We start from the raw sequence: 55,711 nt of genomic DNA on the forward strand, positions 1-55,711 counted from the left end.
AAGGCGATGGAACAGGCGCAGAAGAATCAAACGCCAGGCACTAAGGCCTGGGCGCGTAGGCAAACACATCGGCACGCATCTGATGTGCATCCATCCCGGCGTTCACCAGTGCATCCAGCGTCGCATAGATCATCGCCGGCGAGCCGCTGGCATAGACACTCACCCCAGACAGGTCGGCAATGTCTTCGCGGACCGCCTCGTGCAGCATCCCGCAACGCCCTTCCCAGCCACACAGATCACTGACCACCTTGTGCAGGAACAGGTTCGGCAGTTGCTTCCACTCCTCCCAATGCTCCAACGTGTAGAAGTCCTCGGGCCGGCGCACGCCCCAGTACAAGTGCACCGGGTACTGGAAGCCACTGGAACGGCAATGCTCGATCAGGCTGTTCATCTGCGCCATGCCGGTACCCGCCGCGATCAGCACCAGCGGCCCCTCGGGCAGTTGGGCCAAGTGGGTATCGCCAAACGGCAGTTCGACCCGCGCCATGCCGTTGCGCCGCAACTGCTCGATCAAACCCTGGGCACTGGCTTCTCGCACCAGCACATGCAGCTCAAGATCGCGCCCGGCATGGGGCGCCGAGGCCAGGGAAAACGCCGATTTCTCACCGTTGTCGCGCTCGATCATCAGGTACTGGCCGGCGTGATAACGCGGCGGCTTGCCCGCCGGCGCGCGCAGGCGCACGCGCCAGACATCACCACCGATCTCGGCGCATTCGATCAACTGACAGGCCAACTTGCGCACCGGCAGTTCTCCTTGCGCGAGCACGCCATCCCAGAGCACCACACAGTCTTCCAGGGGTTCGGCAATACAAGTGTAGAACTCGCCGTGGTCACGCACGTCACCGGCCTGCGCGACCCGCCCTTCCACCAGCAGCGCGGCGCACACATGGCAGTTGCCGTTGCGACAGCTCTGCGGGCAGTCATAGCCCAGGCGCCGGGCACCGTCGAGAATCCGCTCGCCGGGCCGTATCTCAAGCACGGCGCCGGACGGCTGCAAGGTCACACGCATCAATCTATTCCTAACTGATTCCAAATGGCATCGACCCGTCGGGTCACGGCCTCATCCTTGACGATTACCCGGCCCCACTCACGCGTGGTCTCGCCGGGCCATTTGTGCGTGGCATCGAGCCCCATCTTCGAACCCAGGCCGGACACCGGCGAGGCGAAGTCAAGGTAGTCGATCGGCGTGTTATCGATCATCACCGTGTCGCGCTTGGGGTCCATGCGCGTGGTGATGGCCCAGATCACGTCGTTCCAGTCGCGGGCGTTGATATCGTCGTCGGTGACGATAACGAACTTGGTATACATGAACTGTCGCAAAAACGACCAGACACCCAACATGACGCGCTTGGCGTGGCCCGGATACGACTTCTTCATGGTGACGATGGCCATGCGGTACGAGCAACCTTCCGGCGGCAGGTAGAAGTCGGTGATTTCCGGGAACTGCTTCTGCAGGATCGGCACGAACACTTCGTTCAGCGCCACGCCGAGAATCGCCGGCTCATCCGGTGGCCGGCCAGTGTAGGTGCTGTGGTAGATCGGCTTGATCCGGTGGGTGATGCGTTCAACGGTAAACACCGGGAAGCTGTCGACTTCGTTGTAGTAGCCAGTGTGATCGCCGTAAGGGCCTTCCGGGGCCATTTCCCCCGGATGGATCACACCTTCCAGGACGATTTCCGCCGACGCCGGCACTTGCAGGTCATTGCCACGGCACTTGATCAGCTCGGTGCGGTTACCCCGCAGCAGGCCCGCGAAGGCGTATTCGGAGAGGCTGTCCGGCACCGGGGTCACGGCACCGAGAATGGTCGCGGGGTCCGCGCCCAGGGCCACCGACACCGGGAACGGCTGGCCCGGATGCTTCTCGCACCACTCGCGATAATCCAGCGCACCGCCACGGTGGCTGAGCCAACGCATGATCACCTTGTTGCGGGCAATCACCTGCTGGCGATAGATACCGAGGTTCTGGCGGTCCTTGTTCGGCCCCTTGGTGACCGTCAGGCCCCAGGTGATCAGTGGCGCAACGTCGCCCGGCCAGCAATGCTGGACCGGCAACTTGCCGAGGTCGACGTCATCGCCCTCGATGATGATTTCCTGGCAGGGCGCATCCTTGACCACCTTCGGCGCCATGGCGATGATCTTGCGGAAGATCGGCAGCTTGGACCAGGCGTCCTTGAGCCCCTTGGGCGGCTCCGGCTCCTTGAGGAAAGCCAGCAGCTTGCCGATTTCCCGCAGTTCGCTGACCGCTTCGGCGCCCATGCCCAGGGCCACGCGCTCGGGCGTGCCGAACAGATTGCCGAGTACCGGGATATCAAAACCGGTGGGGTTCTCGAACAGCAACGCCGGCCCCTTGGCCCGCAGGGTGCGGTCGCAGACCTCGGTCATTTCCAGGACAGGGGAAACCGGAACCTGGATGCGCTTGAGTTCGCCGCGCTGTTCCAGGCCGCTGATAAAGTCGCGCAAGTCGCGATACTGCATGCGTGAGCCTCGTAGATCCGTGGCGTTCGGGGTGGGCAGTTTACCCGGTTCGCCCCGATACCGCGCAATCGAACAACACCCGGACAGCAAAAAGCCGGGTTTCCCCGGCTTTTGCGGCCCTGCTCGACTTACTTGCGTTTCATCGACAGGAAGAACTCATCGTTGGTCTTGGTCTGTTTCAGCTTGTCGATCAAGAACTCGATGGCAGCGACTTCATCCATCGGATGCAGCAGCTTGCGCAGGATCCACATGCGCTGCAACTCGTCGTCGGCAGTCAGCAACTCTTCGCGGCGGGTGCCGGAACGGTTGATGTTGATCGCCGGGAAGACGCGCTTTTCAGCGATCTTGCGGTCCAGGGGCAGTTCCATGTTACCGGTACCCTTGAACTCTTCGTAGATCACTTCGTCCATCTTCGAGCCGGTTTCAACCAGCGCGGTGGCGATGATGGTCAGCGAACCGCCTTCCTCGATGTTACGCGCGGCACCGAAGAAACGCTTTGGCTTCTCCAGGGCGTGGGCGTCGACACCACCGGTCAGGACCTTGCCGGAGCTCGGGATCACGGTGTTGTAGGCACGGGCCAGACGGGTGATGGAATCGAGCAGGATGACCACGTCTTTCTTGTGCTCGACCAGGCGCTTGGCCTTCTCGATGACCATTTCGGCCACTTGCACGTGACGGGTTGGCGGCTCGTCGAACGTCGAGGCGACCACTTCGCCGCGCACGGTGCGCTGCATTTCGGTCACTTCTTCCGGACGCTCGTCGATCAGCAGGACGATCAGGTGCACTTCCGGGTTGTTGCGGGTGATGTTCGCCGCAATGTTCTGCAGCATGATCGTCTTGCCGGCTTTCGGCGGTGCCACGATCAGGCCGCGCTGGCCTTTGCCGATCGGCGCACAGAGGTCGATCACGCGACCGGTGAGGTCTTCGGTGGAACCGTTACCGGCTTCCATCTTCATGCGCACGGTCGGGAACAGCGGCGTCAGGTTCTCGAAGAGAATCTTGTTCTTCGCGTTTTCCGGACGGTCGAAGTTGATCGTGTCGACCTTGAGCAGAGCGAAATAACGCTCACCTTCCTTCGGCGGACGGATCTTGCCGACGATGGTGTCACCGGTGCGCAAGTTGAAGCGGCGGATCTGGCTCGGCGAGACGTAGATGTCGTCCGGGCCGGCCAGGTAGGAGGCATCCGAAGAGCGGAGGAAGCCGAAGCCGTCCTGGAGGATCTCCAGCACGCCATCACCGGAGATTTCCTCGCCGCTTTTCGCGTGCTTTTTCAGCAGGGAGAAAATCACATCCTGCTTGCGCGAACGGGCCATATTTTCTATGCCCATCTGTTCGGCCAATTCGAGCAGTTCGGTAATCGGCTTTTGCTTGAGTTCAGTCAGATTCATATAGGAATGACGTAATCATTTATGGAGGGGGGAGAAATTAAGCTTTTGGCTTAATGAGGCCGCGCCGCGGAGAAGGCGACAGGATCGCGTACTTGTTCGAAAAGGAGAGCGTCGGCGACGGCTTGCAGGGGGCAGTGGAGAAACCAGTGCGGGGCCGAATGTAACACCTGCAATTGTGAACGTCTAGCCCCTGACAACGAAAAAAGCCCCGCTATTTGCGGGGCCTTTTTTGCCGATGCCGACCTTACAGGTGAGCGTCGAGGAACGCGGTCAGTTGCGACTTGGACAGTGCGCCGACCTTGGTCGCGGCAATCTCGCCGTTCTTGAACAGCATCAGGGTCGGGATACCACGCACGCCGTGCTTGGCCGGGGTTTCCTGGTTTTCATCGATGTTCAGCTTGGCGATAGTCAGCTTGCCTTTGTAGGTCTCGGCAACTTCGTCCAGCACAGGGGCGATCATCTTGCAGGGACCGCACCATTCAGCCCAGTAGTCGACCAGTACAGCGCCCTCGGCCTTGAGTACATCAGCGTCGAAGCTAGCGTCGCTAACGTGTTTGATCAGATCGCTGCTCATGGAAGTCTCCGGATTTGTAAGCCAAAAAAAACGTTGCCCATCATAGCCGTCCTTCCTACGTACAGGAAGCCGCAGTTGATTGAGTCTAACTATGACAAATGATCAGTTTGGGTATAGCCAATACGGCCCCCGCACACAAATACCAACGGTCAGCCGGGCGTGACGAAGGCAATACCGGTGCGCAGGGCGGCATTGCGCACATGTTCCTGCATCGCCTTTTGTGCCGGCCCCGAGGCGCGACGCGCCAGGGCGCGGAGGATCTTGCGGTGCTCCTGCCAGGTTTCCATGGCCCGCTCCGCACGGATGAACGGCAACTTCTGGCTTTCCAGGAACAGCTCGGCGCTGGCGCTGAGGATACTGGCCATGGCCTGGTTACCGCTGGCCAGCAGGATGCGTCGGTGAAAATCGAAATCCAGCCGCGCGGCCGCCTCGAAATCCCCGGCCTTGAGCTCCAGCCGCAAGGCCTCGACGTTGTCCTGCAAGGCATCCAGCTCATCGGCGGTCAAGGTCACCGCCGCCAGGCCGGCGGCAAAACCCTCCAGGGCATAGCGCAACTGGAAGATATCCTCCGCCGAGGCCTGGGCCGCGAACGGCCAGGCCAGGCCACCGGCCGCAGGCGCCAACTCCACCGGCGCCTGCACGAAGACGCCCTTGCCCGGTTGCACGCTGATCACTCCCAGGGCACTCAGGGACGACAATGCCTCGCGCAGCGACGCCCGGCTCACCCCCAGGCGCAGCGCCAGGTCGCGCTGCGAAGGCAGCACGTCCCCCGGGCCGAAACCCTCGTCGGCAATCAGTTTGCGAATAGCTTGCAGCGCCACTTCCGGGACGGCGCGGGAGATCGAATTCATCGTTTTTTCAGCTGTCAGTCCGGGAAAGCGCTAGTTGTAAAGCTATTGGCAAGATCCGGCAAGTCACGCCCAGCGCTGGTTCAACGCCGCGAACCCATGCTCGATAAGGGTGCGAAAGCCCCGCAACTGTTCAGACCAGTAAGACCATGAAAAACCCTGCCACAGCAGCGGGGGCACGGCTTGGGGCAAGTGTGGCATGGGCTGTGCAGTGCCCCGGACAGAGATCGCCTTCTGGATTCGGAGAGTTGCCATGACCAAACGCCGCAGCGCCCTGCTCACTGCCTTGCTGGCCAGCCTGATGCTGAGCCAGGCCCCCGCCCACGCCAATGGCCTGGACGACATTATCGCCCGTGGCACCCTCAAGGTCGCCGTGCCCCAGGACTTCCCGCCGTTCGGCTCGGTGGGCCCGGACATGAAACCCCGTGGCCTGGACATCGACACCGCGAAGCTGCTGGCCGAACAACTCAAGGTCAAGCTGGAACTGACCCCGGTCAACAGCACCAATCGCATTCCGTTCCTCACCACCGGCAAGGTCGACCTGGTGATTTCCAGCCTCGGCAAGAACCCGGAGCGGGAGAAGGTCATCGACTTTTCCCGGGCCTATGCGCCCTTCTATCTCGCGGTGTTCGGTCCGCCGGACGCGCCGATCAACGGCCTGGCCGATCTCAAGGGCAAGACCATCAGTGTCACCCGTGGCGCCATCGAGGACATCGAGCTGACCGCCGTGGCCCCCGAAGGCGTGACCATCAAGCGCTTCGAGGACAACAACACCACTATCGCCGCGTACCTGGCCAAGCAGGTCGACCTGATCGCCAGCGGCAACGTGGTGATGGTCGCCATCGCCGAACGCAACCCGAAACGCATTCCGGCCCTGAAGGTCAAGCTCAAGGACTCGCCGGTCTACGTCGGCGTGAACAAGAACGAACCGGCGCTGCTGGAAAAAGTGAACCAGATCCTCGCCACGGCCAAGGCCGACGGCAGCCTGGAGAAGAACGCCCAGCTGTGGCTCAAGCAACCGCTTCCGGCCGATCTCTGATCGCGCTTGCCTGAGGTCCGCCCCATGGCTTATCAGTTCGACTTCCTGCCGGTGCTGCACAACGCCGACCTGCTGTTGCGCGGCGCCCTGTTCACCCTGGAGCTGACCGCCATCGGCACCTTGCTCGGGGTCAGCCTGGGCATTGTCGGGGCGGTGGTCAGGGCCTGGCAGATCCGCCCCTTCGCGGCGATCTTCGGCGTCTACGTCGAGTTGATCCGCAACACGCCGTTCCTGGTGCAGCTGTTTTTCATTTTCTTCGGCCTGCCATCCCTCGGCCTGCAGATCTCCGAGTGGCAGGCGGCCGTACTGGCGATGGTGATCAACCTCGGCGCCTATTCCACGGAGATTATCCGTGCCGGTATCCAGGCGATCCCCCGCGGACAACTGGAAGCCGCGGCGGCGCTGGCCATGACCCGCTTCGAAGCCTTTCGCCATGTGGTCCTGCTGCCGGCGCTGGGCAAGGTCTGGCCGGCCCTGAGCAGCCAGATCATCATCGTCATGCTCGGCTCGGCGGTCTGCTCGCAGATCGCCACCGAGGAACTGAGCTTCGCCGCCAACTTCATCCAGTCCCGCAACTTCCGCGCCTTCGAAACCTACACCCTGACCACCCTGATCTACCTGGTCATGGCATTGCTGATCCGCCAGTTGCTGAACTGGCTGGGACGCCGCTACATCGCGAGGAACCGCTGATGGATTTCACCTTCTGGGACATCCTCAACAATCTGCTGGCAGGCCTGCAATGGACCGTCGCCCTGTCACTGACGGCCTTTGTCGGCGGCGGACTGATCGGGCTGCTGGTGATGGTCCTGCGCATCAGCGACAACGGCTTTGCCCGGGGTTTCGCCCGGGCCTATATCGAGCTGTTCCAGGGCACCCCGCTGCTGATGCAACTGTTCATGGTGTTTTTCGGCGTGGCCTTGCTCGGGGTGGACATCTCGCCCTGGCTGGCGGCGGCCATCGCCCTGACGCTGTTCACCAGCGCCTACCTGGCGGAGATCTGGCGCGGCTGCGTCGAGTCGATTCCGGGCGGCCAGTGGGAGGCCTCGGCGAGCCTGGCGCTCACCCCGTATGAACAACTGCGCCATGTGATCCTGCCGCAGGCGTTGCGCATTGCCGTGGCGCCGACCGTGGGGTTTTCGGTGCAGGTGATCAAGGGCACCGCCGTGACCTCGATCATCGGCTTCACCGAACTGACCAAGACCGGCGGCATGCTCGCCAACGCCACCTTCGAACCCTTCACGATCTATGGCCTGGTAGCCCTCGGATATTTCGCCCTGTGCTACCCCCTGTCCCTCAGTGCGCGCTACCTGGAAAGGAGACTGCATGCCGCTTCTTAGAGTTTCTGCCCTGCATAAGTATTACGGCGATCACCACGTGCTCAAAGGCATCGACCTCAGCGTCGAGGAAGGCCAGGTGGTGGCGATCATCGGTCGCAGCGGCTCGGGCAAAAGTACCCTGCTGCGCACCCTCAACGGACTGGAGTCGATCAACGACGGGGTGATCGAGGTCGACGGTCACTACCTGGACGCCGCCCGCGCCGATTTGCGCAGCCTGCGGCAAACGGTCGGCATGGTGTTCCAGCAGTTCAACCTGTTCCCGCACCTGAGCGTCGGCGAAAACGTCATGCTCGCCCCCCAGGTGGTGCAGAAAATGCCCAAGGCCAAGGCCGCCGAGCTGGCGCGGCAGATGCTCGAACGGGTCGGCCTGGGGGAAAAGTTCGACGCCTTCCCGGATCGTCTCTCCGGCGGCCAGCAGCAGCGCGTGGCGATTGCCCGGGCCCTGGCGATGTCGCCCAAGGTCTTGCTGTGCGACGAGATCACCTCGGCCCTGGACCCGGAACTGGTCAATGAAGTGCTCAGCGTGGTCCGCCAGTTGGCGAAGGAGGGCATGACCCTGATCATGGTCACCCACGAAATGCGCTTCGCTCGGGAAGTCGGCGACAAGCTGGTGTTCATGCACCAGGGCAAGGTGCATGAAGTGGGCGATCCCAAGATCCTCTTCGCCCATCCGCAGACGCCGGAGCTGGCGAATTTTATCGGCAGCGTGGAACAGCCGGCCTGAATGGTTATTCGCCCGGCAGCAGTTCGAAACGTCCGCGACCTTCGACCGATGTCTCGTCGCGTACCCGGGTCGCGCTGACCGGCAGGTGCGTGCCGATCTCCACCTGCGCCGAGAAAAACCGCCCCTTGGCCGGCAGGTCCCGGGCCAGCACCACCAGGCTCTGGCCCGGCGCCATCAGGTGGCTGGCAGAGGCCTCGGCCGGACGCTGCGCCGAGGCCAGACTCACCGGCTTGCCGTCGAGCCGGGCATTGCTCAGGCCGACCGTGAAACGCCCCTGGCGATCAAAACGAAAGGCCTGTGGCCCCGCCGCCGGCCCATCGAACCGCAACACCATCGAGGTCGGCCAGGGACAGGCAATATTCAGGCTCAGCCGCCGGGTCCCGAGGAACAGGTCAGGCTGGCCGGGCGCCATTGCCAAAGCTCCCGGGCGCAGTGCACCCAGTTCGATCTGCGACTGGCTCAGCGACAGCGTGCAGTCATTGGCCCCGGCGGGGGCTGAAAACAGGACAAGCGCGACGCAACAACGCCGTAAAACCACGCGGACACGAGAGTTCATAGAGGTCTTCCATAGGGTTGACTTGCCCGGCAAACCGCCGTGGCCGTTTCATAAAGCCGATCGCTGTCCGCGGATTCGGGTATTTCGACCGGCAGCGTGCAGGCCGTGTGATCCGCCCGCCTGATCGTGAGCCGCTGGCCGGCCTCGACATCGCTCAGAAAAATCATGCCGCCGCCGACCACCGTGGTCAGGAAGGCCTTGTCTTCACTGAACACCGAGGCGCCCTGGGGCAACGGCTCGGCGTTTTCATCAGTGACCTTGAGCAGCAGCCGTCGAACCTTCACCACCGCGAAATCCACCCGATTGAATGAGCCGCGCCCGGCTTCAAGGCTTTTTGTTCCGTTGCGCAGGTCGATCCGCCGTGGCAACGAGCGGGTGTCGACTTCCAACTGGCTGCTGCGGTAGGCCGGCAGACCGGCGACCACCGCCTGGCCGCTGAAGTCGGTCCAGACCGGCCCCTGGGGCGTGGTGATCCGGGCGCCGGAAAGATCGCCCACCGAGACCACGCCAAAGGTCTCCTGGATCGCGTAGGGCGAGAACGTCAGGCCGCCCTCGTGCAGCGCAAGGCCTCCGGACAAATGTCCGCTGTAGCTGCTGCTGGAGTCGCTGCGTGTCACCCCCAGGCCGACCTGGGTGTAACGCGGCATCAGGTTCAGGTTGCCCCGGGTGATCTGCCGGTCGCCCTTGAGGTCCTGTTCCAGCCCCAGGTCATAGCTGAGGGTATCGTTGACCCGCTCGCGGTAGTCGCCGCCGATATCGAGGCGCTCGCCACGGCGATTGAGGTAGCTGCTGATGCGCCGGTCGCCGCCCAGCGGGACACTGACCCCCAACCGCAGCCCCAGGCCCGAGTCGACGGCATGCCGGCCACTGCCTGAACCGACGTCGGAATCCACGCTGAGGCTCAGGCTGGCGTAGCGGTAGCTCTTGCTCCACGTGCCGTGCAGACGCCGGGACAAGCTCCCGTCGAACATCACACTGCGCGAGTAACCGAGGCTGAAACCACCTAGTTGCGGGGCCGACCAGCCCAGCGCGGCGGTGTACTGGTGCTTGAAGCGTGAGCCGGGATCGTCCGCCAGCCCCACCTCGCCGATTTGCAGCAGATCGCGATAGCCGGCACTGCGCAGGGTGGCACTGAGGTCCAGGTCGACACCCGCCCCCAACGGACTGTTCAACGACAGGCTGTTCTGGCTCCCCGCCAGCGAACGCCGGGTGTCATGGGACAGGCTGTTGCGCAGGCCGACACCGACCTGCTGCCAGAGGCGGCTGTCGAGCGCCCAGCCGCTGGCACGGTAGTCATCGCTGCCCAGCAGCCCGGCGCTGAATGACGTGGCCTCGCCCAGTCCCCAGGTGCCGCTGCCGGTGGCGAGCAAGGGCGGCTCTTCGCCGCGACCGGTGGCGCCGCGCAGTCGCCCCAGGGACAGGTAGTAACCGGGCTGGACCGCCGTGGCGCCCGGAAAGGATGCGGCCGGCACGACAAAGCGGCGCTCGCCGCCGGATTGGCCGATCACCCTGACCTCCAGATCACTGGTGCCATTGAGCAACGGCAAGCCGCCCAGGCTGAACGGGCCTTGCGGCACCAGGCTGGTATGGATCAAAGCCCCGGACTGGCGAACCTCGACCCGCGACGCGTCGAAGGCCACCCCCTCGACCAGGACACCGCGCCCGGCCTGACCTCGTTGCGCGCCATCAGGCATGAATTGCACACCGGAAAGCCGGACCCCGGCAAACACCGGTCCGGCACTGTTGATCTGGCCGGCCTGGAAGGTCGTCTGCCACGGTCGGAAGTCCCGCTGCGCATAGGCATACAGATGCTCGGTCTGCTCTTGCCCGTCATTGGAGACGTGCAACTGACGGCTACGGACAATCCAGTCGCCGGCATTGAACCCGGCTTCGGTGGTCGCCGAGAAGAAACGCCCGCCGCCCTGGCGCGAGCGCGTATCGAAACCCAGCACCTCGTAGTTGAGCAGTCCGGCCGTGCCGCCACGGGCGTAGACCCCGCTGTCGAGCTCCGGTCCGCGCAGGGCCTGGGTCGGCACCAGCAGGACAACCTCCTCGCTGTTGGGTCGCAGGATGACCTGGGTCTGCGGGTACTCACGCACAAAGGCGTGACAGGCGTCCTCATCGGCATCCGCGCCAACGTCGGGCCTCTTCAAGCCGGCCTTGTCCAGCAACCCGGAGGTGAAACACAACTCGCCGTCCCGGTCGAAACGCAGCTCCGCCAGCCCCAGGCGCTTGCCGTTGAGTTCCAGCGTCACCCGCTGCGCTCCTTCACGAAAGCGCGGCGCCGAGCGGAAATAGTCGGCCACCTGTGGATCGAGACCGCGCTCGGAAAGCACCGACAGGTCAAACTCCGCGTCAGCCGCATCGTCCTTTTTCTCGGCGGCGACCGGCTCGCCCAGTCCCAGCAAGACCGCGACGCCCAGCCCGCTCACCAGGCCCCGGCGCGGCGCCAGTACCTTCGCCAGCCTCGAGACAGGGGCAGGCTTGCCTAGGGATCCCACGTCACAGCGCCTCGAGCAGAATGGGCGCTTCGTGACGGGCCACGGCAAAACCATAGACAGTCGCCGGCTGCAGCGTGACCGAGGTGGCCGTGGGCTGAGTCGTGTCTATTTCCACCGCCAGCGTCTCCCCCGGAAGGACATAATCGCGACTCAGCATCACGCTGACCTTGTGCGGATTGAGTTCCAGTTCCGGCGACAGGCGCACCACATAGGGACTGTCATTGCGCACCACCAGCCGGGACTTCTCCAGGTGCCAGGTCAGTTCCTTCCAGGGCGCCGGATGCCGGGCCAGTCCCTTGGGATGCAGGATCAGTGGCAGGTTCTGGCGCAGAGTGACGCCGACGGTAGCGCCGGGCCCGGTTTTGCGCTGGGGAATACCTTCGAAGGTGACTCGTTTCAGGCGCTGGGTCTTGAGTGGCTCGCCGTTGGCGCTGAGAAACCGCACCAATTGGGTCTCGCCGGCGTCGACCCGGGTCACGGGGGGCGTGATCACCACCAGCGACTCAAGATCCTCGGGAATCGATTCGACAGCCGAATGCAGCAAGGCCGGACCGCTGTCGGTGTTCTTGATCTGGATACTGGCTTCCCCCTCCTCTTCATAGAGAATCACCACCGTGGTTTCCGGCTGCATGCCATCGGCACGGGCGGCGCTCCAGAACACGCCCAGGAAAAAGAACAGCACACCGATAGACAATGAACTGAACATCGGCATAAGAGGCACAACTTTCAAGTAATACGCTCCTTGCGAATCTATTTTTATTATTCAACACACATAGAAAGAGAGTGCCAGCACAGAGTCCTGTGCCGGCAGCCTGGTTACTGACATCAACGAAAGTTAGAGATAACGCAGTTCCAGCGTAGCCAAGCCATCCAGATACAGTTCCTGGGTGACATCCAGCTCGGAGGTCTTATTGATCACCGGCTGAACTTCCAGGGTACCGCTGACCCGCTGTACCGACGCCGGATGAGTAGCGAAGAAGCCGCTCCAGGACATGATGTTCTGATACTGGCCCAAGGCACCGTTGCCACGGCTCCAGTTCAAACCGTTATTGGTCGAGACAATGGTGTTGACCAGCGGGAAATCCGCCACGGAATCCTTCACGCTCAGGGCATAGCCGCCGACCCGTTGACCGACCGCCGTGGTCCCCAGGCCGTAGTTGTAGGCATCGTTATAGCCCGGGCCAAGAGCCGCCTGCAGGATGCCCGGGACCTTGCTGCTGGAGCGGTTGTCGAGCGTCTTCACCCCCACCCGGGTGCCGCCGTCGCAATTGACCGTAAAAGGCACGCCCCTGGGCTGCAGGCGCGTATAGGCATTGGCGCTCAGTTCAGCGGCACGGATTTTCCCGAAATCGACCACACCACCATTGTGCAGACTCAGTGTGCAACTGGCCGGGACGATGGTCCCCTTCACCAACAAGTCCGCCGCGTTGGCATTGACCCCCAGTACAGCCAACAGAGCACCGAGCGTCCATCCAGATACCAACTTCATTTTCCTACTCCCTATTATCAAGTGTAAGCAGATGCTTGTTATTCAGAACTGCGGAATTCAATCCAGGTTCACACCCGAAAAAGAGTCAGCGCTTAGGCCTCCCGTCCGCAGTCCGATAAATAATTAACACCCCGGCATAATCGCCGGCCGCTAGTTTCCACGCTGGCACCTGACAAGAAAACCGGAAGAGGCCACGCTCCGGGTGCGACGCAGAGACAAACACTGCAAACTTTAATAAACATCACTGTCGTCACAATTCATGACGCAGGTCATCAATATGAAATATTTATGTAGGAAAATTGAAGCAATGATTGTCCACCCCCCTCGCTGCAAGCCCCAGGCCTGATGCTCACAGGCGTCCTACATTGGCGTCAGGGCCTGATCGTGGCACGATGGCGAGGTTATCGACCGAGATCCTTCAACCATGCCGCATTCCCAAGCCAAGAATCTGTCCCTGATCGCCGCCATCGACCTGGGCTCCAACAGCTTCCATATGGTCGTGGCCAAGGCCCAGAACGGAGAGATCCGGATCCTGGAGCGCCTCGGCGAGAAGGTTCAGCTGGCGGCCGGTATCGACGAGGACCGTCAGCTCACCGAAGAATCCATGCAGCGCGGGCTCGACTGCCTGAAGCGCTTTGCCCAGTTGATCAACGGCATGCCCCTGGGCGCCGTGCGCATCGTCGGTACCAACGCCCTGCGCGAAGCCCGCAACCGCGGCGAATTCATCCGCCGCGCCGAGGAAATCCTCGGTCACCCGGTGGAAGTCATTTCCGGCCGTGAAGAGGCCCGCCTGATTTACCTCGGTGTGTCCCACACCCTCGCCGACACCCCGGGCAAGCGCCTGGTGGCCGATATCGGCGGCGGCAGTACCGAATTCATCATCGGCCAGCGCTTCGAGCCGCTGCTGCGCGAAAGCCTGCAAATGGGTTGCGTCAGCTACACCCAGCGCTATTTCCGCGACGGCAAGATCACCCCGGCCCGCTACGCCCAGGCCTACACGGCGGCGCGCCTGGAAATCATGAGCATCGAGCACGCCCTGCACCGCCTGACCTGGGATGAGGCCATCGGCTCTTCCGGGACCATCCGCGCCATCGGCCTGGCCCTCAAGGCCGGCGGCCAGGGCAGCGGCGAAGTGAATGCCGAAGGGCTGGCCTGGCTCAAGCGCAAGCTGTTCAAGCTCGGCGATGCCGAGAAAATCGATTTCGAAGGGATCAAGCCCGACCGCCGGGCGATCTTCCCGGCCGGCCTGTCGATTCTCGAAGCGATCTTCGACGCCCTCGACCTGCAACGCATGGATCACTGCGACGGCGCCCTGCGCGAAGGCGTGCTCTACGACCTGCTGGGTCGCCATCACCACGAAGACGTGCGCGAACGCACCCTCAGCTCGCTGATGGAGCGTTACCACGTCGACCTGGAACAGGCGGCACGGGTCGAGCGCAAGGCGCTGCATGCCTTCGATCAAGTGAAGGATGCCTGGGAACTGACTGACGGGGTCTGGCGCGAACTGCTGGGCTGGGCCGCCAAGGTCCATGAAGTGGGCCTGGACATCGCCCACTACCAGTACCACAAGCACGGCGCCTACCTGATCGAGCACTCGGACCTGGCCGGCTTCTCCCGGGAAGACCAGCAAATGCTCGCCCTGCTGGTGCGCGGACACCGACGCAATATTCCCAAGGACAAGTTTGCCGAGTTCGGCGATGAAGGCATCAAGCTGATTCGCCTGTGCGTGCTGCTGCGCTTCGCGATCCTGTTCCATCACATCCGTGGCACCCAGGAAATGCCGCAGGTCACCTTGCGTGCCGACGGCGATAGCCTGGATGTGGTGTTTCCCAAGGACTGGCTGGAGCAGAACCAGCTGACTCAGGCCGACTTCGCGCTGGAAGCGGAGTGGCTGACCCGAGTCAACATTACCCTCAACGTACGCTGAGGAGCGGGTTGCTCAGGCGATCGAGCAAGGTCGCCTGGGCGCTACGGGCGTTCTGGTTGCCGGTCGGCGTGTTGCGGATATACCGACCGTCCGGCTGCAGGCTCCAGCTGTGGGTGTTATCGGTGAGATAACTTTCCAGCTCTTTCTTGACCCGCAGGATCAACTTCTTGCCCTCGACCGGGAAGCAGGTCTCGACACGCTTGTCGAGGTTGCGCTCCATCCAGTCGGCGCTGGAGAGGAACATCTGCTCCTCGCCGCCGTTGAGGAAGTAGAAGACCCGGGTGTGTTCGAGGAAGCGACCGATGATCGAGCGCACCTGGATGTTGTGCGAGACCCCGGCGATGCCCGGACGCAGGCAGCACATGCCGCGCACCACCAGATCGATACGCACGCCGCACTGGCTGGCCTTGTACAACGCGCGGATGATCTTCGGATCGGTCAGCGAGTTGAACTTGGCGATGATGTGCGCCGGCTTGCCCTCGACGGCGAACTGGGTCTCCCGGGCAATCATGTCGAGCATGCCCTTCTTCAGGGTGAACGGCGCGTGCAGCAACTTCTTCATGCGCAACGTCTTGCCCATGCCGATCAACTGGCTGAACAGTTTGCCGACGTCTTCGCACAGGGCGTCGTCGGAGGTCAGCAAGCTGTAGTCGGTATACAGGCGGGCGTTGCCAGCGTGGTAGTTACCCGTGCCCAGGTGCGCGTAGCGGACGATCTCGCCGGCCTCGCGACGCAGGATCAACATCATCTTGGCGTGGGTCTTGAAGCCGACCACGCCGTAGATCACCACCGCACCGGCCGCTTGCAGGCGGCTGGCCAGTTGCAGGTTGGACTCTTCGTCGAAGCGCGCCCGCAGCTCGATCACCGCGGTGACTTCCTTGCCGTTGCGCGCCGCGTCCACCAGGGCGTCGACGATTTCCGAGTTGGCGCCGCTGCGGTACAGGGTCTGGCGCACGGCCAGGACGTGCGGGTCCTTGGCCGCCTGGCGCAGCAGGTCGACCACCGGGGTGAAGGATTCGAACGGGTGCAGCAGCAGGATGTCCTGCTTGCTGATCACGCTGAAAATATTCTCGCTGTTCTGCAGCAGTTTCGGGATCTGCGGAGTGAACGGCGTGTATTGCAGCTCCGGATGACTGTCCAGGCCAGTGATGCTGAACAGCCGCGTCAGGTTCACCGGACCGTTGACCTGGTACAGCTCGCTCTCGTTCAGGTTGAACTGCTTGAGCAGGTAGTCCGACAGGTGTTTCGGGCAGGTATCGGCCACTTCCAGGCGCACGGCGTCACCGTAGCGGCGGGAGAACAGCTCGCCGCGCAGGGCGCGGGCCAGGTCTTCGACGTCTTCGGAATCCAGCGCCAGGTCGGCGTTGCGGGTCAGGCGGAACTGGTAGCAGCCCTTGACCTTCATGCCCTGGAACAGGTCGTCGGCGTGTGCGTGGATCATCGACGACAGGAATACATAGTTATCGCCAGGCCCACCCACGTCTTCGGGTACCTTGATGATCCTCGGCAGCAGGCGCGGCGCCGGGATGATCGCCAGGCCCGAATCGCGACCGAAGGCGTCGATACCTTCGAGCTCGACGATAAAGTTCAGGCTCTTGTTCACCAGCAACGGGAACGGGTGCGTCGGATCGAGGCCGATCGGGGTGATGATCGGTGCGATCTCGTCACGGAAATAACGACGGACCCAAGTCTTCAGCTTGGTGGTCCAGTAGCGGCGGCGGATAAAGCGGACCTGATGTTTTTCCAGCTCCGGCAACAGGATGTCGTTGAGGATCGCGTACTGGCGATCGACATGCCCGTGCACCAGCTCGCTGATCCGCGCCAGGGCCTGGTGCGGCTGCAGGCCATCGGCGCCGGCCTGTTCGCGGGCGAAGGTGATCTGCTTCTTCAGCCCGGCGACACGGATTTCGAAGAACTCATCCAGGTTGCTGGAGAAGATCAGCAGGAACTTGAGGCGTTCCAGCAGCGGATAGGACTCGTCCAGCGCCTGCTCCAGCACGCGGATGTTGAACTGCAGCTGCGACAGCTCACGGTGGATATACAGGCTGCTGTCATCCAGGCTCGGAATCACCACCGCCGACGGCACCGCCACATGGGGGGCTTCGACCACCACCGGCGCGGGTTCCAGCTCCGGCGGGGTTTCGACGATCGGCTCGACCACCGCTTGAGCGTCTTTTACTTCAACTTCGCTGAGTCCTTCGGTATTCATCGAGTGTTCCTGTGAGGGCTATTTCTGCTCTCGTAGCAGTTGGGCGGCGCGGGCGGCAAAGTAGGTCAGGATGCCATCGGCACCCGCCCGTTTAAAAGCGGTCAGGGATTCAAGAATAACGCCTTCGCCCAGCCAGCCATTCTGGATGGCCGCCATGTGCATGGCGTACTCACCGCTAACCTGATAGACAAAAGTCGGCACCTTGAATTCATCCTTGACCCGAAAAAGGATATCCAGATACGGCATACCCGGCTTGACCATGACCATGTCGGCGCCTTCGGCGAGGTCGGCGGCCACTTCATGCAGGGCTTCGTGGCTGTTGGCCGGGTCCATCTGGTACGACGCCTTGTTCGCCTTGCCCAGGTTCAGGGCCGAGCCGACGGCATCGCGGAAAGGTCCATAGTAGGCGCTGGCGTACTTGGCCGAATAGGCCATGATCCGCACGTTGACGTGATCGGCCAGTTCCAGGGCTTCGCGGATCGCCTGGATGCGTCCGTCCATCATATCGGAAGGCGCCACCACCTGGGCGCCCGCCTCGGCGTGGGACAAGGCCTGCTTGACCAGTGCATCGACGGTAATGTCGTTCTGGACGTAACCGTGCTCGTCGAGGATACCGTCCTGCCCGTGGGTGGTGAACGGGTCCAGGGCGACGTCGGTGATCACCCCCAGTTCCGGGAAGCGGGCACGCAGGGCACGGGTGGCGCGCTGGGCAATACCTTCCGGGTTCCAGGCCTCGCTGGCGTCCAGGGACTTGAGTTCGGGCGGCGTCACCGGGAACAGCGCCAAGGCCGGAATCCCCAGCTCGACCCAGTTCGCCGCTTCTTCGAGCAGCAGGTCGATGGTCAGGCGCTCGACCCCTGGCATCGACGCCACGGCTTCGCGGCGATTCTCACCGTCCAGCACAAACACCGGCAGGATCAAATCATCGACTGTCAGAACATTCTCACGCACCAGACGGCGAGAAAAATCATCACGGCGATTGCGACGCAGGCGGGTGGCGGGAAACAAGCGATTGGCGGGGGTAAAGCTCACGGCAGACTCCTGAGCCCGCACAAGCGGGCGAGCATGGCAGTTATAAGCGGCCATTATGACGAAGGAATTACAGTTGTGCTTACTCCTGCGACCCGTCGCCACAGCCGCTACCCTTGTAGGAAATGTTAACGTCGAGACACATTTCGACACTTTCCTCTCTGTCCTCGAAGGGTTAGGCTGCGCGTTCATTTCGCCAGCATCCAGACAATGCTCCAACAATTTCTGCAGGATTTCGGCTACTTCGCCTTGTTTCTCGGCACGTTTTTCGAAGGCGAGACCATTCTGGTACTGGCCGGCTTCCTCGCGTTCCGCGGATACATGGACATCAACCTGGTGGTTATCGTGGCGTTCTTCGGCAGCTATGCCGGCGACCAGCTTTGGTATTTCCTGGGGCGCAAGCATGGCCGCAAACTTCTGGCACGCAAGCCGCGCTGGCAATTGATGGGTGATCGAGCGCTGGAGCATATCCGCCGCCATCCGGATATCTGGGTGCTGACCTTCCGCTTTGTCTACGGTTTGCGCACGGTGATGCCGGTGGCGATCGGCCTGTCGGGTTATCCGCCGGGCCGCTACCTGTTGCTCAACGGCATCGGCGCGGCGATCTGGGCCGCGGCCCTGGCGGCGGCGGCCTATCACTTCGGGGCGATTCTCGAAGGGATGCTCGGCAGCGTGAAGAAATACGAGCTGTGGGTGCTCGGCGGCCTGCTGGTGGCCGGCCTGCTGCTCTGGAGCTGGCGACGCATCCGTAGCGCGCGCCTGGCCCGGGCCGAGGCCCGCCTGGCCGAAACTACGAACCGGCCAGACGAATGACCCGCGGCTTGCTGCAGTAGTACAGGCCGATCAGGCTCAACAGGCTGTAGCTGAACACGCCGATCCAGCCCAATGGGCTGGCCGGCCACAGCCCGACCAACGGTGCCCACCAGACCAACGGCAGGTTGGACGCCAGGCGGACCAGTTCCAGCCGCAACGCCCAAGGGCGATTCTCCAGCGCCGCGCCGAGCACGAACAACCCCAGCACCAGGGTGCCACAGCCCAGCAGCAGCGCCGCCAGCGGCAAATGCTCGCCGAAGTTCATCAGGTAGCTGCCCAAACCGACATAGACCGCGAATTGCAGGGCCAGGTAGATCTGCTGACGGATCTCCAGGGACACCTCGAATTTGCGGAACTGGCTCAGGTCCGGCTTGTTCAGCGGGTATCTGGCCGCGACATCGGCCGGGCGCCAGCCAGTGCGCATAAACCAGATCCGCAGCTTGTCCCAATAGCTTTCCGTACGCCGGGCATCGGCCCATAGCTGCGCATAGAACTGCAGGTTGGCCCACAGCGGGTTCCAGCTGGCCAGCGGCGTGGTCACGCCGAAGATCACCGGCTCGCGCTCGTCCTCTTCCTGGAAGGTGCCGAACAGGCGGTCCCAGAGAATAAACACCCCGCCGTAGTTGCGATCCATATACAGCGCGTTTTGCGCATGGTGCGCCCGATGGTTGGACGGCGTGACAAAGAACCACTCGTACCAACCCAGCTTGGGCACGTGCCGGGTATGTACCCAGAACTGATACAACAGGTTCAGCGAGGCCACGCTGATAAACACCACCAGCGGCACGCCGAGCACGGCCAGCGGCAGATAGAAGATCCAGCTCAGGAGGAAGCCGGTGCTGGTCTGGCGCAGGGCGGTGCTGAGGTTGTAGTCCTCGCTCTGGTGATGCACCGAATGGGCGGCCCAGAGGATATTGCGCTCGTGCCCCATACGGTGCAGCCAGTAGTAGCAGAAGTCGTAGGCGACAAAGGCGAACACCCAGACCCAGGGCTTTTGCGCGGACAGCTCGAACAGCGCCAGGTGCTGCAGCGCAAAGGCGTAGGTGAGGATCCCGACCCCCTTGGTCAACAGCCCGGTGGTGGTCGACAGCACGCCGGTGCTCATGCTGTTGATGGCATCCGCCATGCGATAGTTGCTCACGCCACGCCAGCGATCGGCGAGCAGCTCGATGACGATCAATGCAATGAAAAACGGTACCGCGTAAGGCACGAAGTCCATGGGGCCAACCTTCCAGAGTCGATCTGCAAAGATTAGGGGCTATGGCGGGAAAATCCGCTGACAATGAATGCCAAAGCTGTAGACATTTAACGCCAGAAACCAGGGAACGTCGAACGCGCTCCCTGTAGGTTCACGCGGCCCCTGTGGGAGCTGGCTTGCCAGCGATGAGGCCCTTGAGCCTTGCGGTGCCCATCCGAACGCCTTCGCGGGCAAGCCCTGCTCCTACAGTACGCCGTCGTTCATCGATTTTGCGTATCACACAACACTGTAGGAGCAGGGCTTGCCCGCGAAGAGGCCCTCGAATCTTGCGCCGCTCATAAGAACGCCATCGCCGGCAAGCCCACACTGTCAGGTCGCCTGGACCCGACGCTTTTCCGCCAACCGGCTGCGGCTGTACAGCACCCCAATCGCCAGCAACGCCAACGCCTGCGCCCCCAGCGAGTAGGCGTCGGCATGAATCCCCAGCCAGTCGAATTCAAAGAACGCCACCGGCCGCGTACCGAAGATCCCGGCTTCCTGCAACGCCTTGACCCCGTGCCCGGCAAACACCACCGACAAGGCGCACAACAACCCGGCATTGATCCCGAAAAACAACGCCAGCGGCAGCTTCGCCGAACCGCGCAGGATCACCCAGGCCAGGCCGATCAGCAGCACCAGCGCGGTGCCGGCACCGGCCAGCACGGCGTTATGTCCCGCCGGCCCCGCCTGCAACCAGAGGGTTTCATAGAACAGGATGACTTCGAACAATTCCCGGTACACCGAGAAGAACGCCAGCAGCGCAAAGCCGAAGCGCCCGCCACCACTGACCAGGCTGCTCTTGATGTAGTCCTGCCAGGCCGCCGCGTGCCGGCGGTCATGCATCCAGACCCCGAGCCAGAGCACCATGACGCTGGCAAACAAAGCCGTGAAGCCTTCAAGCAATTCACGCTGGGCGCCACTGACATCGATCAGGTAAGCCGCCGCCGCCCAGGTCAGCAACCCGGCGACCAGCGCCAGACCCCAGCCGACATGTACGCTGCGCACCGCCGACTGCTGGCCGGTATTGCGCAGGAAAGCCAGCACCGCCGCCAGGACCAGGATCGCTTCCAGGCCTTCGCGCAGCAGGATCAGCAACCCGGAGATAAAGCTCAGCGACTGACTCAGGCCATCATTGCCCAGCAGATCGGCGGACTCCTTGAGCTTGCCCTTGGCAAAATCCAGGCGCTGCTCGACCTGCTCCAGCGGCAAGCCGTCCTGCAACGATTGCCGATAGGCCATCAGCGACTTCTCGGTGTCCTTGCGCACCATGGCATTGACGTTGTCCAGGGAGCTTTCCACCAGCTCGAAGCCCTCCAGATAGGCAGCAACGGACAGGTCGTAGGCTTGTTCATGCTCGCCGGCGCGGTAGGCCGCGAGGCTCTTGTCCAGGGTCGTCGCGGTGTAGTCGAGCAATTGCCCCGGACCGCGCTTGACCTGGGGCGGCTGGGCGCGCTGGGCACGGAAGGCGACGGCGGCGGCCGGGCCTTCGGCGGACTGTACTTCAGCCGGCGTCGAACGGGCCAGGTCGGCCAGGTTGTAGGTTTTCCCGTCGTTGGCGGCGGCAGGAGCGGCACTGAATCCGGCAATGTAAGTCGCCAGGTCCCAACGTTGACGCTCATCCAACTGGTCGGCGAACGCCGGCATATCGGTGCCTTCAACACCCAGGCCGAGGGTGGTGTAGATCGCGTAGAGGCTCAACCTATCCAGCCGCGCGGCATCGCGCAGGTTGGCGGGTGGCGGTGTCAGGCCGACACCGGCCGGACCGTCGCCCGCCCCCGCCTCGCCGTGACACACCGAACAATGCTGGGCATACAGCGGCGCACCACGAGTCGGGTCCGGGGTGATGATCGGTGCCTGGCTGACTTCATAGGCCACGGCCAGCTTCGCCCCCAGTTGCCGGGCCTGGCGGGCAACGCGTTCACCCTCCTCCCGAGCCGTCACGGCCGCCTGCAAACCCTCGATACCCTGAACCAGCTCAGCCTGTTCCGGCTTGGCCGGCAACGCGGCGACCAGCCCTTGCAGGACCTTGATAAATTCCAGCTGCTCGCGGTATTCGCCATCGTCGACCACCTGGCCCGCGTGCACCGTGGGCGGGTAATCGGCGCCGATATAGTCCAGCAGATGCAGGGCCTGGGGTGCGCCCTCCGCTGTTTCGGCCAACAGGTTGAAGCTGCAGAGAGCGAACAGCGGCAGCATCAGCCACGCGAGGAAACGAGAGGGAAAAGTCATGGAAAGCCTAAATCTAAATGCGAAGTAACACATTGTTCCCTCTCAATACGTTTGGCTCAACCCTGATCGGCCCGATTCCTCAATGTTTTGCTCTGGGTCATGTATCGAGATGGCCATGAGAATGCCATCTCGACCACGGCTTTGTGCATAATCCCCGCCCTCAAGTCCCACTGCCCGTCAGCCAAGGAAAGGAACGACACGCCATGCCCTCGCGCCTCTTACTCACACTGCTGTCCTGTGCGTTGCTCCTGGGCGGCTGCGGACTGCTGCACAACTACGACCGGGAACTCCAGGCCACCAACGAGCAGTTGATCTCGGGCAACGTCGATGGCGCGCTGCAGTTGCTGGAGCAACACAACCCCTGGGACGACAAGGACCTGCTCTATTCCCTGGAAAAAGGCGAACTGCTGCGGCTCAAGGGCGATCTACCCCGCAGCCAGGACGCCTGGCGCAGGGCGGACCAACAGGTGTCCCAGTACGAAGAAGGGACGCAGGTCGTCGCCACCCTGAAAAACCTGGGGCTCGACCAGATCCTCGGCATCGGACTCATCGGCGACAAGTTTCATCGCTACGAGGGCTATGACTACGAGAAGGTCATGCTGACCACGCAAATGGCCCTCAACCAGTTGGCCCGGAACGACTTCGACGGCGCCCGCGTCGATATCAAGAAAAGCCACGAACGCGAAGCCCTGATCGCCACAGCGCGCGACAAGCAATACCTGGCGGTCGAAGACCAGGCCAAGGCCAAAGGCATCAAGCTGCGCTACAAGGACCTGCAGGGTTACCCAGTGACCACCCTCGACTCGCCGCAGGTCATTGCCCTGAAAAACGGCTACCAGAGTGCGTTCAGCCATTACCTCGCCGGCTTCGTCTACGAAGCCCTGGGCGAGCGCGACCTCGCCGCGCCGGGTTACCGCCAGGCCATCGAGTTGCGGCCCAATACACCGCTGCTGGAAAAAGCCCTGGCCAACCTGGGCAAACCCGCCGACACCTCTCCTGACAGCGACGTGCTGATCGTCGTCCAGACCGGCCTGGCCCCGGCGCTCGTTTCGCTGCGCGTGCCCATCCAGGTGCAAACCGAGGACGGCCAGGCGATCACCGTGAACCAGCCTTTTCCGGTGCTGGTAGCCGACAAGTCGACAGCGCCCCTCAAGCAGATCAGCGTGGATGGCAAACCACAGTCGCTGACCCTGCTCAACAGCACGACCCACATGTCATTGCGCACCTTGCACGACGACATGCCCGCGATCATCAACTTCGCCCTTGCGAGCGTGCGTTTCAATGCCGAACTGCAAGCCAAGGAGAACAAACGCAAGCCGGACAAGGCTTCGTCGGTTTACCAGGGCTTCACCGGTGACTCCGACACCCGCACCTGGCGCACCCTGCCGGACAACACCCAGGTCGTGCGCCTGCGCCTCAAGCCCGGCGCGCACAAATTGCTGCTGCCAGGTGTCAAAGGCGCGGTACCGGTCAGCCTGAATATCGAACATCCCTTCCAGGTGGTGAGCCTGCGGGTCATCGGCAACCAGGTCTTCCTCCTGCCCGGATGACGCTAAAAAGCCATTACATAGCCAATAGCCATGGTTATACTGCCCTGCCTTCGTTATTGCGATATGGCATTAAAAGCTCCTCGTTTAATGAGGAATTGGCAGGGTAGCCGCTTTCCCTCTCAATGGGTCCATCTCAGCCCGACCAGCATGCTCGGCTGATTTTTTCATCAGGGAAGATCCCATGGCATCCCGTGCCCTCCTCTCGTTCGCCCTCGGCGCCGCGACCTTGCTGTCCGGCTGTTCGATGATGCGCAGCTACGACACCGAACTGGCGCAAACCAACCAGCAACTGGCCTCGGGCAATGTTGACGGGGCGTTGGCCCTGCTGGAAAAGAACAACGGCGATGCCGACAAGGACCTGCTGTATTTCTTCGAAAAAGGCGAGTTGCTGCAAGCCAAGGGTGACCTGGCCGGTAGCCAGAAAGCCTGGGGCAGCGCCGACCAGATGGTGGGTCAGTGGGAAGACGCGGTCAAACTGGACAGCGCCAGGTACCTCGCCCAGTTCGGCAGCTTCCTGATCAACGACAAGGTCCGCCGCTACGAAGGCTATGACTACGAAAAGGTCATGCTGACCACGCAGATGGCCCTGAACCAGCTGGCCCTGAACGACTTCGACGGCGCACGTATCGCGATCAAGAAAACCCATGAGCGCGAAGCGGTGATCGCCGATCTGCGCGACAAGCAATACCTCAAGAGCGAAACCGAAGCCGACCAGCAAGGCATCAAGACCCAGTACAAGGACCTTCAGGGCTATCCGGTGGCCAGCCTCGACGCGCCGGAAGTGGTCGGCCTGAAGAACAGCTACCAGAGCGCGTTCAGCCATTATCTGGCCGGGTTCGTCTACGAAGCCATCGGCGAGAAAGATCTCGCCGCCCCCGGTTATCGCCAGGCCATCGAACTGCGCCCGAACACGCCGCTGCTGGAGCAGGCACTGGTCAATCTCGACAAGCCTGCCGGCAAGGATGACGACAGCGACATCCTGATCGTGGTGCAGAGCGGCCTGGCGCCGTCCCGTGCCTCCATCAGCATTCCGCTGCCGTTGCCGATCGACAAGCATCTGGTCATTACCCCGCTGTCGTTCCCGGTCATCCAGGCCGACACCTCGACGGCCACCTTCGCCCAGATCGGCGTCGACGGCCTGCCGCAGAACCTGACCCTGCTCAACAGCACCACCGCCATGTCCCGTCGCGCCCTGCGTGACGACATGCCGGGGATCATCCTGCGCACCAGCGTGCGGGCCATCAGCCGCGGCGCCGCGCAGGCCAAGCTGAACAAGACCAATCCGCTGGCCGGCCTGGCCGTGGGCATCACTTCCGCGGTCCTAGAAGGCGCCGACACCCGCACCTGGCGGACCCTGCCGGACACCACCCAGGTGCTACGCCTGCGCCTGAAAAAGGGTGAGCACCAGGTGACCCTGCCCAACGCCCTCGGCGGTTCCCGCGTGGCCTTCACCGTCGACCGACGCTATCAGGTGATCAGCCTGCGCGCCGTCGGCAACCAGGTGTTCACCAGCGGCGTCGCCACTCAACGGCTGGCGGATGCCGGACCGACGGCCGTGGCCAGCCTCAAACAACCTTGAAGAAAGGAGTCTCGTGCATGCGTTTCAAACTGACTGTTGCCGTTGCCCTGGCCCTGCTGGCCGGGTGCGTCACCCCGCCGCCGCCACCACCGCCCCCCGGTAGCGCGGCGAGCAAGATCGTCGCCATGGGCGAAATGGAGAACATCGAGGTCGGTGCCATCCGCGTCGCCCGGGAAAACGGCTTCCTGACCGTCAAGGTGCAGCTGAGCAACACCCGCACCAAGAACAAGATGATGTATTACCGCTTTGCCTGGTTGGGCAACGACGGTTTTCCGGTGGCCGACGATGAAGTCTGGAAAACCCTGAACCTGTATGGCGCCCAGAGCACCTTCCTGCCGGCCATCGCCCCGACGCCCAAGGCCACCGATTTCCGTCTTGAAGTCAAAACCCCCTGAGTCGACGCCGCCCTCTCGCGTCCTTTTGAAGAGAATCAGTCCATGTTTGCACGCCTGTCCCTCCTCGCCGTCGTCGCCCTGCTGGCCAGCGGCTGCGCCAACAACACCTCGCCCGTACTGGGCGGCGGAAACATCAGCTACGGCGATACCAAGGCCGTGGAACTGGTGACCAACGAGTTCGGCTCCACCGACCTGCAGATGATCGCCGAGTCCATGACCCGCTCCCTGGCCCAGTCCGGTGTCCTGCAAGGGCGTCCGGTGGTGCAGGTCTACGATGTGAAGAACAAGACCAGCGAGTACATCGATACCCGCGAGATCACCACTTCGATCAAGACCCAGTTGATGAAGAGCGGCACCGCCCGTTTCGCCAGCGACAACACCGAGATGCAGAGCCAGGTCGACCAGTTGAAGTTGCAGAACCAGAGCGGCCTGTACAAGAAGAGCACCGTCAGCAAGACCGGCAACATGATTGCCGCCAAGTATCGCCTGGAAGGTTCGATCAGCTCGATCGTCAAGCGCAGCAGCGACTACAAGGACGTGTTCTACAAGTTCAGCCTGCAACTGATCGACGTCGAAAGCGGCCTGGCCGAATGGATGGACGAAAAAGAGATCCGCAAAACCACGGAGCGTTGAACAATGCGTGCATGGATTGGCATGATCGGCCTGGTCTGCGCCTTTGGCGTCCAGGCCGCGCCCAAGGTGGCGGTGGCGGACCTGGCGTACCAGGCGCAGGTGGAGCAGTACATCCACACTATTTCGGCGCGGGACAACCACCAGGAGAGTTATTACGGTGCCAGCGGCTCGTCGAGCTATGACGAGTCCGAAAGCCGCAACAGCTATATCGAGCAGGGCGAGCTGCGCCGCTTCACCGGCGATATCAAGGGCGAGATCCTGCGCAGCGGGATGTTCCAGCTGATCCAGGGCACGCCTTATACCGCCAGTTCCAAGGGCGATGTCTACGACGTCATCAAGCGGATCAAGGGCGGCAACTTCAAGGGTGCCGACTACGTGCTGTTCGGTACGGTGTCGGACATCGACTTCACCCAGGACATCAACGAGCTGGCCAATACCAACAGCTACTCGGCAGTGCTGGGGCTGACCCTGGTGGGCGATTTCAGCCTGATCAATACCCGCACCTACGAGATCACCTCGGCGTTCACCGCCATGGGCGAAGGCCAGGACACCAAGCTGGTCAACAGCCGGGATGTCCACGTGTCGCTGAACCGTCCACGGGTGATCCGCGATGTGTCCAAGGCGCTGGGCGAGGATGTGGCGCGGCAGTTGAGCCTGCAGTTGGGTGGGCCGGATATGGGCCCGGGGGCAGCGCCGCCGCTGCGTAATAACCTGCCGCCGGATGAGGCGCCACGGGTTCTGCACTGATCCGCGACCGCGTTATCGTTCATCGCCGGCAAGCCGGCTCCTACAACAACGCAAATCCTGTGGGAGCCGGCTTGCCGGCGATAGCGTCCGATCAGACAACGATGAACTTCAGGCGGTCGCCTTGTGCAAGGTCGCCAGAAAACCCGCCGCCCCCACGAACAAGCCAGCAAAGGTACGGTTCATCCGGCGCTGCTGCTTGGGCGTGCGCAACAGGCGCAGGACCTTGGCCGCCAGGCCCGTGTAGCCGGCCATGACGACCATGTCGACGGCGATCATGGTGACGCCGAGGATCAGGTACTGATGCACCAGCGGTGCGTGGGGATCGATGAACTGCGGCAGCACCGCCAGCATGAACACCAGGGCCTTGGGGTTGCTGACGTTCACCAGGAAACCGCGGAACATCAAGGTCAGCGGCTTGCCGACCGGGCGAATCGTCGACTCTTCGGCCATATTGCTGGGCAACGCGCGCCACTGCTTGACCGCCAGGTACACCAGGTAGACCACCCCGAACCATTTGATGGCGTAGAAAGCCGAGGAAGAGGCTGCCAGGATCGCCCCGACGCCCGCGGCAATCACCGCGATCTGCGCCGCCAGGCCCAGTTGCAGACCGAGGGCATTCCAGTAGCCACGCAGGAAACCGTATTGCAGACCGCTGGACATCGAGGCGATGGCGCCGGCACCCGGGGATAGGCTGATTACCCAGCACGCGGCAAAAAAGGCCAGCCATGTCTCAAGCAGCATCACGCACCTCGGATCTCAAGAGTTGTTACAAACCCCTAAGCTAATCCGTGGGCGTGAAATTGACTATCGTTTTTTCTCGGGCAGACATGCCGCCGAGGCTTCCAGGCCTGCATCGTCAGGACCGACGTCTTCGCGGGCAAGCCCTGCTCCTACAGGTTTGTGTCGTACGCTAATGCTGCATCCGCCGAGAAACTGTAGGAGCAGGGCTTGCCCGCGAAGCTTTTGGCGGTCTTGAGGCCCCTATCGCTGGCAAGCCAGGCTCCAAGGGTTCGTGGTGTGTTCAGGAATCCGTGTCAGGACAGCGCTTCCAGCTCCGCCTGCATGCTCTCCAACAACTCCAGGGCTTCCATCCACGCCTCTTCCAGCTGGGACTCGCGCACTTTCAACTTGGCCTGTTCGGCCAGCAGATCACGAAGCTCATCCTTGCGCGCCGCCTCGTAGACCGCGCTGTCACCCAGGCTCGCTTCGATCTTCGCCAGCTTCTCGTGCAGCTTGCCCAACTCGGCTTCGAGCTTGTCGGCTTCACGCTTGTGCGGCGCCAGTTGCTGACGCAACGCGGCGGCCTGCTGGCGCTGGGCTTTCTTGTCGGTCTTGTCGGCATTGACTGGCGTATTGCTCACCGGCGCATTGCGCTGGCGATACTCCACCAGCCAGCGGGCGTAGTCTTCCAGGTCGCCGTCGAACTCTTCGACCTTGCCGTCCGCCACCAGGTAGAAATTATCCGTGGTGCTCTTGAGCAGGTGACGGTCGTGGGAGACCACCAGCACCGCACCGCTGAACTCCTGCAAGGCCATGGTCAGCGCCAGGCGCATTTCCAGGTCGAGGTGGTTGGTCGGTTCGTCGAGCAGCAACAGGTTTGGCCGCTCCCAGGCGATCAAGGCCAACGCCAGGCGGGCCTTTTCGCCACCGGAGAAGTTCAGCACCGGCTCGTCGATGCGCGCGCCACGGAAGTCGAAACCGCCGAGGAAGTCGCGCAGGGTCTGCTCGCGCTCGGTCGGTGCCAGGCGTTGCAGATGCAGCAACGGGCTGGCCTTGGAGTCCAGCGAGTCGAGCTGGTGCTGGGCAAAGTAGCCGACCACGGTGTTTTCACCACGGGTCATGCGCCCCGCCAACGGCGACAGCTCGCCGGCGAGGTTCTTGATCAGCGTCGACTTGCCCGCGCCGTTGGGGCCGAGCAGGCCGATCCGGGCACCCGGGGTCAGTTGCAGCTTGACCTTCTCCAGGACGGTCTTGTCGCCATAACCCAGGCGTGCGTCGGACAGGTCGAGCAGCGGGCTGGAAATCTTATGCGATTCGCGGAAGACAAAGTCGAACGGCGAATCGACGTGGGCCGCGGACAGCTCTTCCATCCGCTCCAGGGCCTTGATCCGGCTCTGGGCCTGGCGGGCCTTGGTGGCCTGGGCCTTGAAGCGGGCGATGTAGCTTTCCATGTGCGCACGCTGCGCCTGCTGCTTCTCGTAGGCCTGTTGCTGCTGAGCCAGACGCTCGGCACGGGCACGCTCGAACGCGGTGTAGCCACCCCGGTAGAGGGTGATCTTGCGCTGGTCGACATGGGCCACGTGATCGACCACTTCATCGAGGAAGTCACGGTCGTGGGAGATCAGCAGCAAGGTACCGGGGTAACTCTTGAGCCAGTCTTCCAGCCAGATGATCGCGTCGAGGTCCAGGTGGTTGGTCGGTTCGTCGAGCAGCAACAGGTCCGACGGGCACATCAGCGCCTGCGCCAGGTTCAGGCGCATCCGCCAGCCACCGGAGAATGCCGAGACCTGATGGTCCATCTGGTCGTTGGTGAAGCCCAGGCCGGCCAGCAGCTTGCGCGCGCGGGCATCGGCGGTGTAACCGTCGGCGCTGTCGAGCTCCGAGTGCAGACGGGCCTGGGCGGCGCCGTCATGGGCCGCCTCGGCCGCCGCCAGGTCGCGTTGCACCTGGCGCAGGCGCACGTCACCATCGAGCACGTAGTCGACCGCCAGGCGTTCGAGGGTGTCGACCTCCTGGCGCATATGGGCGATACGCCAATCGGCCGGCAGGAAGCAATCACCCGAGTCCGGGTGCAGCTCGCCCCGCAGCAGGGCGAACAGGCTGGATTTGCCGGCGCCGTTGGCACCGATCAGGCCGGCTTTATGGCCGGCGTGCAGGGTCAGCTCGGCGTCTTCTAGCAGACGTTGCGGGCCACGCTGTAAAGTCAGGTTCTGAAGTCGAATCATAATGGCGGCGGAGTCTACCAGCTTCCCTCGCAACTGGCGCGGATCTCACCATGCATGCTGACCTGTGGACGTTTTCCCTGAACACTTACGCCAAGCCCGGCGTGGAACAAACCTGCCTGGCGCTCCAGGCCCAGGGGGCGAATGTCTGCCTGCTGCTCTGCGCGGCCTGGCTGGGCCAACGCGGAGTGCGCTGCGAGGCCGAACGCGCGGGGCAATTGCAGGCTCTCGCCGAGCCCTGGCACGACCAGGTGGTGCAGCCACTGCGGCAGTTGCGCACGCAATGGCGCACGGCGGCCTTGGAGGACGTCGAGTTGAAAGTGCTGAGGGATCAGGTCAAGGCGTTGGAACTGGCCGCCGAGCAGCATCTGTTGCAGCGACTGGAAGCGTTGGCTCGGGATTGGCCCGAGGTCGGCGCGGAAGATCTGGACACGTGGCTGGAGGCGGTGACCGCCCAGGCCACAGGCCTGAATAGCGACGCGCTGCAGCAGCTGCGCGTCGCGGTGAACCAGGCTTAGGAAGCGCTGGTCGGGGTTACGGCAGCAGGCGCGGCTGGCGCTGGAGCAGCCGGTGCGGCTGCGGCGACGCTGGCGGGCGCGACCGATGCAGGTGCCGCCGGCTTGGCTGCTACGGCTGGCTTGGCGGCGGTGACAGCAGGCTTTGCGGCCGGTTTGGCAGCGGCAGGCTTGGCAGCCACGGCTTTTGCAGCGGGCTTGGCAGCAGCTGGTTTAGCGGCAACAGCTTTTGCAGCAGGCTTGGCAGCAGCTGGTTTAGCAGCAACAGCTTTTGCAGCAGGCTTGGCAGCGGCCGGTTTAGCGGCAGCAGCTTTTGCAGCAGGCTTGGCGGCAGCCGGTTTGGCAGCTACAGCTTTTGCAGCGGGCTTGGCAGCGGCTGGTTTGGCAGCAGCCACTTTTGCAGCAGGCTTGGCGGCGGCAGGTTTAGCGGCAGCAGCTTTTGCAGCTGGCTTGGCGGCGGCAGGTTTGGCAGCTACAGCTTTTGCAGCGGGCTTGGCAGCGGCTGGTTTAGCGGCAGCCACTTTTGCAGCGGGCTTGGCAGCAACTGGCTTAGCGGCAGCAGCTTTTGCAGCAGGCTTGGCGACAACCGGTTTGGCGGCAGCGGGTTTAGCAGCACGAGTCGACAGCGCCTTGGTGACAGCCTCTTTCACACGGCCAACACCCTGGGCCAGTTTCAGGCTTTCCTGGGCATCGCGCTTGAGTTGCAGGATATAGCCACGGGTGTCCGACTGGCTGGCTTTCAGCTTGTCCAGCAACTCTTCGAGCTCACCGACCGCGCTCTTGGCCTTGGCTTGTGCCTTGGCTTTTCCGGCAGTGGCCGAGTCCTGCAATTTGGTCCGCGCCTTGTGCAGTTTTTCCTGGGCTTTACCGCGTTGCTTTTCCAGTTTGGCGAGCAGTTTTTCAGCATCAGCCAAAGCCTGGGTGCAAGCAGTTTCCAGATGTTCGAGCAGGCTGCCCGACAACTGTTGGAGCAGATGCAACGGAGTATTTACGGGCTTCTTGGTGGCCGACATGGTGTACCTCCTGACTGATGTGAATGCGGCTCATACTAGCCCTCTGGGACTACCGCCGCTAGGGCATGTTGACAGTATCGAAGGGCCCGCGTTGCATGCCTTGAAAAATGCTTCTTCAACAACTCATCCAGAGCACTGGCATAATCCTCCGAACCTGAGGTCGGAGAGTGCTTATGCCGCGTTATTTTCTGCTGTCACTGTGTGTGTTCTGGTCGCTTGCGCACGCCGCGCCAGAGGTCGCGAACGATGACGCCCACGACCTGGCCTACAGCCTCGGCGCCAGCCTCGGCGAGCGTCTGCGCCAGGATGCTCCGGACCTGCAGATCAAGGCCCTGCTCGACGGTTTGAAGCAGGCCTACCAGGGCAAACCGCTGGCCTTGAAGGACGAACGCATCCAGCAGATTCTCGCCGCGCATGATGCCCAGGTCGCCCAGGAAGCGGCCAAACCCCAGAGCGAAATCGCGCTGGAAGCCGAGCGAAAATTCCTCACTGAAGAAAAGACCAAGCCCGGCGTCCACGAATTGGCCGACGGCATCCTGATGACGGAACTGACACCTGGCACTGGAGAAAAAGTCGCGGCCAACGGCAAGGTCCAGGTGCGCTATGTCGGACGCCTGCCCAACGGCACGGTGTTCGATCAGAACCGACAGCCGCAATGGTTCCGCCTGGACAGTGTGATCAATGGCTGGCGCAGCGCCCTGCCCCAGATGCCTGTCGGTGCGAAATGGCGCCTGGTACTGCCCTCGGCACAAGCGTATGGCGCCGACGGTGCCGGCGATCTGATCGCGCCGTACACACCGCTGGTGTTCGAAATCGAGCTGCTCGGCGTGGCCAGCTGACGCTGGCACCAGAACGAAAAACGGTGCGCCTGAGCGCACCGTTTTCATGTGTAGCCATTGGGATCAGGCCTGGGCTTCAGCCTTTTCCTTGTGCGCGGTATGCAACACTTCGATCAGGCAATCCTCCAGCTCGAAGCGCTCGTGCAGCAAGCCGCCCAGTTCCTGGAATTTATGCGCCACACACTCGCCTTCATCGCACAGATCGTTGAAGGCCAGTAGCTTCTCGGTAATCACATCGATACGCGGGTAGATCGTCTCCGCCAGCTCCAGGCCACGCTTGTCGCCAAAGGCCTTGGCCTCGCCGGTCAACTGCTCGTAGATCTCGAAGTGGCCGGCCGACACATAGTCAACCAGCAAACCGCAGAACTCCTGCAAGGGCTTGGGGTTCTGCGCCAGTGCACCCGGCTCGGCACCGAGGGCATCGTAGGCCCCCACGAGCTCGTGACGCTCCTTGAGCCAGCGATCGATCAGCAGATGCACTCCACCCCAGCGTTCCTGAGCATTCCGACAACTTTCGAGCATGGTGATCTCTTCCCTTCTGGGTCATGCCGACCGACGCCTCGGACACATCGAGGCTCCTGACTTGGCCAAACAGAACAAGCTGATTGCGATAACGCGATGCGGGCCAGATTATGCCCGCTCGACACCTGCTTCAAGGTACGCAGGAGAGAAAGTTCATACAAGTGTTTAATCCGAGGCACGACTGCCGGTTACTTTTACGCCCCGCCCGACACCGAATCCGGCCCCACCAGCTGATAGATCATCAGCAGGCTCATACCCACGAAAGCCAGCAGGCTCCACTCGGGAATGCTCAGGTCGAAGAGGGTCCACTGGATCTCCGCGCATTCGGCCGTGGCCCGGAACATCAACTTGAACGCCTGGAGGGTGGGTACCTGCTGGATCAGGCAATGCAGGTCAGGCTGGCAGATCATCAGCTGCTCGGCCGGCACCCGCTGCAACAGGACCTGCCGCGCCGCCGTGGCGGCACCGGCGAGGGCCAGCAGCAGGTCGAGGCCGCCATAGACCCAGCGGCCGATACGACCCGGGCCGTGCAACACCGCCACCAGGCTGACCAGGCAGAACCCGGCGAGGAAAAAGCGCTGGACGATGCACAGCGAGCAAGGCTCCAGCCCGGTCACACGCTCCAGGTACAGCGACGCCCCCATGACCAGGGCACCTGTCAACAAGGCCAGGGAGAACAGAGAACGTGAGCGGGCCAAGAACATGGCTTATCCGTAACAGGAGAGACAGGCAGTTACGGTAGAGGAAAGCCCTTGGCCCTTTCAAGGCGAGCCAGAGCAGACAATTCCTTAAGCCTGTAAGGAATTACCGACGGACATCCTATGAAACCATTAATTCAGAAGTAGGAATCAGACTTCGTCACGGCAAGGGAAGCATCCTGACACGCAAAGACGGGATGCCTGAAGCCGCATCCCGTCTTCCAGGCCACCTCACACCGGTAGTGGCGAGGCCAGCAGACGCTTGTCCAACAGACCCAGGCCCTCCTGGAACAACTGGTTGCTGCGCTCGGTATCACCGAGTTGGGCCAGCAGTCGCGCCAGCTCCGCGCAGGCTTCAGGGTGGCGCTGCACCCGCAGGCTGCTTTCCAGGTAGTCGCGGGCCTTGCCCCACAGACTGTTTTGCAGGCTCAGGCGTCCCAGCGTCAGCAACAGGCTGGCATCCTCGGGATGGTCTTTCAACCAGCCTTCGGCAGTCTGCAACTGTCGGGCCGGGTCACGTCCGCGCAACAAGCCGTACAGACGCGCCAGATGGCTGTCGTACTGGCGTTTGAGCGCCTCGCGCAGGGCTTCTTCAGCCTGGGCGTCGGCGCCGAGCTGGCGTAGTTGCTCGGCATAAGCCAGCACCAATGGCGGCTCCTGGCGCTGGGCCGAGCTCAATTGCTGCCAGGCCCGCTCCAGCGCCTGCAGGCCCGCTTCGCCGTCCTCGCGCTGGGCCGCCAGGCTGAGGTTCTCACCCCAGGCACGGCGTTCCAACTCGGCCAGTTCAGCCTTGGCCAGCACCTTGTCCTTGCGCAACTCCGGCAACAGACGGATCAACGCCGACCAGTCGCCACGTTGCTGATACAGGCGCTGCAACTGACGCAGGACCTGGATGCTATGGGGATGACGCTCGTGCATGGCCTGCAGGGTATTCAAAGCCCCCTCGCTGTCGCCACGGTCCACTTGCAACTGCGCGTGACTGAGGGCAATCGCCAACTCGGCCTGGGGCTGGCGGTCGAGGGCGCGCTCCAGCAGGCTGTCGCACTCCTCGTACTTGCCTTGTTCGTTGGCCGCCCGGGCCGCGCCGAGGTAGTACAGCAGCGGCTGGCGTTCGGCCTCGGCGGCCCGTTGCAAATGGCGTTGGGCACTGGCCCAGCGGCCCTCGGCCAGGTCCATCTGGCCTTGCTCGATGGCCACCTGGGTGCGTCGGCTGCGATTGCGCCGGGACCAGGGATTGGCCACGGAGCCCGAGGTGGTCACCAACCCCACCAGGAATTTCACCAGCCACAGCACCAGCCATGCCAGCAGCAGCACGGCCAGGAAGGCCCACAGGCTCGATTCGTAACGGAAGCTGTCATAGGCGATCAGGACGTAACCCGCGTGCCGCGAGATCGCATAGCCGAGGCCCGCCGCAATGGCGACGACCAGTACCAGGATCAGGAGGAAGCGCTTCATGGGCTGGTCCCCTCGACCGGGGTCACGCTCGGGCTGACCGGGGTCTCGATCTCGACATGTCGCCGCTCGAGATAGGCCTGCACCGCCGCCAGGGTTCCGGCCAGATCAGGCGTGACCACGGTCACCGGCTGTTTGCTCAGCTCGGCCAGGCGCTCGAGCATGACCTTGCTCTGTGGATTGTCCGGGTTGAAGCTACCGGTCAGCACGTCCCGGGCCTCGGTCAAGGCCTGGGTGTAGACCCCGGCCTGACCATTCAAGGCGGCCCACTGGGCCTGTTCCAGGGCCAGGCCGAGGGCCAGGCGGACCTGCGCCAGGCTCTGCCCGGCGAGCAACGGCCGGATGTTCTTGTTGGCATTGAAGTCGATGCGGATATAACGCGAGATCTCATCCCACCACAGGGCCCAGCGGCTGGCGCCATCGCCGTCGGCGGTCAGGCCGAGCAGGGAGTCGCCGCGATCCTTGTACTCCGGCGCCAGCTCGTTGAGCTGGGGCAACTGGTCGCGCAGGGCGCCCAGTTGCAGGAACAGGCCGGTACGGTCCGGCTGCTCGGTGCTGCGCAGCGCGGCCAGGCTCCTGGCCACCTGCTCGCGGGCGGCAAAGGAACCCGGATCGTTCTGTTCACGCAGGATATCGTCGGCGCCCTGCACCAGGGCCAGGGCACTGGTGATGTCCTGCAACGCCGACAAGCGCAGGCTCGCCAGGCGCAGCAAATGCTCGGCCTCGGCCAGGCGCCAGTCCTTGCGGCTGGCACCCAGCACGCTTTCCAGCTTCTGGTTCAGACGCTGCTGATCGCCCTGCAACTGCGTCACCAGGCGACGACGCTCCTCCAGTTCACCGGCACCCGGCAACTGATCCAGGCGCGCGGCCAGTTGCTGTTCGGTCAGCTTGAGGGACTGCGCCTGGCTGCCCAGGTCTTGCAGTTGTCCGCTCTGCTGCTGATGGTTGGCTTGCAGGTTGCGCACCTGCCAGACACCCCAGCCACCCGCCGCCGCGCCGGCGGCGCCGAGCAACAGGGCGAGGAGCGCCAGGCCATTGCCACGACGCGCCACGGGCGCCACCGGCGGTTGAACCGGGGTATCGACCACCGGCTGGGCTTCTTCTTTCGGCAAGGCTGTTTCGCTCACGTGTCCATCCTTTGCATTCTAGAGAGCGGGTACGGGATGCTCCCGCAACGCCGCTAGCAAAGCCGTGGCACTGGCACCACGACAATCCACCACATGTTGGGCCCCTGCGGCGCGGGCCATTTCGGCCACCCGCGGGCTTGGAACAAACAACGGCAGGCGCGCCAGTTCCGGCCAGGCCGTCGCCGCCAACTGGAGCAGGTGTTCAAAACCCTGCCCACTGCTGACCACCAGGGCGTTCAGGCGTTCCGCCGCGACGCGCTGGGCCAGGAAGCCCTCGGCATACTCGGGCAACAGCCGACGGTACAACTCAAGGTAGTCGACACTAGCACCCTGGCCGCGCAAACGCTCGGCCAGCAGCTCGCGTCCGCCCTCTCCGCGCAGGATCAATACCCGCGGCTCGGGGCACGCCAGCGCCTGCTGCAACGCCGGCAACGCCAACAAGGCCTCACTGTCGTCGCCCTCGGCGGGATAATCAACCTCGAGGCCGTAATCGGCGAGGATCCCCGCAGTCGCGGCACCCACCGTGAACCATGGCAGGAACGGCGGCTGCGGCCAGTACTGGTCCACCAACTCAACCGCCAGGCGCGCCGCCGGCTTGCTGACCACGATCACCGCACTGTAGTGGGCCAGGTCGTAGATCATCGTCCGCCCGGCACCGTCGAGGGGCACGGGTTCGATCTCCAGCAGCGGCAGGCTGCTGCTGAACATCCCGGCCGCGGCCAGGGCGCTCGCCAGCTCCGCCGACTCTGACGCCGGCCGGGTCAACAACAGGCGCCAACCACTCACTCTTCGCCAGCCTCGCCATAGACGGCCTGGAGAATCGCATCCGCACCCTGGGCCAGCAGCGCTTGTGCGACCTGCACGCCGAGGGCCTGGGCGTCAGCTTGCGGCGCCCGGGCATCGGCGCTGAGCAGCAGGCCGCCCTTGGGATCGCCGACCAGCCCACGCAGCCAGATCTGCTCGCCTTCGAGCACGGCGTAACAGGCAATCGGCACCTGGCAACCGCCGTTCAGATGTTTATTCAAGGCGCGCTCGGCGGTGACCCGCACGGCGGTGTCGGCATGGTGCAGGGGTGCCAGCAGGGCATGGATTTCCGTGTCGGCGCTGCGGCATTCGATACCCACCGCGCCCTGGCCACCGGCCGGCAAGCTGTCTTCGACACTGATGGCCGAGGTGATGCGATCTTCAAAACCGAGGCGGATCAGGCCGGCGGCGGCGAGGATGATCGCGTCGTACTCGCCGGCGTCCAGCTTGGCCAGGCGGGTGTTGACGTTGCCACGCAGGAAGCGGATCTGCAGGTCAGGCCGACGGGTCAGCAATTGTGCCTGGCGGCGCAGGCTCGAAGTGCCGACCACGCTGCCGGCCGGCAGATCCTCAAGACTGGCGAAGGTATTGGAAACGAAGGCATCGCGCGGGTCTTCGCGCTCGCAGATGCAGAACAGGCCGAGGCCTTCGGGGAAATCCATCGGCACGTCTTTCATCGAATGCACGGCGATATCGGCCTCGTGCTCGAGCAGCGCGGTTTCCAGCTCCTTGACGAACAAGCCCTTGCCGCCGATTTTCGACAGCGGTGAGTCCAGCAGCTTGTCGCCGCGACTGACCATGGGGACCAGGACCACCGACAAACCGGGATGAGCCTGCTCCAGGCGGGCCTTGACGTATTCGGCCTGCCACAGGGCCAGCGCACTTTTACGGGTAGCGATGCGGATTTCGCGAGAAGACATGGATCGATCCGTACTGAATAGATACGGCAGATAATAACAGCTCGGCCCGGCCCGCTTTGACTTGTATCAGCCAATAAGCGGCCTCCCTGGCCTGGAAATACCGGGTAGACGGTACCTTGCGCCACGCGCAAGGCACGGATTAAAGCTGTTGCATCATCTTGCGCACGCCAGCGACATGGCGTCGACTGACGATCAGCGCGTCACCGCCCAGGCCCTTGAGGAACAGCTGGAAGTGCCCCAACGGCGTACGTTGCAGGCGCTCGATGCGTTCGCGAGCCACCAGCGCGTTGCGGTGAATACGCACAAAACGATCGCCGAACTCATCTTCCAGGGCCTTCAACGGCTCATCCAGCAGCACTTCGCCACCCTCGTGGCGCAGGGTCACGTACTTGTGGTCGGCAATGAAGTAGATCACCTGGTCCAGGGGAATCAGCTCGATGCCCTTGCGGGTACGGGCGCTGATATGACTGCGCGGACCGGCACCGGATTCAGCGGCGGGCCGTGTCAGGGCCGCCAGTTGCACGCGGTTGGGACGCTCGGCCTTCTTCAGCGCTTCGAGCAGGTGCTCGGCGCGAACCGGCTTGACCAGGTAACCCACGGCGCTGACCCGGAACGCTTCCAGGGCAAACTCGTCATGGGCGGTGCAGAACACCACGGCCGGTGGTGCCTCACGCTCGCACAACCGTGCCGCCACTTGCAGGCCGTCGAGGCCGGGCATGCGGATATCGAGCAGGACCACATCGGGCCTCAGGCTCTCGATCAGGGACAATGCCTCTTCGCCATTGGTGGCGCTGGGCTCCAGGACACTGTAACCCTCGAGTTCGCCGACCAAACGGCTCAGGCGCTCGCGGGCCAGGGGTTCGTCATCAACGATCAGGACATTCATATTGCACTGGATTCCTGCGTGAGTCTCGCACAAGGATAGCGTAGACAGGTGAAGTGACGACCGTCACGGCGATCCACGCTAAGACTAGCGCGAGGCCCGAAAAGTGCCGTAAGTCGGGCACCGATATTTGCCAGTGCCAATTGAGTACCGCCCGACACCTGCCGCGGTGCGGCATCGTCGTAGGGATTGCTGATACACAATATGAACTCTCCCTCTTTATAGTCGGCTTCGACCCTGACCACGCCGCCTTCGATGCGCGGTGCGATGCCGTAGATCAGAGCGTTTTCCAACAGTGGTTGCAAGGTTAATTGCGGGATCGGCAAATCCTCTGGAATTGTGCCCACCCTCCAGTCCAACTGTAGACGGTTGCCAAGACGATATTGCTCAATCGACAAATATCGTTGCGCTAATTCCAGCTCGTCACGCCAGGTCACCAGGTTGCCGGGCCTGGCCAGGCTGGCGCGGAACAGGTCGGACAGATCCAGCACGGCCTGCTCGGCCTGTCGCGGATCGCTCACCACCAGGCTGGCGATGCTGTTCAGGCTGTTGAACAGGAAGTGCGGGCGGATCCTCGACTGCAAGGCTTCGATGCGCGCCTGCAACTCCGCCTGCTGCTGGCGACGCCACTGACTCTGCAGGTAAAAGTAGCGCAACATCAGGGCCGACATGATGAGGCTGATCAAACCATGGCGCAGATAGTGCCCAAGCGTACCTTCACCCGAGGGCGGGCCGGCCAGGGAAAAGTACTCGGTCAGGCCGGTACAAGCCAGGCTCAACCCGACCACCAGGGCACAGCACAGCACCCCGGCCAGCCCCGGGCGCAAGCGCGCCAACCAGGCCCGGGCACTGCACAACAACGCCGCCGACAACAGCACGATCCACTGCACATACAAGGAAGTCAGCGCCAGGCGCACCCAGTCGAAACCGACGGGCATCGGCTCGGCCAGCACCAGCACCATGACCAGCAGCTCGGCCAACACCACCAGCACCAGCAGCGCCTCGGGCAGGCAGAGTTCCGGAAGGAAGAATTCCTGGGTCGCGGGCGCGTCACGCCCTTCGGTCGATCGTGAAATAGGCATGGGCCCAGTCTCTGCGCCCGCGCCCGTGCCGACAAGCCGTTCGACAGATTCGGTCGAAATTTAATCCACCACGACCGCAAATCCACCCTGTGCACGCCGGCCGGCTGACGGGCCTCGGCGCAACCCTGTTATGATCGGTGACAACTTTTCCGGCAACCCACTTTCAGCAGATCACGAGCGAATCCATGAGCACCGACAAGACCAACCAGTCCTGGGGCGGCCGCTTCAGTGAACCCGTCGACGCCTTCGTCGCACGCTTCACCGCCTCCGTCACGTTCGACCAGCGCCTCTATCGCCACGACATCATGGGCTCCATCGCCCACGCCACGATGCTGGCCAAGGTCGGCGTGCTGACCGATGCCGAACGCGACAGCATCGCCGACGGCCTGAAAACCATCCAGGGTGAAATCGAGGCCGGCCAGTTCGACTGGCGCGTGGACCTGGAAGACGTGCACATGAATATCGAAGCGCGCCTGACCGACCGTATCGGTATCACCGGCAAGAAGCTGCACACCGGTCGTAGCCGCAACGACCAGGTGGCCACCGATATCCGCCTGTGGCTGCGGGACGAGATCGACCTGATCCTGGCTGAAATCACCCGCCTGCAAAAAGGCCTGCTGGAACAGGCCGAGCGCGAAGCCGGCAGCATCATGCCCGGCTTCACACACTTGCAGACCGCCCAGCCGGTGACCTTCGGGCACCATATGCTGGCCTGGTTCGAAATGCTCAGCCGCGACTACGAGCGCCTGGTCGACTGCCGCAAGCGCACCAACCGCATGCCCCTGGGCAGCGCGGCGCTGGCCGGCACCACCTACCCGATCGACCGTGAATACACCGCCCAACTGCTGGGCTTCGACGCGGTCGGCGGCAACTCCCTGGACAACGTCTCGGATCGTGACTTCGCCATCGAGTTCTGCTCGGCGGCCAGCATCGCGATGATGCACCTGTCGCGCTTCTCCGAAGAGCTGGTGCTTTGGACCAGCGCGCAGTTCCAGTTCATCGACCTGCCGGACCGCTTCTGCACCGGCAGCTCGATCATGCCCCAGAAGAAGAACCCCGACGTGCCGGAGCTGGTGCGCGGCAAGACCGGCCGGGTGTTCGGCGCGCTGATGGGCCTGCTGACCTTGATGAAGGGCCAGCCGCTGGCCTACAACAAGGACAACCAGGAAGACAAGGAACCGCTGTTCGACGCCGCCGACACCCTGCGCGATTCGTTGCGGGCGTTTGCCGACATGATCCCGGCGATCAAACCCAAGCACGCGGTGATGCGCGAAGCGGCGCTGCGGGGTTTCTCCACCGCGACCGACCTGGCGGATTACCTGGTGCGTCGTGGCCTGCCGTTCCGTGATTGCCACGAGATCGTCGGCCATGCGGTGAAGTACGGCGTGGAAACCGGCAAGGACCTGGCGGAAATGAGCCTGGAAGAACTGCGCACGTTCAGCGACCAGATCGATGACGACGTGTTTGCGGTATTGACCCTGGAAGGTTCGGTCAATGCCCGCAACCATATCGGCGGGACTGCACCGGCGCAGGTGAAGTTGGCCGTTGCCCGCGGTCAGGCGCTGCTCGCCAGCCGCTGATCCCTGTGTTGTAGCCGGCTTGCTGGCGATGAACAATGACGCGGTGTGTCTGATAGACCGCGTCGCTTGAATCGCCAGCAAGCCGGCTCCCACAGAACCGTGTTTCACCGCGAGATACCGTCGAGCCCCGCTCCTTGCAGGAGCCCGGCTTGCCGGCGATGGCGTCCTGATGAGCGCTACAAAGCTATTTCTTGGCCGCAACCATCGCCAGGAACGCCGGCATCCCGGCTTCCTTGTCCGCGGCTATTCGCTGCACATTCGGCCACTGCTGCAAGCGTTCCAGCAACGCTTTGGCCTCAGGCATCTCGGCCAACAAATCAATCCCGAACAGCTTCTGGCCGACCGCGCAGGCCAGGTCGACGCTGTAGAGAAAGTAGATATCCGCCACGCTGAACTCGCTGCCCGCCACATAAGGGCCGAACGAGCCATGACGCTTGAGCGAGGCAAAACCCAGCAGCAATTCGGCCCGGGTCTTCTCCTTGATCGCCTCCGGCACCGGCATCCCGAAGAAGGCCTCGGCGAACGACGCCCGCGCCGGCAACTCGATGTACAACTCGATTTCCTTGGCCAGCGCCAACACCCGGGCCCGCTGGAAAGGATCGGCCGGCAGCAGCTTCACCCCCGGCTGGGTGTCATCGATATAGGGCAGGATCACCGCGGTTTCGTTGATAAAACCCTGCTCTACGCCCAGCACCGGGACCTTGCCACGGGGGCTTATCGCCAGGGCCTCCGGGGTCTGCCCAGCATAAAACGGCACTTCCTCGAAAGGCAGGCCCTTTTCCAGCAGCGCCAACTTGACCATGTTGTAGTAGTTGCTGACCGCGAATCCATAAAGTTTGAGCATCACAAAGCCTCCAGGCCGTGCAGGGGGTTGGCCCCGGCAGTTATAGAACCTCGAAGGCTCTCTCGCCAGCAGCATCACGCCCCTGAATACAGTTAAACTGGCCGCCTTTCCTTGAGGAGTCCGCCATGAGCGAGCCAACCGATATCGACAACGACGACGAAGCGTTCGCCGAAAGCACCCTGGTCCAGGCCATCGAAAACCAGATCGAGACCGATAACCCGCCGGCGGCCAAGGCGATCTTCAACAAGCTGACCCTGGTGGGTTACGAGCGCGAAGAGATCCTCAACCTGATGGCCCACGTGCTGGCCGTGGAGATCGATGCGATGTTGGATGAAGATCGCCCGTTCAATACAGAATGGTACGAGACCGCCTTGCGTGCCCTGCCGGAACTGCCTCCCGAGATTCAGTAACCCCACTGGATTTGCAGCGCCCCCTGTCTACACTGATATCGCCCCCTCACCACTCGGTCCCGGGGCGCTGTCCCCACCGTTCGACCGCATCCACATCGAAGACTGGACAGAGCGCTCAACTGCGATCACCTTAGGGGCGCTGTCGTCCAATAATTCCTAGAAAGTCTGGAGTCCTTATGTCGTATACCCCTGAGTTGGTTGCCGAACTGGAAATCCTTGCACTGTTCAATCTGGGCAATTCCCAGGAAGGCCTGAAAATTCATCAGACCGCCGCGCCAAAAGCCATCGCCGCCGCCCAACGGCTGTTCGAGAAAGAGCTGATCACCCAAGCCGACGGCGGTTACCTGACCAGCCTGGGCCGTGACGCAGCCGAGCATGCCCAAGGCCTGCTGACCATCCTGGCCATCAAAGAAGCCGCCTGACCCTTCGCCGCGCCCACGGGATCGCCTTCTGCCGGATCTCGCGGGCGCCGACGACAAAACGCTGAAAAACCGACGTCCAGAAGAAATTCTGTTTAAGCGTCCTGGCACTTCGGCGCTAAACTGCCACCCTTGCGAACCCCTTCCTTTCGAGCCCCGCGAGCCGGTTTGAGTTAGACATGACGCGTACCCACGAAATTCGCCCGAACCTGGACGAGGGAATCGATCGCAAAGTCCTCAGCCAACTGCGTGCGCGCTTCCTGAAGCTCAACCAGGGGCGCATGAGTCGTGCCCTCGAAGGTCTGTCACCACGCCAACAGGTGGTGCTCAACCTGCTGCCGCTGTTTTTCCACGTCAATCACCCGTTGCTGCCCGGTTATGTCTCCGGCAGCACACCGGCCGGACTGTCGGACTATGAGCCCGGCGAGCTGGCCCTGGCCGAAGCCCAGCGCCTGACCCGCTCGTTTTCCTACAAGACCCGCCACGGCAATCCACCGCGGCCGATCCACGGCCTGTTCCTGATGGGCAGCCTCGGCACCCTGGCCCAGGCCGAGCAGAGCGACATGGACATGTGGGTCTGCCACGCCAGCGATCTGAGCCAGGGCGAGTTGGCCGAACTGCGCAAGAAGTGCCAGCTGCTGGAGGAGTGGGCCGCCAGCCAGGGCGCCGAAGCGCATTTCTTCCTGATCGACCCGAGCCGCTTCGTGCGCGGCGAGCGCGATACGCAACTGAGTTCGGAAGACTGCGGCACCACCCAGCATTACCTGTTGCTGGACGAGTTCTACCGCACCGCCATCTGGCTCGCCGGGCGCACGCCGCTGTGGTGGCTGGTGCCGGTGTATGAGGAACAGCACTACGACCAGTACACCCACACCTTGTTGTCCAAGCGCTTTATCCGCGCCAACGAAACCCTCGACCTCGGCCATCTGGCGCGGATTCCGCCGGGGGAATTTATCGGTGCCGGGCTCTGGCAACTGTTCAAAGGCATCGAGTCGCCCTACAAATCGGTGCTCAAGCTGCTGCTGATCGAGGTCTACGCCAGCGAACATCCCCACGTCGAGTGCCTGAGCCTGCGCTTCAAGCAGGCGGTGTTCGCCAATCACCTGGACCTCGACGAGCTGGACCCCTATGTCGTGGTCTACCGGCGCATCGAGGAGTACCTCAAGGCCCGCAATGAACCGGAGCGCCTGGAATTGGTGCGGCGCAGCCTGTACCTGAAGGTCAACCGCAAGCTTACCGGCCAGAGCACGCGCAACCAGAGCTGGCAGCGCCTGCTGCTGATGCGACTGGCCGCCGAGTGGGGCTGGGACCGCCGGCAACTGGCGCTGCTCGACAGCCGCAGCCAGTGGAAAGTCCGCCAGGTCAGCGCCGAACGCCGGGCCCTGGTCAACGAACTCAACTACAGCTACCGCTTCCTGACCCAGTTCGCCCGCACCGAGCAGGCCGTCAGCCTGATCAACAAGCGCGACCTGAATGTCCTCGGCCGCCGTCTGTACGCCGCGTTCGAGCGCAAGGCCGGCAAGATCGAGTTCATCAACCCCGGCATCGCCCCGGACCTGGCCGAAGACACCCTTACCCTGGTCCAGTCGCCCAACCGCAAGGAACCGGGGCAAACCCACTGGGCCCTGTACAACGGCAGCCTGAACGCCCTCGAATGGGAAAACTTCGCCCCGATCAAGCGCAGCCGCGAACTGCTGGAACTGCTGGCCTGGAGTCATCGCAATGGTGTGATCGACCCCACCACACGCCTGTCGCTGCACCCCGGCAGCAGCGACCTGACCGAGTTCGAACTGTTCAACCTGCTCGGCAGCCTGCAACAGACCATCGCCCTGCCCCTGGGCAGCGTCAGCGAGGACCAGTTGCTGCGCCCGAGTATTGCGGCCGAAGTGCTGATCCTGGTGAATATCGGGGTCGACCCGCTCAAGCACCACCGCGACCTGAATATCCTGATGACCACCGAGCGCACCGACTCCCTGAGTTACGCCGGCGTCAGGGAAAACCTGGTGCTGACCCTCGACCAGGTCACGCTCAACAGCTGGAACGAAGTGCTGATCAACCGTTACGACGGCCCTCACGCGCTGCTCGACTGCCTGTGCAACTACCTCAACCACCTGCCGGTCGGGCGCCAGCTGCCGCGCTTGCGGGTGCGCTGCTTCTGCCACAACCGCGCGCAGTTCATCGCCCAACGGGTCGAGGAAGTGCTCAACACCGCCCAGGAACTGTTGCTCGGCAACCTCAATCATCGTTATCTGGTCCAGGTCCAGCAGCACTATCACGTCCTGGAGCTGGTGCAGGGCCGTGTCAAACATATCGCCCTGGACAGCCTGGCGGAGTTGCTCAGCTACCTGAACCAGGAACTGTCCGCCTACAGCCCGCTGTACGTGGACATCCGGGCGATGGAGGAGCACGACCTGGCGCTGGTGCTGCCCATGGGCCAGCCCGAATGCGTGCAGGTGTTCTACCGGATCAACGACACCTACGCCGAGCTGTACGTGCTGGATGAATTCAATGCCCTCTGGCAACAGCGCCTGCCGTTCCATGACGAGCAAAGCCTGCTGGTGCCGCTGCAACGCTTCCTGCAGTCGATTCTCTACCGCCGCGAGGCGCTGATGCCCATGGAGACGACGGCGTCTTCGGCGGCGCTGGAAATCCTCTACTACCAGGTGCTGCCCTCGGGACCCGGGCGAGCGCGCCGGGTTGAACCCCGGCCGGCGCCGCAAACCCCGGTCAACAAGCCGTTCTATGACGTCCAGGCGATTGTCGGCAAAACCGGGACGGATACGGTCCAGGTCACCCTGTACTGCAATCAGCGGGAGTTTTCCGAACTGGAATACGGCGACCAGTTGTTTATCACGGTCGCCCGGGAAATCGTCGGGCAGCGCCGGGAAATCGAACGCTACCGCTGCTACATAACCGACCTGGACCTGAGTGCGCTGATCGGTGACGGACAGGGTTCGAGCAATCTCTACCTGCGCTACAAGGCCGAACTGGAAAGCGCACTGAACCTGGCACTGGACCAGGTCTGAGGGCGCCAGGGCGGGCTCAGAGGTGGAAGTCGCCGGCGGCTTCCGGCTGATATTCCACTTCCAGCAGGTTCAGCTTCAGGGTCTTGCCGCCCGGAGCGGGCCAATCGATGTGCTGGCCGACCTGCAAACCGAGCAAGGCGCTGCCCACCGGCGCGAGAATGGAAATCCGCCCTTCATCGGCATTGGCGTCCTGCGGGTACACCAGGGTCAGGCGATAATCCTTGCCGCTGACCTCTTCACGGCAGTGCACCCGGGAATTCATGGTCACGACACCGGCCGGCACTTCTTCGTGGCCTACCACGCTGTCGGCACGGTCCAGTTCGGCTTGCAACGCGATGACACCGGGCAGCGTGTCGTCCAGGCTGTCGATCAGGCGCTCCAGACGTTGCACGTCAAGGCGGGTGAGGATGATGGAAGGTGCGGTGCTCATGATCCAGGCAGACTCCTTTTTTCTGCACGATAAAAGCAAAACCCCGCCACGAAAGGCGGGGTTTTCACAGGCCTCGTCGACACGAGGCGTACCCGGACACTACCACAGCGGCGTAAATACACAACCCGAGGCGGAAGGGGTTTGCCCCCGACAATCCGTCAGGCCTGCGCCTGGCGCTGCCGGGCCTGCTCGCAGATCTCCCGCCGGCGCGCATCATCCGCCGCGCGCCACTCGCGGATATCCTCGACGTGCCGAAAACAGCCGATACAAATTTTCTGCTCGTCCAGCCGACAAAGGCTCACACAAGGCGACGGCACGGCCGGGCTGACATTGCTGTACAACGGCTTGGCGTGGCGTGCCGGAGCGGTTTGCTGCGTCACGATCAGATCTCTTCGAAGTCCAGGTCGACACCGGCCTGTTCCAGGGTAAAGCGCGCCAGGATCTCGTTGAGCTTCTCTTCGCTCTTCACACAGAACCAATAGCTGCCGTCTTCATCCTCGCTGCTGCTTTCCTTGTACTCGAAGTGATAACCACCGGTGGGCTTGGCCGTCGCCAGCCAGAGCTGACGCAGCGGCTCCTGGCGACTGAAGATCAGCTGGCTGCCGCCTTCGAACTTCGCGGTGAGCACACCGGCGGAGTTTTCCAGGTCCACATCCAGGCCACTCTCATCGAACACTTCTTCCAGGTTTTCCAGGGTGGAATCGACCAGATCGTGAAAACGGGCTTCAGTCAAACTCATTGCGCGAACCTCGAAAAATGCGTGTCCCTTCAAGCGCCGCAAGATACGAGCGCTCCCGGACGATTGCAAAGCATAACCACGTGAAGCCAAGAGTGACATCAATAATCCACAAACGGTGCCCGGGTGCCGCCGGACGGGCAGCGGCCCGCATAGGCAAGCCGCCGGGTGGCCGGTATACTCCGGCGCAATTAATGCTTTTTCAAAGGATTTCGCCATGAAGCGCCTGATCTCTTCCCTTGCTGCGCTCCTCGCGATCGCTTGCCTCGTCTCCGCCTGTGGTCAAAAAGGTCCGCTGTATCTGCCCGATGGCAGCCAGAACCCGGACGACCAGGCCAAGTCCTCGCAGGCCAAAGCGCACCAGCACGACACCTACTAAGGGATCACCATGGAAGCTTTTAACTACCGTGGCGGTGAGCTGTTCGCGGAAGGTGTAGCTTTGTCCGCCATTGCCGAGCGCTTTGGCACGCCGACCTACGTCTATTCCCGCGCCCACATCGAGGCGCAGTACAACGCCTATGCCAATGCCCTCGAAGGCATGCCGCACCTGGTCTGCTTCGCGGTCAAGGCCAACTCCAACCTGGGCGTGCTGAACGTCCTGGCGCGCCTCGGTGCCGGTTTCGACATCGTTTCCCGTGGTGAACTGGAGCGGGTCCTGGCCGCCGGCGGCAGCGCCGACAAGATCGTCTTCTCCGGCGTCGGCAAGACCCGTGAAGACATGCGCCGCGCCCTGGAAGTCGGTGTGCACTGCTTCAACATCGAGTCCACCGACGAGCTGGAACGCCTGCAAGTAGTGGCCGCCGAGCTGGGCGTGCGTGCGCCGGTCTCGTTGCGGGTCAACCCGGATGTCGACGCCGGCACCCACCCGTACATCTCCACCGGCCTTAAAGAGAACAAATTCGGTATCGCCATTGCCGATGCCGAGGATGTCTACATCCGCGCCGCACAGCTGCCGAACCTGGAAGTGCTGGGCGTCGATTGCCATATCGGCTCGCAACTGACCACCCTCGAGCCCTTCCTCGATGCCCTCGACCGCCTGCTGGCGCTGATCGACCGCCTCGGCGAATGCGGCATCCACCTGCAGCACATCGACCTCGGTGGCGGCGTCGGCGTGCGTTATCGCGACGAAGAGCCACCGCTGGTCGGCGACTACATCAAGGCCGTGCGCGAGCGTATCGCCGGTCGCGACCTGGGGCTGATGTTCGAGCCGGGCCGCTATATCGTCGCCAATGCCGGCGTGTTGCTGACCCAGGTCGAGTACCTCAAGCACACCGAACACAAGGATTTCGCCATCGTCGACGCGGCGATGAACGACCTGATCCGTCCGGCCCTGTACCAGGCCTGGATGGGCGTCAGCGCCGTACGTCCGCGCGAAGCCGCCGGGCGGGTCTACGATATCGTCGGGCCGATCTGCGAGACCGGCGACTTCCTGGCCAAGGAACGTCAGCTGGCCCTCGAGGAAGGTGACCTGCTGGCCGTGCACTCGGCCGGCGCCTACGGTTTCGTCATGAGCTCCAACTACAACACTCGCGGCCGCGCCGCCGAAGTGCTGGTGGATGGCGAGCAGATGTTCGAAGTGCGTCGTCGCGAGACGCTCGCCGAGTTGTATGCCGGCGAAAGCCTGCTGCCGGAGTAAGACCATGCTGCTGCGTTTTACCAAGATGCACGGCCTGGGCAACGACTTCATGGTCCTCGACCTGGTCAGCCAGCACGCGCATATCCAGCCCAAGCACGCCAAGCAATGGGGCGACCGCCACACCGGTATCGGCTTCGACCAGTTGCTGATCGTCGAGGCACCGAGCAATCCGGAAGTGGATTTCCGCTATCGGATCTTCAACTCCGACGGTTCGGAAGTGGAGCAGTGCGGCAACGGTGCGCGCTGTTTCGCCCGTTTCGTGCTCGACAAACGCCTGACCGCCAAGCGCCTGATCCGCGTCGAAACCAAGAGCGGGGTCATCGAGCTGGATGTCCGCCAGGACGGCCAGATCAGCGTGAACATGGGCCCGCCGCGCCTGGTGCCGGCCGAAATCCCGTTCCAGGCCGAGCAACAGGCCACGAGCTACGCCGTGGATGTCGACGGCCAGAACGTCGACCTGGCGGCCGTGTCCATGGGCAATCCCCATGCGGTGCTGCGGGTCAGCGATATCAACAGCGCGCCGGTGCATGAACTGGGACCGAAGATCGAACATCACCCGCGCTTTCCGGCCCGGGTCAATGTCGGCTTCCTGCAAGTGATTGACCGCCACCGCGGACAACTGCGAGTCTGGGAACGTGGCGCCGGGGAAACCCAGGCCTGCGGGACCGGTGCCTGCGCCGCCGCAGTGGCAGCCATCAGCCAGGGCTGGATGGATTCACCGGTGACCCTCGACCTGCCCGGCGGACGCCTGTCCATCGAATGGGCAGGTGTCGGCGAACCGGTGATGATGACGGGTCCTGCCGTTCGGGTGTATGAAGGACAAGTGCGTCTATAAGCGAGCCAATACCATGACCGACCAGCCTCAGGTTCCAGCCGAACAGCCCAACGAGTCGCCTGCACAGAGCCTTGAGGCGGCGCAGGTCGCCGCCTATCTGGAGGCCAATCCGGATTTCTTCGTCGAGCACGAGGAACTGCTGCCGGCGCTGCGCATTCCTCATCGACGCGGCGATACGGTGTCGCTGGTCGAGCGCCAGATGAAGATCCTCCGCGAGCGCAACATCGAGATGCGCCATCGCCTGTCGCAACTGATGGATGTGGCCCGGGACAACGATCGCCTGTTCGAGAAAACCCGCCGCCTGATCCTAGCGCTGATGGACGCCACCAGCCTGGATGACCTGGTCATGGCCGTGGAAGACAGCCTGCGCCAGGAGTTCCAGGTGCCCTTCGTCAGCCTGATCCTGTTCGGCGACAACGCCATGCCGGTGGGCCGCTGGGTCAGCCATGCCGAAGCCCAGCAAGCCATCGGCGGCCTGCTCTCGGAAGGCAAGAGCATCAGCGGCAGCCTGCGTGAGCACGAGCTGGACTTCCTGTTCGGCGAAGAACAACGCAAGCAGATCGGCTCCACCGCGGTGGTCGCCATCAGCTATCAGGGCGTACATGGCGTCCTGGCCGTGGCCAGCCGTGACCCGCAACACTACAAAAGCTCGGTGGGCACCCTGTTCCTCAGCTACATCGCCGAAGTCATGGGCCGCGTGGTTCCGCGCTTCACCCCCGCCCTGCGCTCGGTGCGCTAGCCATGGAGCGGCAGCTGGACGCCTACTGCGAGCACCTGCGCAGTGAGCGCCAGGTGTCGCCCCATACGCTGCTGGCTTATCGCCGCGACCTGGACAAGGTCCTGGGCTTTTGCACCAAGGAACAGATCGGCAGCTGGAGCGCCCTGGATATCCAACGCCTGAGGCGCCTGATCGCCCGCCTGCACCAGCAGGGCCAGTCTTCTCGCAGCCTGGCCCGCCTGCTGTCGGCGGTGCGCGGGCTGTACCAGTACCTCAACCGCGAAGGCCTCTGCACCCACGACCCGGCCACCGGCCTGGCACCGCCCAAGGGCGAACGCCGCCTGCCCAAGACCCTGGATACCGACCGCGCCCTGCAATTGCTGGACGGCGGGGTGGAGGACGACTTTATCGCCCGTCGCGACCAGGCCATCCTCGAGCTGTTCTACTCCTCGGGCCTGCGCCTGTCGGAGCTGACCGGGCTCGATCTAGAGCAGTTGGACCTGGCCGACGGCCTGGTGCAGGTCCACGGCAAGGGCAGCAAGACCCGCGTCCTGCCCATCGGCCGCAAAGCCCGGGAAGCCTTGCAGAGCTGGTTGCCGTTGCGCGCCCTGAGCAATCCCCCCGACGACGCCGTATTCGTCAGCCAGCAAGGCCGCCGCCTGGGTCCACGGGCCATTCAACTGCGGGTCAAGGCCGCCGGCGAGCGCGAACTGGGGCAGAACCTGCACCCGCACATGCTCCGGCACTCCTTCGCCAGCCACCTGCTGGAGTCGTCCCAGGATTTGCGCGCCGTGCAGGAGCTGCTCGGCCACTCGGATATCAAGACCACGCAGATCTACACCCACCTGGACTTCCAGCACCTGGCAACCGTCTATGACAGCGCCCATCCCCGGGCCAAACGCAGCAAGGACAGTGAGTAATGACGATTCAGCTGATCACCTTCGACCTCGACGATACCCTGTGGGATACCGCGCCGGTTATCCACAGCGCGGAGGCCGTTTTGCGTGAATGGCTGGCCGAGCATGCCCCGAACCTGGGCGGCGTGCCGGTGGAACACCTGTGGGCGATTCGCGAACGGGTATTGCTCAAGGAGCCGACGCTCAAGCACCGCATCAGCGCCTTGCGCCGGCGGGTTCTGTTCCACGCCCTGGAAGAGGCCGGTTATCCTCATGCGCAGGCTTCGCAGCTGGCGGAGGAGAGCTTCGAGGTGTTTATCCACGCCAGGCACCAGATCGAGGTGTTTCCGGAGGTCGAGCCGACCCTGGAGGCTTTGGGCCGCTCCTTTGCCCTGGGAGTGGTCACCAATGGCAATGCCGACGTGCGCCGCCTCGGGCTCGCCGACTATTTCCGCTTTGCGCTGTGTGCCGAAGACATCGGCATTGCCAAGCCGGATGCACGGCTGTTCCACGAAGCCCTGGTGCGCGGCGGCAATGTCCCGGCCAGCGCGGCGGTGCATATCGGCGATCACCCCGGGGACGACATCGCCGGGGCCCAGCAGGCCGGCCTGCGGGCAATCTGGTACAACCCGACGGGCAAGGCCTGGGAAGCAGAGCGGCAGCCGGATGCGCAGGTTCGCAGCCTGAGCGAGCTACCGGCACTGCTGGCCGGCTGGAATATCCCTGGCTGAGCGCACGCTCCCGTAGGAGCAAGCTTGCTCGCGATCACCGGCGCAGCCGGTGCCAAACACCACTGTCCGCCCATGAAAAAGCCCGCAGCGACGGCGGGCTTTTTCAACAAAGCAGAAAACCGACGCTGAGACTCAGATAGGCCGGCTGCCGTATTTGTTATCGGGCTTCTTGGGCGGATCGGCCACCACATTGGCCTCGACTTCCTGCACCTTGCCGCCACGCGCCAGGAACTCTTCCATGGCCTTGGCCAGGGCGTCGCGTTCCTTGTTCTTGGCTTCAACGCTCGGCAGTTCGTCAACCGACACCGCAGCCTTGGCTTTGCCCTTGGCAGTCGGTACCGGTGCATCACCACCGTCGTCATCGGCAACATCTACATCTTCAGCTGACGCCGCTTCCAGACCTTCTTCGGTTTCGTCGTCTTCACCGACCTCGAGGTCGTCGTTTTCCAGATCATCGTCGCTCATGTTCTACCTCATGACTTGCGAAAAGCAGATTAGTTATAGCCCAGCTGTGCCGACTGTCGAAGGCCGCCGGAAAAAAATCAACATCCGCTGCATACCAGCGGCTTATGCCCCGTCACCGTAAAGGGTGGCAAGGACTTTACGAGCACCGCCATGATCCCGGTGCTCGCCCAGATAGACACCTTGCCAGCTACCCAGGGCCAACCGTCCCGCCGTCACCGGCAAAGTCAGCTGACAGCCTAGCAAACTGGCCTTGAAGTGCGCCGGCAGGTCGTCCGCGCCTTCGTCGTTGTGTTCATAATCGGCCTTGACCTGGGGTACCAGCCGGTTGAAAAAACGCTCGAAGTCGCGACGGACCGCCGGATCGGCATTCTCGTTGATGGTCAACGAGGCCGAGGTATGCTGCAGCCACAGATGCAAAAGACCGACCTGGCACGCCTGGAGTTCAGGCAAACCGTCGAGCAACTCCTGGGTCACCAAATGAAAACCCCGGGGCCTGGCCCGCAAGGTAATCAGGGTCTGTTGCCACATACAGTTCTCCGCCCTTCGGCGCGCATTCTAGCGCGCTGTGGAAAAAAGCAAAGCGCCTAATCCTCTTGCTTTGCTGTAAGCAATCGACCCTTACAAAAACGCCCTGGGGTTTTGGCCGTAATGCCTTTGGATAAATCCTTTCAGTCCCTTTTTCAATGACAAACTCCAGGCAAAAAAATGCCCGGCAAGCCGGGCATTTTTTTTCAGTGCGGTTACACGTTCAAGCCACGCTCGTTGTGTTGCGCCAGGTCCAGGCCCACCGACTCTTCTTCGTCGGTCACACGCAGCCCCATCACGGCATCCAGCACCTTGAGGATGATGAAGGTGACAATCGCGGTGTAGATGACGGTGAAGCCGACGCCTTTGCACTGAATCCAGACTTGTGCGGCGACATCGGTGGTAGCGGTGTTGAAGCCGCCCATGGACGGTGCGGCGAACACACCGGTCAGGATCGCGCCGAGCATACCGCCGATACCGTGCACGCCGAAGGCGTCCAGGGAGTCGTCGTAGCCCAGTTTGCGTTTCAGCGTAGTGGCGCAGAAGAAGCACACCACACCGGCCGCCAGGCCGATGATCAGCGAGCCCATCGGGCCCACGGTGCCGGCAGCAGGCGTAATGGCAACCAGACCGGCGACCACACCCGAAGCGATGCCCAGGGCACTTGGCTTACCGTGGGTCAGCCACTCGGCGAACATCCAGCCCAGCGCAGCGGCGGCGGTAGCGATCTGGGTGACCAGCATCGCCATACCGGCGGTGCCGTTGGCCGCCGAGGCGGAACCGGCGTTGAAGCCGAACCAGCCGACCCACAGCATGGCCGCGCCCATCAGGGTGTAACCGAGGTTGTGTGGTGCCATCGGTGTGCTCGGGAAGCCTTTGCGCTTGCCCAGCACCAGGCAGGCCACCAGGCCGGCAACACCAGCGTTGATGTGCACCACGGTGCCGCCGGCGAAGTCGAGCACGCCCCAGTCGCCCAGCAGGGAACCCGGGCCGCTCCAGACCATATGCGCAATCGGCGCATAGACCAGGGTGAACCACACGCCCATGAACACCAGCATCGCGGAGAACTTCATGCGTTCGGCGAAGGCACCGACGATCAGCGCCGGGGTGATGATGGCGAAGGTCATCTGGAAGGTGACGAACACCGCCTCGGGGAACAGCGCCGTCGGCCCGGTGATGCTGGCCGGCGTGATGCCCGCGAGGAAGGCCTTGGCCATACTGCCGACGAAGGAGTTGTAGTTGACGACGTTGGCTTCCATCCCGGTGGTATCGAACGCAAGACTGTAGCCATAAATGAACCACAGAACGGTGATCAGCCCGGTAATGGCGAAGCACTGCATCATCACGGAAAGAATGTTTTTCGAACGCACCATGCCGCCGTAGAACAGCGCGAGGCCTGGGATCGTCATGAACAGCACGAGGGCTGTGGAGGTCAGCATCCAGCTGGTATCGCCGGAATTGAGGACTGGAGCAGGTACCGGGTCCGCCGCCATGGCCAAGGCCGGCATTACGAGGGACAACAGGGCTCCTAGCCCTGCGAATTTACGCAGAGTCATATTGTTTTCTCCTGGGGCGTTGGGGTTTGGCGGCTTAGATTGCGTCGGTATCGGTTTCGCCGGTACGGATGCGAATAGCCTGTTCCAGATTGACCACAAAGATCTTGCCGTCACCAATCTTGCCGGTGTTGGCCGCCTTGGTTATCGCCTCGATAACCCGGTCAAGATCCTTGTCGTCAATGGCGACATCAATCTTCACCTTGGGCAGGAAGTCGACCACGTATTCCGCGCCGCGATACAGCTCGGTGTGACCCTTCTGCCGACCGAAGCCTTTGACCTCAGTAACGGTAATGCCCTGCACGCCGATCTCGGACAACGACTCGCGCACGTCGTCCAACTTGAACGGCTTGATGATGGCAGTGACTAGCTTCATGAAAACTCTCTCCCGAATTGGTGGACTTGCCCCAGGAAAACAAACCCGACTCAAGTCTAAGCGCAGTGCCTGGCTTTGTAACGCATCGTCGGTCCACATCTACCGCCCGACGCCAGCTAACCGCTGCCGGCGAAACTTCCCAGCTTCGCCTGCCGCACTGCATTCGTCACAGCGACTGCATCAGTGCATGGGTCACTGGCAACTAAGCAGAAAGCTTGCCAGCTCCGTAAAAACCAATGATTTCAGTCCCTTGGTCGCTATGGAGGGTGAAAAAGCACGTTGCGCCCGGGCTATACGCACAACAACGGTGCGCACTGCGCCAGCGCGATGCGCGATAACCGTGCGCCCGCCCCATGGAAATGACTATAGACACTGCGTGGTACACTGGTCGGTAATCTGTTTCCGGAACCTTAGCCATGCTTGCGCCCAAAGCTTTCCTCGATGCCCTGAGCGGC

56 protein-coding genes (1 of these 56 running past the window's edge) are annotated in these 55,711 nt (G+C 62.9%); 24 read left to right on the plus strand and 32 right to left on the minus strand.

What is annotated here, in order from left to right; all coding sequences use genetic code 11:
- Nucleotides 1–40 precede the first annotated feature (40 nt).
- From M5C71_RS29060 to M5C71_RS29080, 5 genes are all read right to left on the minus strand, one after another.
- Entirely contained in the window at nucleotides 41–1,009 is a 969-nt protein-coding gene (locus M5C71_RS29060) for a CDP-6-deoxy-delta-3,4-glucoseen reductase (protein ID WP_248769353.1), read from the minus strand.
- Nucleotides 1,009–2,475 (minus strand): 4-hydroxy-3-polyprenylbenzoate decarboxylase, encoded by a 1,467-nt coding sequence (gene ubiD / locus M5C71_RS29065; protein ID WP_103496083.1) that lies wholly within the window; start codon nucleotides 2,473–2,475, stop codon nucleotides 1,009–1,011. Before ubiD ends, M5C71_RS29060 begins: the two co-directional genes overlap by 1 nt.
- A 128-nt stretch (nucleotides 2,476–2,603) precedes the next feature.
- On the minus strand, nucleotides 2,604–3,863 hold the full coding sequence (gene rho, locus M5C71_RS29070; protein WP_100942095.1) for a transcription termination factor Rho: 1,260 nt from the start codon (nucleotides 3,861–3,863) through the stop codon (nucleotides 2,604–2,606).
- Between the two features lie 244 nt (nucleotides 3,864–4,107).
- A complete protein-coding gene (trxA, locus tag M5C71_RS29075; RefSeq protein ID WP_103496082.1) occupies nucleotides 4,108–4,437 on the minus strand; it encodes a thioredoxin TrxA in 330 nt (109 codons plus the stop codon).
- Nucleotides 4,438–4,586: 149 nt separating this feature from the next.
- Nucleotides 4,587–5,288, minus strand: a complete 702-nt coding sequence (locus tag M5C71_RS29080; RefSeq protein WP_103496081.1) for a FadR/GntR family transcriptional regulator — start codon at nucleotides 5,286–5,288, stop codon at nucleotides 4,587–4,589.
- A 250-nt stretch (nucleotides 5,289–5,538) separates the two neighbouring features.
- On the opposite strand from M5C71_RS29080, the gene M5C71_RS29085 reads away from it, so the two are divergent.
- From M5C71_RS29085 to M5C71_RS29100, 4 genes are read left to right on the plus strand one after another with little or no spacing between them, the layout of a single operon-like run.
- On the plus strand, nucleotides 5,539–6,324 hold the full coding sequence (locus M5C71_RS29085) for a transporter substrate-binding domain-containing protein (protein WP_100942098.1): 786 nt from the start codon (nucleotides 5,539–5,541) through the stop codon (nucleotides 6,322–6,324).
- 24 nt (nucleotides 6,325–6,348) lie between these two features.
- Nucleotides 6,349–7,014 (plus strand): amino acid ABC transporter permease, encoded by a 666-nt coding sequence (locus M5C71_RS29090; RefSeq protein ID WP_100942099.1) that lies wholly within the window; start codon nucleotides 6,349–6,351, stop codon nucleotides 7,012–7,014.
- Nucleotides 7,011–7,661, plus strand: coding sequence for an amino acid ABC transporter permease (locus M5C71_RS29095; protein WP_177101013.1), 651 nt, complete (start codon nucleotides 7,011–7,013; stop codon nucleotides 7,659–7,661). The genes M5C71_RS29090 and M5C71_RS29095 overlap by 4 nt, the downstream gene beginning before the upstream one ends.
- Nucleotides 7,648–8,385, plus strand: coding sequence for an amino acid ABC transporter ATP-binding protein (locus M5C71_RS29100; RefSeq protein WP_177100881.1), 738 nt, complete (start codon nucleotides 7,648–7,650; stop codon nucleotides 8,383–8,385). Before M5C71_RS29095 ends, M5C71_RS29100 begins: the two co-directional genes overlap by 14 nt.
- A gap of 4 nt (nucleotides 8,386–8,389) precedes the next feature.
- Here the strand turns inward: M5C71_RS29100 and M5C71_RS29105 are convergent, their stop codons facing one another.
- The 4 genes from M5C71_RS29105 to M5C71_RS29120 form a co-directional block, all read right to left on the minus strand.
- Entirely contained in the window at nucleotides 8,390–8,941 is a 552-nt protein-coding gene (locus M5C71_RS29105) for a hypothetical protein (protein WP_248769354.1), read from the minus strand.
- A complete protein-coding gene (locus tag M5C71_RS29110) occupies nucleotides 8,938–11,442 on the minus strand; it encodes a fimbria/pilus outer membrane usher protein (protein ID WP_248769355.1) in 2,505 nt (834 codons plus the stop codon). Before M5C71_RS29110 ends, M5C71_RS29105 begins: the two co-directional genes overlap by 4 nt.
- A 1-nt stretch (nucleotide 11,443) precedes the next feature.
- On the minus strand, nucleotides 11,444–12,148 hold the full coding sequence (locus M5C71_RS29115) for a fimbria/pilus chaperone family protein (RefSeq protein WP_103496109.1): 705 nt from the start codon (nucleotides 12,146–12,148) through the stop codon (nucleotides 11,444–11,446).
- 129 nt (nucleotides 12,149–12,277) lie between these two features.
- Entirely contained in the window at nucleotides 12,278–12,931 is a 654-nt protein-coding gene (locus tag M5C71_RS29120) for a DUF1120 domain-containing protein (RefSeq protein ID WP_103496075.1), read from the minus strand.
- Between the two features lie 424 nt (nucleotides 12,932–13,355).
- Here M5C71_RS29120 and ppx point away from each other — a divergent pair, with 424 nt between their 5' ends.
- Nucleotides 13,356–14,858 (plus strand): exopolyphosphatase, encoded by a 1,503-nt coding sequence (ppx, locus tag M5C71_RS29125; RefSeq protein WP_103496074.1) that lies wholly within the window; start codon nucleotides 13,356–13,358, stop codon nucleotides 14,856–14,858.
- On the opposite strand, the gene ppk1 is transcribed toward ppx, so the two are convergent.
- The gene (ppk1, locus tag M5C71_RS29130; RefSeq protein ID WP_103496073.1) at nucleotides 14,845–17,067 is read right to left on the minus strand and encodes a polyphosphate kinase 1; all 2,223 of its coding nucleotides are present in this window, start codon (nucleotides 17,065–17,067) and stop codon (nucleotides 14,845–14,847) included. The genes ppx and ppk1 overlap by 14 nt on opposite strands.
- 18 nt (nucleotides 17,068–17,085) lie before the next feature.
- Nucleotides 17,086–18,099, minus strand: coding sequence for a porphobilinogen synthase (gene hemB, locus M5C71_RS29135; protein WP_103496072.1), 1,014 nt, complete (start codon nucleotides 18,097–18,099; stop codon nucleotides 17,086–17,088).
- A 207-nt stretch (nucleotides 18,100–18,306) separates the two neighbouring features.
- Here hemB and M5C71_RS29140 point away from each other — a divergent pair, with 207 nt between their 5' ends.
- Entirely contained in the window at nucleotides 18,307–18,909 is a 603-nt protein-coding gene (locus M5C71_RS29140) for a DedA family protein (RefSeq protein WP_100942109.1), read from the plus strand.
- Here the strand turns inward: M5C71_RS29140 and M5C71_RS29145 are convergent.
- Nucleotides 18,887–20,128, minus strand: a complete 1,242-nt coding sequence (locus M5C71_RS29145; protein WP_248769356.1) for a sterol desaturase family protein — start codon at nucleotides 20,126–20,128, stop codon at nucleotides 18,887–18,889. The genes M5C71_RS29140 and M5C71_RS29145 overlap by 23 nt on opposite strands.
- A gap of 348 nt (nucleotides 20,129–20,476) precedes the next feature.
- The gene (locus M5C71_RS29150; RefSeq protein WP_248769357.1) at nucleotides 20,477–22,375 is read right to left on the minus strand and encodes a cytochrome c/FTR1 family iron permease; all 1,899 of its coding nucleotides are present in this window, start codon (nucleotides 22,373–22,375) and stop codon (nucleotides 20,477–20,479) included.
- Nucleotides 22,376–22,578: 203 nt separating this feature from the next.
- Here M5C71_RS29150 and M5C71_RS29155 point away from each other — a divergent pair, with 203 nt between their 5' ends.
- The 5 genes from M5C71_RS29155 to M5C71_RS29175 all read left to right on the plus strand — a co-directional run bounded on the left by M5C71_RS29155 (nucleotide 22,579) and on the right by M5C71_RS29175 (nucleotide 27,279).
- Complete coding sequence (locus tag M5C71_RS29155) at nucleotides 22,579–23,925, plus strand: hypothetical protein (protein WP_248769358.1); 1,347 nt, start codon at nucleotides 22,579–22,581, stop codon at nucleotides 23,923–23,925.
- A gap of 181 nt (nucleotides 23,926–24,106) precedes the next feature.
- Nucleotides 24,107–25,504 carry a hypothetical protein gene (locus tag M5C71_RS29160; protein ID WP_248769359.1) on the plus strand — a complete coding sequence of 466 codons (1,398 nt, stop codon included), beginning with the start codon at nucleotides 24,107–24,109 and terminating at the stop codon, nucleotides 25,502–25,504.
- Between the two features lie 17 nt (nucleotides 25,505–25,521).
- On the plus strand, nucleotides 25,522–25,899 hold the full coding sequence (locus M5C71_RS29165) for a YcfL family protein (protein WP_248769360.1): 378 nt from the start codon (nucleotides 25,522–25,524) through the stop codon (nucleotides 25,897–25,899).
- Between the two features lie 42 nt (nucleotides 25,900–25,941).
- Complete coding sequence (gene lpoB / locus M5C71_RS29170) at nucleotides 25,942–26,532, plus strand: penicillin-binding protein activator LpoB (RefSeq protein ID WP_100942115.1); 591 nt, start codon at nucleotides 25,942–25,944, stop codon at nucleotides 26,530–26,532.
- Between the two features lie 3 nt (nucleotides 26,533–26,535).
- Nucleotides 26,536–27,279 carry a penicillin-binding protein activator LpoB gene (locus tag M5C71_RS29175; RefSeq protein ID WP_248769361.1) on the plus strand — a complete coding sequence of 248 codons (744 nt, stop codon included), beginning with the start codon at nucleotides 26,536–26,538 and terminating at the stop codon, nucleotides 27,277–27,279.
- A 108-nt stretch (nucleotides 27,280–27,387) separates the two neighbouring features.
- On the opposite strand, the gene M5C71_RS29180 is transcribed toward M5C71_RS29175, so the two are convergent.
- Nucleotides 27,388–28,020 carry a LysE family transporter gene (locus tag M5C71_RS29180; RefSeq protein WP_103496065.1) on the minus strand — a complete coding sequence of 211 codons (633 nt, stop codon included), beginning with the start codon at nucleotides 28,018–28,020 and terminating at the stop codon, nucleotides 27,388–27,390.
- 293 nt (nucleotides 28,021–28,313) lie between these two features.
- On the minus strand, nucleotides 28,314–30,224 hold the full coding sequence (locus tag M5C71_RS29185) for an ATP-binding cassette domain-containing protein (RefSeq protein ID WP_248769362.1): 1,911 nt from the start codon (nucleotides 30,222–30,224) through the stop codon (nucleotides 28,314–28,316).
- Between the two features lie 50 nt (nucleotides 30,225–30,274).
- Between M5C71_RS29185 and M5C71_RS29190 the strand changes: the two genes are divergently transcribed.
- Nucleotides 30,275–30,739 carry a TIGR02444 family protein gene (locus M5C71_RS29190; RefSeq protein ID WP_248769363.1) on the plus strand — a complete coding sequence of 155 codons (465 nt, stop codon included), beginning with the start codon at nucleotides 30,275–30,277 and terminating at the stop codon, nucleotides 30,737–30,739.
- On the opposite strand, the gene M5C71_RS29195 is transcribed toward M5C71_RS29190, so the two are convergent.
- Entirely contained in the window at nucleotides 30,736–31,749 is a 1,014-nt protein-coding gene (locus M5C71_RS29195) for an AlgP family protein (protein WP_248769364.1), read from the minus strand. The two genes, M5C71_RS29190 and M5C71_RS29195, sit on opposite strands and share 4 nt — an antisense overlap.
- A gap of 173 nt (nucleotides 31,750–31,922) precedes the next feature.
- Between M5C71_RS29195 and M5C71_RS29200 the strand changes: the two genes are divergently transcribed.
- Nucleotides 31,923–32,588, plus strand: coding sequence for an FKBP-type peptidyl-prolyl cis-trans isomerase (locus M5C71_RS29200; protein WP_248769365.1), 666 nt, complete (start codon nucleotides 31,923–31,925; stop codon nucleotides 32,586–32,588).
- Nucleotides 32,589–32,651: 63 nt separating this feature from the next.
- Here M5C71_RS29200 and rsd read toward each other — a convergent pair whose 3' ends face one another.
- The 8 genes from rsd to M5C71_RS29240 all read right to left on the minus strand — a co-directional run bounded on the left by rsd (nucleotide 32,652) and on the right by M5C71_RS29240 (nucleotide 40,076).
- Entirely contained in the window at nucleotides 32,652–33,110 is a 459-nt protein-coding gene (rsd, locus tag M5C71_RS29205) for a sigma D regulator (RefSeq protein WP_103499007.1), read from the minus strand.
- 194 nt (nucleotides 33,111–33,304) lie between these two features.
- The gene (locus M5C71_RS29210; RefSeq protein ID WP_103499008.1) at nucleotides 33,305–33,814 is read right to left on the minus strand and encodes a disulfide bond formation protein B; all 510 of its coding nucleotides are present in this window, start codon (nucleotides 33,812–33,814) and stop codon (nucleotides 33,305–33,307) included.
- A gap of 225 nt (nucleotides 33,815–34,039) precedes the next feature.
- A complete protein-coding gene (locus M5C71_RS29215) occupies nucleotides 34,040–35,263 on the minus strand; it encodes a heme biosynthesis HemY N-terminal domain-containing protein (RefSeq protein WP_103499009.1) in 1,224 nt (407 codons plus the stop codon).
- Complete coding sequence (locus M5C71_RS29220; RefSeq protein WP_248769366.1) at nucleotides 35,260–36,387, minus strand: uroporphyrinogen-III C-methyltransferase; 1,128 nt, start codon at nucleotides 36,385–36,387, stop codon at nucleotides 35,260–35,262. Before M5C71_RS29220 ends, M5C71_RS29215 begins: the two co-directional genes overlap by 4 nt.
- Before the next feature lie 18 nt (nucleotides 36,388–36,405).
- Nucleotides 36,406–37,173 (minus strand): uroporphyrinogen-III synthase, encoded by a 768-nt coding sequence (locus tag M5C71_RS29225; RefSeq protein ID WP_247263071.1) that lies wholly within the window; start codon nucleotides 37,171–37,173, stop codon nucleotides 36,406–36,408.
- Nucleotides 37,170–38,111 (minus strand): hydroxymethylbilane synthase, encoded by a 942-nt coding sequence (gene hemC / locus M5C71_RS29230; RefSeq protein ID WP_103499010.1) that lies wholly within the window; start codon nucleotides 38,109–38,111, stop codon nucleotides 37,170–37,172. Before hemC ends, M5C71_RS29225 begins: the two co-directional genes overlap by 4 nt.
- 139 nt (nucleotides 38,112–38,250) lie before the next feature.
- Nucleotides 38,251–38,997 carry a LytTR family DNA-binding domain-containing protein gene (locus M5C71_RS29235; protein ID WP_103499011.1) on the minus strand — a complete coding sequence of 249 codons (747 nt, stop codon included), beginning with the start codon at nucleotides 38,995–38,997 and terminating at the stop codon, nucleotides 38,251–38,253.
- Nucleotides 38,994–40,076, minus strand: a complete 1,083-nt coding sequence (locus tag M5C71_RS29240; protein ID WP_103499012.1) for a sensor histidine kinase — start codon at nucleotides 40,074–40,076, stop codon at nucleotides 38,994–38,996. The genes M5C71_RS29235 and M5C71_RS29240 overlap by 4 nt, the downstream gene beginning before the upstream one ends.
- A gap of 185 nt (nucleotides 40,077–40,261) precedes the next feature.
- Between M5C71_RS29240 and argH the strand changes: the two genes are divergently transcribed.
- Nucleotides 40,262–41,656 (plus strand): argininosuccinate lyase, encoded by a 1,395-nt coding sequence (gene argH, locus M5C71_RS29245; protein WP_103499013.1) that lies wholly within the window; start codon nucleotides 40,262–40,264, stop codon nucleotides 41,654–41,656.
- A gap of 184 nt (nucleotides 41,657–41,840) precedes the next feature.
- On the opposite strand, the gene M5C71_RS29250 is transcribed toward argH, so the two are convergent.
- Complete coding sequence (locus M5C71_RS29250) at nucleotides 41,841–42,500, minus strand: glutathione S-transferase (protein ID WP_103499014.1); 660 nt, start codon at nucleotides 42,498–42,500, stop codon at nucleotides 41,841–41,843.
- A 125-nt stretch (nucleotides 42,501–42,625) separates the two neighbouring features.
- Between M5C71_RS29250 and M5C71_RS29255 the strand changes: the two genes are divergently transcribed.
- The 3 genes from M5C71_RS29255 to M5C71_RS29265 all read left to right on the plus strand — a co-directional run bounded on the left by M5C71_RS29255 (nucleotide 42,626) and on the right by M5C71_RS29265 (nucleotide 46,355).
- Nucleotides 42,626–42,910: a hypothetical protein gene (locus M5C71_RS29255; RefSeq protein ID WP_152736702.1), complete on the plus strand. Its 285-nt coding sequence runs from the start codon at nucleotides 42,626–42,628 to the stop codon at nucleotides 42,908–42,910.
- A gap of 176 nt (nucleotides 42,911–43,086) precedes the next feature.
- Nucleotides 43,087–43,332, plus strand: a complete 246-nt coding sequence (locus M5C71_RS29260) for a TIGR02647 family protein (RefSeq protein WP_100942130.1) — start codon at nucleotides 43,087–43,089, stop codon at nucleotides 43,330–43,332.
- A 176-nt stretch (nucleotides 43,333–43,508) separates the two neighbouring features.
- Complete coding sequence (locus M5C71_RS29265; protein WP_103499016.1) at nucleotides 43,509–46,355, plus strand: class I adenylate cyclase; 2,847 nt, start codon at nucleotides 43,509–43,511, stop codon at nucleotides 46,353–46,355.
- 16 nt (nucleotides 46,356–46,371) lie between these two features.
- Here the strand turns inward: M5C71_RS29265 and rnk are convergent, their stop codons facing one another.
- From rnk to cyaY, 3 genes are all read right to left on the minus strand, one after another.
- Nucleotides 46,372–46,785 carry a nucleoside diphosphate kinase regulator gene (gene rnk / locus M5C71_RS29270; RefSeq protein ID WP_100942132.1) on the minus strand — a complete coding sequence of 138 codons (414 nt, stop codon included), beginning with the start codon at nucleotides 46,783–46,785 and terminating at the stop codon, nucleotides 46,372–46,374.
- Nucleotides 46,786–46,943: 158 nt separating this feature from the next.
- Entirely contained in the window at nucleotides 46,944–47,168 is a 225-nt protein-coding gene (locus tag M5C71_RS29275) for a DUF1289 domain-containing protein (RefSeq protein WP_248769371.1), read from the minus strand.
- Nucleotides 47,168–47,524, minus strand: a complete 357-nt coding sequence (gene cyaY, locus M5C71_RS29280; RefSeq protein WP_103499017.1) for an iron donor protein CyaY — start codon at nucleotides 47,522–47,524, stop codon at nucleotides 47,168–47,170. Before cyaY ends, M5C71_RS29275 begins: the two co-directional genes overlap by 1 nt.
- A 214-nt stretch (nucleotides 47,525–47,738) precedes the next feature.
- Here cyaY and M5C71_RS29285 point away from each other — a divergent pair, with 214 nt between their 5' ends.
- The 6 genes from M5C71_RS29285 to M5C71_RS29310 are packed head-to-tail and all read left to right on the plus strand — an operon-like array spanning nucleotide 47,739 to nucleotide 52,337.
- On the plus strand, nucleotides 47,739–47,900 hold the full coding sequence (locus M5C71_RS29285) for a lipoprotein (RefSeq protein ID WP_103499018.1): 162 nt from the start codon (nucleotides 47,739–47,741) through the stop codon (nucleotides 47,898–47,900).
- A 9-nt stretch (nucleotides 47,901–47,909) separates the two neighbouring features.
- Nucleotides 47,910–49,157 (plus strand): diaminopimelate decarboxylase, encoded by a 1,248-nt coding sequence (gene lysA, locus M5C71_RS29290; protein WP_248769367.1) that lies wholly within the window; start codon nucleotides 47,910–47,912, stop codon nucleotides 49,155–49,157.
- Between the two features lie 4 nt (nucleotides 49,158–49,161).
- Nucleotides 49,162–49,992 (plus strand): diaminopimelate epimerase, encoded by an 831-nt coding sequence (gene dapF, locus M5C71_RS29295; RefSeq protein ID WP_103499020.1) that lies wholly within the window; start codon nucleotides 49,162–49,164, stop codon nucleotides 49,990–49,992.
- Nucleotides 49,993–50,005: 13 nt separating this feature from the next.
- Complete coding sequence (locus M5C71_RS29300) at nucleotides 50,006–50,731, plus strand: DUF484 family protein (RefSeq protein WP_248769368.1); 726 nt, start codon at nucleotides 50,006–50,008, stop codon at nucleotides 50,729–50,731.
- 2 nt (nucleotides 50,732–50,733) lie between these two features.
- Entirely contained in the window at nucleotides 50,734–51,630 is an 897-nt protein-coding gene (xerC, locus tag M5C71_RS29305; RefSeq protein ID WP_103499022.1) for a tyrosine recombinase XerC, read from the plus strand.
- On the plus strand, nucleotides 51,630–52,337 hold the full coding sequence (locus M5C71_RS29310) for an HAD family hydrolase (RefSeq protein ID WP_103499023.1): 708 nt from the start codon (nucleotides 51,630–51,632) through the stop codon (nucleotides 52,335–52,337). The genes xerC and M5C71_RS29310 overlap by 1 nt, the downstream gene beginning before the upstream one ends.
- A gap of 132 nt (nucleotides 52,338–52,469) precedes the next feature.
- Here the strand turns inward: M5C71_RS29310 and sutA are convergent, their stop codons facing one another.
- The 4 genes from sutA to glnK all read right to left on the minus strand — a co-directional run bounded on the left by sutA (nucleotide 52,470) and on the right by glnK (nucleotide 55,256).
- Nucleotides 52,470–52,802 (minus strand): transcriptional regulator SutA, encoded by a 333-nt coding sequence (gene sutA / locus M5C71_RS29315; protein WP_100942140.1) that lies wholly within the window; start codon nucleotides 52,800–52,802, stop codon nucleotides 52,470–52,472.
- A 102-nt stretch (nucleotides 52,803–52,904) separates the two neighbouring features.
- Nucleotides 52,905–53,330, minus strand: coding sequence for a secondary thiamine-phosphate synthase enzyme YjbQ (locus M5C71_RS29320; RefSeq protein WP_100942141.1), 426 nt, complete (start codon nucleotides 53,328–53,330; stop codon nucleotides 52,905–52,907).
- 212 nt (nucleotides 53,331–53,542) lie between these two features.
- On the minus strand, nucleotides 53,543–54,883 hold the full coding sequence (locus tag M5C71_RS29325; RefSeq protein ID WP_103499024.1) for an ammonium transporter: 1,341 nt from the start codon (nucleotides 54,881–54,883) through the stop codon (nucleotides 53,543–53,545).
- A 34-nt stretch (nucleotides 54,884–54,917) separates the two neighbouring features.
- Complete coding sequence (gene glnK / locus M5C71_RS29330; protein ID WP_002555808.1) at nucleotides 54,918–55,256, minus strand: P-II family nitrogen regulator; 339 nt, start codon at nucleotides 55,254–55,256, stop codon at nucleotides 54,918–54,920.
- A 416-nt stretch (nucleotides 55,257–55,672) separates the two neighbouring features.
- Here glnK and M5C71_RS29335 point away from each other — a divergent pair, with 416 nt between their 5' ends.
- Nucleotides 55,673–55,711: the beginning of an accessory factor UbiK family protein gene (locus M5C71_RS29335; protein ID WP_103499025.1), read on the plus strand. The gene runs 222 nt beyond the window's last position; 39 of the gene's 261 nt are visible here — the first part of the coding sequence; its start codon is at nucleotides 55,673–55,675; the stop codon falls past the right edge of the window.

Origin of the sequence: Pseudomonas sp. MWU12-2345, from assembly GCF_023242385.1 — a bacterium.
Lineage (GTDB): Bacteria > Pseudomonadota > Gammaproteobacteria > Pseudomonadales > Pseudomonadaceae > Aquipseudomonas > Aquipseudomonas gingeri_D.

Coding starts and splice junctions, on each gene's coding strand:
- M5C71_RS29060 (WP_248769353.1), bottom strand. CDS start 1,009: ATGCGTGTGACCTTGCAGCCGTCCGGCGCCGTGCTTGAGATACGGCCC.
- ubiD (WP_103496083.1), bottom strand. CDS start 2,475: ATGCAGTATCGCGACTTGCGCGACTTTATCAGCGGCCTGGAACAGCGC.
- rho (WP_100942095.1), bottom strand. CDS start 3,863: ATGAATCTGACTGAACTCAAGCAAAAGCCGATTACCGAACTGCTCGAA.
- trxA (WP_103496082.1), bottom strand. CDS start 4,437: ATGAGCAGCGATCTGATCAAACACGTTAGCGACGCTAGCTTCGACGCT.
- M5C71_RS29080 (WP_103496081.1), bottom strand. CDS start 5,288: ATGAATTCGATCTCCCGCGCCGTCCCGGAAGTGGCGCTGCAAGCTATT.
- M5C71_RS29085 (WP_100942098.1), top strand. CDS start 5,539: ATGACCAAACGCCGCAGCGCCCTGCTCACTGCCTTGCTGGCCAGCCTG.
- M5C71_RS29090 (WP_100942099.1), top strand. CDS start 6,349: ATGGCTTATCAGTTCGACTTCCTGCCGGTGCTGCACAACGCCGACCTG.
- M5C71_RS29100 (WP_177100881.1), top strand. CDS start 7,648: ATGCCGCTTCTTAGAGTTTCTGCCCTGCATAAGTATTACGGCGATCAC.
- M5C71_RS29105 (WP_248769354.1), bottom strand. CDS start 8,941: ATGAACTCTCGTGTCCGCGTGGTTTTACGGCGTTGTTGCGTCGCGCTT.
- M5C71_RS29115 (WP_103496109.1), bottom strand. CDS start 12,148: ATGTTCAGTTCATTGTCTATCGGTGTGCTGTTCTTTTTCCTGGGCGTG.
- M5C71_RS29120 (WP_103496075.1), bottom strand. CDS start 12,931: ATGAAGTTGGTATCTGGATGGACGCTCGGTGCTCTGTTGGCTGTACTG.
- ppx (WP_103496074.1), top strand. CDS start 13,356: ATGCCGCATTCCCAAGCCAAGAATCTGTCCCTGATCGCCGCCATCGAC.
- ppk1 (WP_103496073.1), bottom strand. CDS start 17,067: ATGAATACCGAAGGACTCAGCGAAGTTGAAGTAAAAGACGCTCAAGCG.
- M5C71_RS29140 (WP_100942109.1), top strand. CDS start 18,307: ATGCTCCAACAATTTCTGCAGGATTTCGGCTACTTCGCCTTGTTTCTC.
- M5C71_RS29145 (WP_248769356.1), bottom strand. CDS start 20,128: ATGGACTTCGTGCCTTACGCGGTACCGTTTTTCATTGCATTGATCGTC.
- M5C71_RS29150 (WP_248769357.1), bottom strand. CDS start 22,375: ATGACTTTTCCCTCTCGTTTCCTCGCGTGGCTGATGCTGCCGCTGTTC.
- M5C71_RS29155 (WP_248769358.1), top strand. CDS start 22,579: ATGCCCTCGCGCCTCTTACTCACACTGCTGTCCTGTGCGTTGCTCCTG.
- M5C71_RS29160 (WP_248769359.1), top strand. CDS start 24,107: ATGGCATCCCGTGCCCTCCTCTCGTTCGCCCTCGGCGCCGCGACCTTG.
- M5C71_RS29165 (WP_248769360.1), top strand. CDS start 25,522: ATGCGTTTCAAACTGACTGTTGCCGTTGCCCTGGCCCTGCTGGCCGGG.
- lpoB (WP_100942115.1), top strand. CDS start 25,942: ATGTTTGCACGCCTGTCCCTCCTCGCCGTCGTCGCCCTGCTGGCCAGC.
- M5C71_RS29175 (WP_248769361.1), top strand. CDS start 26,536: ATGCGTGCATGGATTGGCATGATCGGCCTGGTCTGCGCCTTTGGCGTC.
- M5C71_RS29180 (WP_103496065.1), bottom strand. CDS start 28,020: ATGCTGCTTGAGACATGGCTGGCCTTTTTTGCCGCGTGCTGGGTAATC.
- M5C71_RS29185 (WP_248769362.1), bottom strand. CDS start 30,224: ATGATTCGACTTCAGAACCTGACTTTACAGCGTGGCCCGCAACGTCTG.
- M5C71_RS29190 (WP_248769363.1), top strand. CDS start 30,275: ATGCATGCTGACCTGTGGACGTTTTCCCTGAACACTTACGCCAAGCCC.
- M5C71_RS29195 (WP_248769364.1), bottom strand. CDS start 31,749: ATGTCGGCCACCAAGAAGCCCGTAAATACTCCGTTGCATCTGCTCCAA.
- M5C71_RS29200 (WP_248769365.1), top strand. CDS start 31,923: ATGCCGCGTTATTTTCTGCTGTCACTGTGTGTGTTCTGGTCGCTTGCG.
- rsd (WP_103499007.1), bottom strand. CDS start 33,110: ATGCTCGAAAGTTGTCGGAATGCTCAGGAACGCTGGGGTGGAGTGCAT.
- M5C71_RS29210 (WP_103499008.1), bottom strand. CDS start 33,814: ATGTTCTTGGCCCGCTCACGTTCTCTGTTCTCCCTGGCCTTGTTGACA.
- M5C71_RS29215 (WP_103499009.1), bottom strand. CDS start 35,263: ATGAAGCGCTTCCTCCTGATCCTGGTACTGGTCGTCGCCATTGCGGCG.
- hemC (WP_103499010.1), bottom strand. CDS start 38,111: ATGTCTTCTCGCGAAATCCGCATCGCTACCCGTAAAAGTGCGCTGGCC.
- M5C71_RS29235 (WP_103499011.1), bottom strand. CDS start 38,997: ATGAATGTCCTGATCGTTGATGACGAACCCCTGGCCCGCGAGCGCCTG.
- M5C71_RS29240 (WP_103499012.1), bottom strand. CDS start 40,076: ATGCCTATTTCACGATCGACCGAAGGGCGTGACGCGCCCGCGACCCAG.
- argH (WP_103499013.1), top strand. CDS start 40,262: ATGAGCACCGACAAGACCAACCAGTCCTGGGGCGGCCGCTTCAGTGAA.
- M5C71_RS29250 (WP_103499014.1), bottom strand. CDS start 42,500: ATGCTCAAACTTTATGGATTCGCGGTCAGCAACTACTACAACATGGTC.
- M5C71_RS29255 (WP_152736702.1), top strand. CDS start 42,626: ATGAGCGAGCCAACCGATATCGACAACGACGACGAAGCGTTCGCCGAA.
- M5C71_RS29260 (WP_100942130.1), top strand. CDS start 43,087: ATGTCGTATACCCCTGAGTTGGTTGCCGAACTGGAAATCCTTGCACTG.
- M5C71_RS29265 (WP_103499016.1), top strand. CDS start 43,509: ATGACGCGTACCCACGAAATTCGCCCGAACCTGGACGAGGGAATCGAT.
- rnk (WP_100942132.1), bottom strand. CDS start 46,785: ATGAGCACCGCACCTTCCATCATCCTCACCCGCCTTGACGTGCAACGT.
- cyaY (WP_103499017.1), bottom strand. CDS start 47,524: ATGAGTTTGACTGAAGCCCGTTTTCACGATCTGGTCGATTCCACCCTG.
- M5C71_RS29285 (WP_103499018.1), top strand. CDS start 47,739: ATGAAGCGCCTGATCTCTTCCCTTGCTGCGCTCCTCGCGATCGCTTGC.
- lysA (WP_248769367.1), top strand. CDS start 47,910: ATGGAAGCTTTTAACTACCGTGGCGGTGAGCTGTTCGCGGAAGGTGTA.
- dapF (WP_103499020.1), top strand. CDS start 49,162: ATGCTGCTGCGTTTTACCAAGATGCACGGCCTGGGCAACGACTTCATG.
- M5C71_RS29300 (WP_248769368.1), top strand. CDS start 50,006: ATGACCGACCAGCCTCAGGTTCCAGCCGAACAGCCCAACGAGTCGCCT.
- xerC (WP_103499022.1), top strand. CDS start 50,734: ATGGAGCGGCAGCTGGACGCCTACTGCGAGCACCTGCGCAGTGAGCGC.
- M5C71_RS29310 (WP_103499023.1), top strand. CDS start 51,630: ATGACGATTCAGCTGATCACCTTCGACCTCGACGATACCCTGTGGGAT.
- sutA (WP_100942140.1), bottom strand. CDS start 52,802: ATGAGCGACGATGATCTGGAAAACGACGACCTCGAGGTCGGTGAAGAC.
- M5C71_RS29320 (WP_100942141.1), bottom strand. CDS start 53,330: ATGTGGCAACAGACCCTGATTACCTTGCGGGCCAGGCCCCGGGGTTTT.
- M5C71_RS29325 (WP_103499024.1), bottom strand. CDS start 54,883: ATGACTCTGCGTAAATTCGCAGGGCTAGGAGCCCTGTTGTCCCTCGTA.
- glnK (WP_002555808.1), bottom strand. CDS start 55,256: ATGAAGCTAGTCACTGCCATCATCAAGCCGTTCAAGTTGGACGACGTG.